Source organism: Scytonema hofmannii PCC 7110 (assembly GCF_000346485.2).
GTDB classification, from domain to species: domain Bacteria; phylum Cyanobacteriota; class Cyanobacteriia; order Cyanobacteriales; family Nostocaceae; genus Scytonema; species Scytonema hofmannii.
Genome location: NZ_KQ976354.1, coordinates 3,246,135 through 3,303,805 on the forward strand (window position 1 = coordinate 3,246,135; position 57,671 = coordinate 3,303,805).

The following is a 57,671-nucleotide window of genomic DNA, read 5'->3' on the forward strand; positions in this document are numbered from 1 at the left end:
CTCTGTCTCAGAATAAGGATTGAGTCTGTAAGATCGCATCTTGCACCTGGAAACATGGATCTTCTGTAGATTTATCTAGTTCGTGTCGATAGTTTTCTATCGCTTCGAGCATTTGCTCAAATTGTGGGTCATCTTTAAAAACTCCGATCGAGCTTGTCCATAATAACTATCCAAACTTTAGCTACGAACTCAGATAATAACAAAATAGCGTTAGATTACCTGGAAGAGTATGGGGGAATTTTTGGACAAGCTACTCGCACAGCCTTTTCAAAACGTAATCGGATAAATTTAAAACGTCACGGTTCCATCAAAATTAATGTCCAAGATAAACGTTCCGCAGAAACAAAAGACACGATCGGTAAAGCTGTATCTGAAGTAGTTAAAATCGCACTAATACCATTTCTCGAAAACTAGACTACAGATGAAAAAAGGTTTGTAGTTGCGCTTCAGCGCCAAAAGCTTTGGATGTGTAGTGTTAATTTAGAGAATTGGTATAAGAGGATGTTTGAAAAGTCTCAATTAATACAGCCTTGGCGATTGGAAATCGCGGCTATACAAGCAAAACCCACCTACGTGGGTTTTAATATCCTGATTTCCCGTTAGTCCGCGCAGGCGGACTTAGTTTGTATAGTAGCGAATTCTATTCGCCCAAAACTTTTCAAACATCGTCTAAAATACAACGTACCCATAGTTATTGAAGATTTAGATTTTGCCCAGAAAAAAGCATCCATGAAAGAAAAGAGCAAAAAATACGCTCGGATGCTTTCTAATCTGGCTTACAGTCAGTTTATGCAGATGATTGAGTCAAAATGTCTTAAATCTGGCATAGAACTGAAAAAAGTTGCTGCTGCCTATACTTCGGTAATTGGTACTACGAAGTATATGGCAGTTTACAGTCTAAATTCTGGTGGTGCTGCTGCTTTAGTGATAGCACGACGTGGTCAGGGTAGGACTGAAAGATTACCCAAACACCTTGATTCTTACTTCAATTCGCCGGAGGACAAATTGAAGTCGGGAGCTTGGAAGAAGGTAGCTAAGCGAATTAACATTTGCGGCGGTTTTAATCGTCATAAATGGTATTCTCTTGGTATTAAACAGGCAAAGGCTAACAGCATGATTGTACAGCAAGCTACGGCAAACAAAAGCCTCTTGTAGGCGTGACACTGTACAGGTTTTAGTAACCCCTTATATCCGCCAAAAACCCCGCGCTGTCGGTTCCCCTGACCTTAAGGGCGTAAATCCTTAAGTTTGCCCAGGTTTCAATCAGCGCTTGCTTCAACTTGTAATTCAGGCAACCCAGGAACGATAGCAACTATTCTACCATCAGCTTCTTGCTTGACAATAACGTTTACTAAAACCTCGTTATTGTCTTGGCTACTTTGTGATATTGCAGGTGAAAAGGAATTCATGTTGTAAATTTATTTTAATTGTATACAACATATTGTATATGTATATATTAAGAATTCAAATAGTTGAACTCTGGGTAATTATCAAGGCATTTACTCACTAAAAATCTCTTATGATAGTAAAAAAATTCGTTTCATTTTTACTGACTTTGTTTGGAGTCTTATCTTACCCAGCCATAACCAGCGCTGATATTGGACAAGACAGGGAAATAACAAATTTCGTTTCTCAAGACACAGCGAACAAACAACAAAGAAAGCCAAATTATCAAATTCTTGGCTCTTGTCCAAAGCAAAAACCTGAAACAAATACATTAATCTATTTTATAGCCAATGAAAAAACAGTCAGAGTCTTCTCTAACAACAGACAAACACTCATGAATGTTGCGTTGGGATCGAGACCTTTAATAGAAAATGCTGCTGTCAGAATAGATAATGAAAACCCAAGAATCTACAGTGCAACAAGTAAAGACAGGGCTACAAGATACTATGCAGTGTATTTTACTCAAAATGCTCAGACAGATGCACTTTTAATCACAAGATTGCCTGATGACAAACTCTTGGTAGAAAAAACAAGCTGCATTCCTTATGTACGTTGAGCATTCTATCACACGAGATAGAGCCTCTTAGACTGCATTCCCAGGCTCCACCTGGGAATGAGCCGCACAAGCAAATCTCCCTCCTCTGTCTTCCCTCCGCGTCCTCTGCGCCTAGTAAGGTTTATTAAAATTAGTAACTACTCCGGCAAACTATCAATCCTCATCAAATCCAAACCTCGTTCAAAGATTTCATCAATCGGTAACATTTGCCCGCCAGTTGTCATAAATTTGTGGTCTTTTGTTGCTCGAATTACCGAACCATCATCTAAGGAATATTCAAAAACCTCTTGTTGACCGCGATCGTGCCACTGAGCAATTGGTTGAGTGTATATATTACCATCATTATCCACAGAATACACCGTACATTCAATAGCTTTTTCCACTATTTTCCCAATCGGTAAAAAGCCATATTCCGCAGTCAAAACCTCCGTGTCATAGCTGAGACAATATTCAGCAAACTTCAACATTTGGTCAAATAAGTCATCAGCAATTTGTTTTTTAACTCCATTTTTTGCCGAACCATCAACAAATTTTTCTCGCTGCTTCATCATTTCATCAACTTTCTTTTTCCCCATTGCACGACGCAGCAAATCGGCTTGACCTAAAGAATATCCAGCTAAATCCTGAGCCATTTTCATGATTTGCTCTTGATAACATAGCGTTCCATAAGTCTCTTCTAAAATTGGCTCTAACAGAGGATGCTGATACTCAACTTGCTCTCGCCCGTGCTTGCGGTTAATGAACTTAGGAATCAGCCCTGCATCCAATGGACCCGGTCGATACAGTGCTAAAATTGAGGAAATATCTTCTATATTGGAAGGCTTCAAATCCCTTACAATCTGACGCATTCCCGAAGATTCTAATTGAAATATTCCTTCTAAATCACCAGCTTCTAACAGTTCGTAAGTCTTTTTCACATCTTGTGGAAGTTTCGCACTCTCTCCACCCTTGGCTAATATTCTCTGAGCTTTTCTTTCTTGAGTGGTAATTTCATAAGGATCTATCCTATATCCTTTGTTTTCTTCAATCAAATCAATGGCTTTCTGAATCATCGTCAGGTTTTTTAACCCGAGAAAATCCATTTTTAACAAGCCCAAAGATTCTAAATCTTCCATATAATACTGAGTGATGACAGCACCGTCATTATTTCTTTGTAGAGGGACAATTTCATCTAATGGTTCGGAAGAAATCACCACACCGGCTGCGTGAACGCCAAAGGTTTTGTTAGTCCCTTCAATCCGAATTGCCATATCAAGCCAATGGCGCACTCTGTCATCAGTATCGTATCTTTGTTTGAACTCTGGTTCCGGTGTTTCGTCGGAAATCATCACTTGGAGTTTTGTTGGTTTTCCCCGAGAGACAGGAATCATTTTTGCCATTTTGTCTGCTTCCCCGTAGGGAACATTTAACACTCTGGCAACATCTTTTAAAACGGCTTTGGAAGTTAAGCGGTTGAAGGTAATGATTTGTGCAACTCTTTCTTTCCCATATTTTTGAGTAACATACTCAATCACTTCATCCCGTTTTTCAATACAAAAATCTGTATCGATATCAGGCATAGATTTACGTTCGGGGTTGAGGAATCTTTCAAATAATAAGCCGTGATGTACGGGGTCAATATTTGTGATTCCCATAGTATAAGCTACTAAAGACCCCGCCGCAGATCCCCTTCCCGGACCAACGGGAATATCATTATCTCTGGCAAATTTGATGTAGTCCCACACAACTAGGAAGTATGTGGAGAACCCCATCTTCTGAATCATTGTGAGTTCATATTCCAGTCTTTCTTTATAGACTCGATCGACTTCATTTCTAGATTTACGATTTAACTTTTGTAAAAGCCCCAGCCAAGCTACTTCTTCAACATAGGTGTCAGCCGTGTGACCCGAAGGGATGGGATAATTGGGAAGGCGCGGTTCCCCTAAAATATTGTAAGGTTCAACTTTCTCTGCAACTTCAAGGGTATTTGCGATCGCTTTTTCAATTACCTCTTCTGCCAAATGATCCCGAAAAAGCTTTTTCATCTCTTCAGCAGATTTTAAATATTCTGTCCCCGTATAGCGCATTCGATTGTCTTCCACAATCAATTTGCCAGTTTGTATGCATAACAAAGCATCATGAGCTTCGACATCGTAACAAGAAATAAAATGAGAATCATTGGTTGCCACTATTTTGATTCCCAATTCCCGTGCAATCTTGACGATTTCTACATTAACAATGCGGTCTTCTGGAAATCCGTGGTCTTGAATTTCTAAATAATAATCATCTCCAAAAACATCTTTATACCATTGAGCCACTCTACGAGCCGCCTCTAGTTTACCGCTCAGAATAGCTTGGGGAATTTCACCACCCAAACAAGCACTCGTCACAATCAAACCTTCATGGTATTGTTTTAACAATTCTTTGTTAATGCAAGGACGTGAAAAAATCCCTTTACCTTGAACTCCTTGGAGATTAGAAATTGATGTTAACTTAACTAAATGTTTGTATCCTTTTGTGTTTTTAGCTAAGACAATTTGATGGTATTTAGGACGGCGTTCCTGTTTTGTGATGTCGCCGTTGATAATATACATCTCATTGCCAATAATTGGCTTAACATTTTTGTTACGACAGGTTTTGATAAGTTCGATCGCCCCATACATAACTCCATGATCTGTGAGTGCGATCGCTTTGATTCCAAGTTCAATAGCGCGGTCAATCAGAGTAGGTAATTGACTGGCACCATCTAACAAGCTGTAATCACTATGAATATGTAAAGGTACAAAAGACATAAGCAATTTAAAATAAGAAAGCTAGTAGGTAAGTGTGCTCAGATCCCCGACTTCTTAAAGAAGTCGGGGATCTAGATCTAGATTGACCTAAGTAGGTTAGAGGAAATAAAATACACAATCACTAATAGCTAGTAAAGTATCTGTTACAAGTACAAGCGTATTTAAGGATAACGCAGTTTGTCCCCGAATAAGATTAAGTTCTGCTATGTGATTCCAAAAAGCCTAGTAAGCAATGTGAATTTAATAAAGTGCAATACTCTTCTCTTGTGGGGTGGGCGTCAAAGCCCGCCCTTTTTTCGAGAACGGGCAAGATGCCCATCCCACAATATAGATGCCCATCCCACAATATAGATGCCCATCCCACAATATAGATGCCCATCCCACAATATAGATGCCCATTCTACAAGACATATAAATTTATTTAGATTGTAGTTTAATGAACCAACAAGACAGCCCCGATCAGCCCAAAATCCGCCCCTGGTGGCAAAGCATCCCACTGACATTACAAATTATCATCGCGCTAGTACTGGCGGTAGCTTTGGGGATTGCTCTGGGTGCAGGAAATCCCAGTCCAGCAAACAAAGCCTTCATTGAGACTTTGGCCATTCCTGCGGAGCTAGTCCTAAAAGCACTCCGCGCCTTAGCAACACCATTAATTTTAATGGCAGTGCTGCATACCTTTATGACAACCGTTATACCAGGTAGGGCGGGACGCCGTTTGGCGGTGCTGCTGCTAACCAATACGACAGTCGCCATTGTCGTTGGGCTGTTTGTAGCAAATGTACTGCGTCCCGGTACGTGGGGTCGTTTGGCTGCGCCAGAAACTACAGAAATAGTGAAGCAAAATTTCGATCCTTGGGGACTGTTTAAAGATGCTGTTCCGTCAGCTATCCTCAAACCTTTGGTTGATAATAATGTTATCCAACTGATCGTTCTCGCCTTGACGTTTGGTATAGTCCTGCGTGCTATTAAATCAGAACAAATTGCTGCAAATAAGAGAGGGTTTCAGGCGATTGAGGATGCGATCGCAATTTTATTTGAAGCGATTATTCGAGTTCTTCACTGGGTCATTGCCACAGTACCACTAGCAGTCTTTGGAATTGTATCAAAAACCGTTGCTGAAAAGGGGTTTGAACCGTTTAAATCTTTAGGAGCATTTGTGATAGCAGTGGTGTTAGCGTTGGTATTGCAAGCTTGCTATTACCTCTTGCGAGTCCAATTTGGTTCTTGGGTGAATCCGATCGACTTCCTGCGTGGGGGTACAGATGCTTTTTTAACTGCTTTTTCAACAGACTCCTCCGTAGCGACAATGCCCGTTACATTCGAGGTTTTGCAGCAAAAAATAGGTGTGAGGGAATCTTCCGCTTCCTTAGGAGCATTAGTTGGCTCAAATTTCAACAATGATGGCACTGCTCTTTATGAAGCTATGTCTGCATTATTTATCTCGCAGGTACTCGGGCAAAATTTAAGCTTGGTACAGCAACTTATAGTGATCCTAACATCGATTTTTGCATCGGTAGGTGCAGCTGGTATTCCAGAGGCGGGATTAGTGACGATGACATTGGTTTTCAGTTCTGTTGGCTTGCCTACAGAGTATATTGCTTTGTTAGTCACTGTTGATTGGTTCCTAGATCGATGCCGCACTGTTATCAATGTTATGGGGGATATGACTGTAAGTGCTTTAATTGATGGGAAAAAACCGCAATCAGTGACCAGTGACCAGTGACCAGTGACCAGTGAGCGATCGCATAAGCGGAGATTAGAACCCCGGTTCCACAGAAGTTACCGAGGTTCTGACACCTCAATTATTAGTATTGACCCCCACTCCCTACTCCCGCCAATTTAGAATCTCTCGAATTTGCTCGACTAAAGTGTAAATCTTGATGGGCTTTATCAAAATACCTTGGATTCCAGATCGCAGCAATCGCTCTTGTTCGCTGCTCTCCATATGCGCCGTCATAAAAATCGTTGGAATGCCCTGAGTCGCGGCATTTTCCTGTAATTGCTTAAATGTAGCCAACCCGTCCATCTCAGGCATCATGACATCTAACAAAATTGCATCCGGCAACTGAGTTTTTGCTGTTTCTAATCCCTCTCGACCTGAAGCCGCTTTCAGGACTTCCCACCCAGCCATCTCTTCCAAACCAATTTCAACAATATCACGGATAGGACTTTCATCATCAATAACCAGTACTCGCTTAGTTTTCATATATTGTTACCGATTTTTCTGTTCTTGTTGAGAATAAAACCGTTATGTACAGCGCCGCACAGGCATTGTAGGAAAGATTCTTTCTTCTAAACCTATCCCTATTTTAGAAGTAAACAAATGAGTGTAAACTTCAATTAAGTTTTATTGCTGAAAACAGATCTTCACAAATTATTCACAACTTTAACTTATATTTTAAGGCACACCCAGTACGGCGATTAATTTAATAGCCATAGTGAATTGTGTGGACATTAATTGACAAATAATTTATCAATTCTTCACTACACATGCTTAGCTATTAAATCTGTTTCTTTTACTTGTATTATAACAAAAAACTAATTTTTTTAAATAAAAGTTAGTTGCTGTTTTCAAAAGATAAAAGACATACTAAATGACTATGCTATCTTATTCAAAACGAACTTTGATTAAGTTCATGATGTTCAATTTTCTAGACTGGTTCAGTGTTGCTATACAAGGAAGCGTATATGAAACGGATTTTAGTTGTGGATGATTCAGCAACCATGAGGCGAATGGTAATAGCCTCTCTACACGAGCTAAAAGAGGTGAATTTTAATGAAGCTAATAATGGTCTAGCTGCCATAGAATGTTTGGCTATTAATCATATAAATTTAATGATTTTAGATTTAAATATGCCTGATATGCATGGATTAGATGTCTTGAAGTTTGTCAGAAGTCATCAAAAGTACCAAAAAATTCCCATTATTGTATTAACTACCAAAGGAGATGAATTAAGTCGGGAAGCAGCCATGAATGCTGGTGCGACACGCTATCTCACTAAACCATTTGAACCTCGGATGTTTGCCAAGCAGGCATGGGAATTGTTGAATTAAAGATAGGAGTTACCCCCATGTCCAGTACTGAAGCCAATCAAGGTTTTTTTGCTAACTTTCTTGATGATTATTTCGCTGAATGTGACGAACATTTAACAGTTGTACGTTGCCATTTACTGGATCTGGAACAATTTGTACACCAACCCAACATTAAAAAATCGTTACTAGAAGAACTCTTCCGTAGTTTCCATTCTCTCAAAGGGTTGTCGGGGATGGTTGGCGTGAAAGAGGCTGAACAACTGGCGCATCAAATGGAGAGTTATTTGCGATCGCTGCGGGAACAACAAGTCATTCTTACGCCAGAAGGAATCGATGTTCTCTGTGATGGTACCAAATTGCTCGAGCAGGCGATCGCAACATATCGCACTCAAAGCCCCGCCCCAGATATTCAACACATGGTAGCAAGGTTGGAAGCGATTCTTGCCAACAATGCAGTTTCTGACAACAAGGTAGAATCTGTCAGCGTACAGGATCGGAAACCCTCATCTTGTACCTTTTTACCGCAGTTAGTTCTCAAGCAAGAAGAACGAGAAGATCTTGCTGCTGCTTTAGAGAATGGAGCACAAGCTTGGCAATTTCAGTTTGTTCCAGAAGCTTCGTTAACCGAACGTGGAGTCAATGTCAATAACATCCGCGAACGGTTGCAAGCGATTGGTCAAATTATTCACGCTGCGCCAAGAGTCTTAAGCAATGGCGGTATTGCATTTGATTTTCTCATTGCCACCCAGGCTTTAGAAAACTCCTTTGCCTGTTGGTCTGAAGATGGGTTGTTATATATGCCCTACTCTGAAGAAGAAGTGATTCCTTCTGTGGAGGAAAAAGACAACAGAGAAGTCGAGGAAAACTTAGACCTCAAGTGTTCCATACCTTCTGCATCTCCAGTTTTCAATGCCCAATTCTCAATTCAGAATCAGATTGCAACACCGTCAAATGTTGTCCGAGTAGACTTAACACGGTTGGATGAATTAATGCAAATGGTGGGCGAACTTGTCATCACCCGCGCCCGCTTAGAAAATAATCTGAAACCTTTAAAAGGAGTTATTTCTACTTCTGAACTACGTGTTTTGAAAGAAATAAACCTCTCGTTAGAACGTCAGTTACGCGATTTGCGAGAAGGTTTAATGCGAGTGCGTTTGGTACCGATTGGAGAAATTTTTACCAGAATGCAATTTGTGATCAGAGACTTGGCGAGAGAAAGTCAAAAGCAAATCGCTTTGGAATTCAGCGGTCAAGGAACTGAAATTGATAAATTTGTAGTTGAGAGAATGATGGACCCTCTGTTACATTTGGTGCGTAATGCTGTTAGTCACGGACTCGAATCAGAAACTGAACGTTTGCAATGTGGCAAACCAGCACAAGGGAAGATTTTCTTGCGTGCTTCCACCTGCGGAGAAATGGTGACGATTGAAGTTGAAGATGATGGGCGTGGGGTTGATGTAGAACTCGTCACCAAGCGTGCTATTCAGCAGGAATTAATTACCAGTGATACTCAACTTGATGCAGTCACTATTCTCGATATTCTTTGTTCCTCAGGCTTTTCCACTCGTGAAGAAGCGGATTTAGTCAGTGGGCGTGGTGTGGGAATGGCTGCGGTCAAAAAAACTGTGTTAGAACTTGGCGGTTTTATCACACTTAATACCCAAGTTGGTTTGGGAACTCGCTTTACAATTCAACTACCCCTGACTTTAGCAATTGCGGATGCATTAATTATTTCTGTTAGAGGACAAACCTTTGCCATACCCCAATCTTCCGTCCGCGAAGTGTTGGAATTGCAGCCCAAGGCGATCGCTGTGTTAGAGAACAACGAAATTTTTTCCTACAGAGGCAGTGTACTCCCCTTGATTCGCCTTGCCGATATGTTTGGATTAACAAGAAATGAAGAGCATAAGAATAGAGAAGAATTAGTGGATCGGCGATCGCCATCTCTGTATGTGGTTGCGATTGGCACTGGCTCAAATACAGTGGGGATTTTAGTAGATGGCATCTTGGGTCAACAAGAAATTGTTGTGCGTCCTTTAACAGATCCGCTAGTTCAAGTTATGGGAATTGCAGGTGCAACCGAACTAGGCGATCGACGTGTTGTCTTGATTCTTGACACGGCGGCTCTGTTACAAGCTCGAAGATTAGCGACTTGGAAAGGTGGAAAACCCAAACCTTTAAAAGACAGTTATGGGCGTTCGCCCACAAACCTTGTCATGAAAAAAGGATATCCCCCACTTCCCATTGCCCCTTATCCCCAGAGGGGGTCCCGAGTTCCCCATTGCCCCTTATCCCCAGAGGGGGCCCCGAGTTCCCCACTCCCCATTAAGGACTTTTACAATGAATGAAATTCAAGACTATTCCGAACCATTTATTCTTTTTGAACTCGCAGGTACAACCTATGGTATTCCTGCATCTGTGGTACAACAGATGGAAATGGTTGAACACATCACGCCAGTACCCAACGCGCCCTACTTCGTTGAAGGTGTAGCGTTCTCTCGCGGTCAGGTGATTCCTGCTATTAATTTGCGACTCAGATTTGGATTTGAAAAAATTCTTTATGATGTACGCACTCGCTTGATTGTTATTCACAAAAATAATCGCAGTGTGGGATTAATTGCAGATACAGCCCGCGAATTTATTTCAATTTCTCATAGTTTAGTGCAGCCACTGCCTGAAGAAATCTCTGGATTAAGTGGGAGGTATTTATCAGGTATTGCCATTCTTAATGAGCGAATGGTACTTATCCTAAATGTTGATGAAGTTATCACTCTAACAAATGTTGCCTCTGCTGTCTTAGTCAATAGCTAACTGTTAATAGAAACAAATAACCAAAAATTGAAAGGAAAGTAAAATGACTAGAAAATCACATTATTCAAACGGACAAGTACATAACCTAAAGGTTAACGGTCAAAACGACACAAAGCGCGTTGCTCAAAATCAAGAAATATCTCGCGTTCGAGAACAGGCTGAGCAAGTGACTCAAACCACTGATGAAATAGCAAGGATTGTCGATCGAGTCATACAAGATGCAGAGTCACAAGTGCGATCGCTTGACGAAGTTGTCAGCAGTACAAAGGAAATAACCACATCCCTAAAAGAAACAGCAGGACAAGCAGAATCTATCGCAGCGTCTTGCGAACAACTTGCTTCCTCAACAAACGAAATGACAGCCTCCATTGAGGAAGTAACTGCTAATACAGTCGATCTTGCCTCTTCAGTCAATCAAACGGCTGCCTCAATTCAAGAAACCACCACATCAATTCGCAGTGTTGCTGATATGGCTCAAGACATGGCAACTTCTGCAACGCAAGTGACGAGTTCAACAACTGAAATTGCTGCCTCCATTAAAAGCGTTAACCGAGACACAGATTCTCTTGCTGCTTCCATCAATGAATCTGCTGCCTCGATAGAAGAAATGAATCGTTCTATTCAAAGCGTTGCAAGTAATACAGCCGATGTGACTGCTTCTGCTGAAAAAACAACCACTGCAATCAACCAAATGGCAGCTTCTATCGAACAAGTCTCAGCCAGCGCAGAGAATCTCTCCGCCATTGTGGATGGGGTATCCAATTCGGTGGAAGAAATGGCGGTTTCGGTGCAAGGAGTCGCACAAAATGCTGCCCAAATCAGCGATGCTGCCACTGCTGCAGTCACCAGTACAACTCAACTAGATCGTTCGATCCGTTCGGTGACAATGTTGACCAAACAAGCAGATGAAATTACCAACCGCGTGGTACGGGATGCTGAAACTGGTGGGGTAACGGTACAAAAATCAATTCAAGGCATTAGCCGCATGCGTGATTCCATGGTGCAATCTGCCGATGTCATCCAAGATATGGGCAAACGCGCCAACGAAATCAGCAGTATTGTATCTACGATTAATCTGATTGCCGAGCGTACCAACTTACTATCGTTAAATGCTTCAATAGAGGCGGCACGCGCTGGAGATGCAGGACGGGGTTTTGCAGTCGTCGCAGAAGAAATTCGCAATCTTGCAGAACGTGCTGCTCAAGCAACAACGGACATTAGCGCTATTATCAAAGGGCTGCAAGATGTGGTACAAGAAGCGGTTACGAAATCAAGTGAAGGGTCGCGTGTTGCTGAAGACAGCAGTCGTCTTGCCGAAGATGGAGTTAAGGGATTACAAACCATCCTCACAGGCGTGCAGGAAACAGCTCAGATCGTGCGTCAAATTGCTAGAGCTTCAGAAGAACAGCTCGCAGCCGGACAACATGTCGTGGCAGCCATTCATACCACAGCCTCCCAAGCAAGAGAAGTCGCACAAATCACAACAGGGCAAGCTAAATCAGCCCAAAGTGTTGTTCAGTCTACAACACAAATGCGTAAAATTGCCCAACAGGTTTCACAAGCAATGAACGAACAAGGTCATGCCGCACGGGAGATCATGAAGGAGGCGAAAAATACGACTTCTCTGGCAAACCAAGTTCGTAAAGCAACCGCAGAACAAGCAAATGGCGCACAGCAAATCGTTCAAGCAGTGGAGTTAATGCGACGGGGTGCAGACAGCACAGCTCGTGCTCTTAGCGAACAAAGTACAGCAAGCGAGCAAATCTCTAAAGAAGCAGAACGCCTTGCTCGTTTAATTGCCAGCGTCACTAAGGCAATGAACGAACAAGCCAGTGCTACTGTAGAAATCACAAAAGCAGTCGAGAATGTGCGACGACAATCCGATCAAACCGCCAAAGCCATGAAAGAACAGACACGCGCTATTAAAGATATGTCTGCTGGCGCACAAAATATTTCCAAACAAATTGGTCTGATTACTCGTGCCAATCGAGAACACTCTGGCGTGGCGGTATCAACTCTCAATTCAGTCTCAAATATTCGTCAAATAACCGAACGCAATCTCCAGATCAATAAGGAAGCAAAACGATTCACAACTGAATTGGTGGAAAGAGCACAGGCTCTATCGTTAATGATCAATCGTTTAAATGGTAACGGACATAAGTAGGGCTTGCTGAAATGGGTAATAAACAATGAACAACGATGTCACAGGGCAACAAGAAACCCAACAAAACTGGAACCAACAGCTTGCAAGTTCCGATGAAATAACTCGGTTGCGGGCTGTGGAAGCACTGGGAACATCTCGCATACCGGAAACTGAGTCTATGCTTATTGCAGCACTGGGAGATGAGAGCTGGCGAGTGAGACGAGCTGCAGTAAATAGTTTAGCGCAACGGGAGGGAGCAATTCTGGCTCCGTTACTGTTGCAAAATCTCCGTGAAAAACACTACAACCCAAGTGTCTTAAATGGGGTGTTACAGGTATTGGTTCAGACCAATATCAATATCGTTCCAGAACTCATTGATTGTCTGAGTTCTGCTGATGTAGATCTGCGGATTTATGCAGCACAGGCATTGGGAGAACAGCATGACAAAACTCCCATTCCATCTCTTATCGCTGCTCTGGAAGATCCAGATGTTAACGTCAGATATTATGCAATAGAAGCCTTGGGACACTTACGTGCGTCTGAGGCAGTAGAGATGCTTCTGGCTATTGTAGAGTTAGGCGATTTTTTTCTGGTATTTCCCGCTCTTGATGCTTTAACGCGTATTGGCGATCGCACAATAGCACCGCGACTCTTACCTTTGCTAGAAAACGATTGTTTGTGTTCTGCAGCAGTTGAGGCTTTGGGTCAACTCGGAAATGAGAGCGTCATCTCACCTCTGCTCCAAGTGTTGAATCGCCCAAATGCCCCAGTCACCAACATCGCCCAGGCGATCGCCAATCTGTACGAACACTACAAAACCGGCTCCCATCAAGAAACCTACATTGCTGATATCGCCTATGGCACCATTACAGCAACAGGTGCAGAAAACATGATTAATGCCTTGCAAGATGCCAATACGGATGAACTACGCGCTCTTGTGATGCTTTTGAGCCAGTTAGAAGGGGACAACATAGAACGTGCTCTGACACGGCTCTTAGGTCAAACAAGCGTGCGGTCTTCAGTGGTAGAAGCTTTAGTCCGTTATGGCAAGCGAGCTACACAATTGTTAATCGAGCAACTCCAATTAAACGATATAGAAATATGTCAAGCAGCAGTAGTGGCTCTAGGCAGAATCGGCGATGCTCGTGCGTTACCATCTCTCATGAACCTGCTCGCAACAGAACCACAATTGATTATTCCAACCACTGTTGCTTTAGCACAAATTGGTGATGCTCGTGCTTTTGACGGGCTACTTAATTTAATGGGTCATCCTCATGCAGCCGTGCGTCAAGCTGCGATCGCGGCTCTCAATTCTCTCGGTCACCCCGATCTGCCAACACGCATGGTGGATTTGTTGCAAGATGCCAATCCTTTGATACGGGAGTCAGCAGTCCAAATTGCAGGTTATTTTGCCTTTGCAGAAACAGAAGCTTTATTATTAGAGCGTTGTTATGACGACGACGAGAATGTTCGACGTGCTGCTATTGAACTGATTCCATATTTGGAAAAAGACTTTGTCATGCCAACTTTAGTGGCGGTACTGGAAAATGAAACTCCCAAAGTGCGGGTATCAGCTGCTCGGGCTTTGAAATATGTAGACAGCCATCTTGCTTTTCCTTATCTACTAAAAACACTACAAGATACCGATATTTGGGTTCGCTATTATGGAGCGCAAGCCATGGGTTGGCATGGCTATCCAGAAGCCGTGGAGATCCTGGAAAAATTGGTGCATACAGATCCAGCCCTGCGAGTGAGGATTGCAGCAGTCGAAGCATTGGGACAAATTGGTGGGACAAAGGCGGTAACAATTTTGGCACCGTTAGTAGAAGCTCCAGACATTAATGAGGACTTGCTACGAGCTACCCTAGCAGCATTAGGTAAGACCGGACATCCCAACTCTTTGCCACCGTTGTTGTTAGTTGCTCATGGAGTTAACACGCCTGTAGTAGACTTAGTGCGACGCATTGATGCTATTCACGCCTTAGGGAAACGGGGCGGAGATGGTGTTGTAGATATGTTGCATCATCTAGCTGCATCTGACCCTGAAATAGCAGTTGTACAAGTAGCTATTGACGCTTTGGCAGAGCTTTGTACTCCTGAAGCGATCGCTAGCTTATTGGAATTAACACTCAAGCCAACGTGTCAAAGGGCTTGCATTATTGCCTTGGCATCCCTCCCTCAAGAGCAAATTGAAGCGATTGGACTTGGTCTGAAGCATCTTTATCCAGAGGTGCGACAAGCCACGGTAGAAGTGTTAACCCGCATGAAGCACCCAAATGCTTCGGAACTCTTGATAAAAGGCTTGGAGGATGTAAATGCTTCCGTGCGTTTAGTCGCAGTCACCGCACTCAAACACTTGGGTAATCGTTGGGCGGAAAAGAAAATCGCAGCGCTAGCTCGTACAGATCCTGACCCAATGGTTCGCCGTGCTGCAGAAATCAGTGACCAGTGACCAGTGACCAGTGACCAGTGACCAATGACCAGTGAACAGTGACCAATGACAAATGATATATTAACCATGCAGTTCCTTTCAGAAACTATTAGTTTGTCTAATACTGTCTTTACTCTATTGCGTGACTTGATTCAGGAACGCACGGGGATTTACTATGAAACAAGTAACCGTGATTTATTAGCAGACAAACTTTTACCTTGTGCTATTGCCTGTGGCTTAACTTCATTTTTGGACTATTATTACTTGCTAAAATATGACGATACAGCCGAGGAAGAATGGAATCGAGTTATAAATGCTGTTTCAGTTCAAGAGACTTTTTTTTGGCGTGAAATAGACCAAATCAAAACGTTAGTGGAAGTTTTAGTACCTGAGTATTTTGCTACATCCAGAATCACTCCTTTAAAAATTTGGAGTGCTGCTTGCTCTACAGGAGAAGAACCACTGACAATTGCAATGGCTCTCAATGAATCAGGGTTGTTGCGACGGGTACCTATTGAGATTTATGCCTCTGATGCCAGTCAAAATGCGATCGCAAAAGCAAAACAGGGTCTTTATCAAGAACGTTCCTTTCGCAATACTTCTCCTACCATGCAAACAAAATATTTTTCCAAAGAACCGGAAGGCTGGCGAGTTGACCCGGAACTCCATTCCCAAATCAAGTGGACAAAAGCTAATTTAATGGTAGAAACTGAAATTAAGCATTTAGCCACTGCTTCGATTATATTTTGTCGGAATGTATTTATTTATTTTTCGCAAAACAATATTCGTAAAACAGTCAGCTTATTTTATGAGGCTATGCCCACGCCCGGTTATCTGTGTATTGCTGCTTCAGAGTCATTGTTGAAGTTAACAACTGATTTTGAACTGCAAGAGATAGGAGGTGCATTTGTGTATGTTAAACGATAGTTATACAATTTTGAATTTTGGATTTTGGATTTTGGATTGGAAAAGTTTTACCTAGATTAAATTTCACACTATTATCTGTCGTATTCTTTTTTCAAATTGCTATTAGTAAGTAGGGTCAAACCCACCCTAGGTGTAGTTTAAAAATCAAATAGGAGTCTTATATTATGCTTCAAATAATACGTACTTTAGTAGTCGATGATTCTGCCTTTGTTCGCAAAGTTGTGAAACAAATGCTATCCCGTAGCCCGTTTATCGAAGTGGTGGGTACTGCACGGGATGGGGAAGAAGCTTTGGAAATGGTCGAACAACTGAATCCTGACGTTGTTACCACAGACCTCATCATGCCCAATATGGATGGAGTAGAGTTCTTGCGGGAGCAAATGAAGCGGCGTCCAGTACCTGTCGTTGTTGTGAGTATTGCCAACGAGAGTGGCGAAATGGCTTTGGAAGCACTTGATGCTGGAGCCATTGATTTTATACAAAAGCCAACTGCACTAGCAACAGAAAAAGTCTTTGAGATTAGTGATGAGTTAATTCAAAAAGTGAAAACAGCTGCAAATGTCTCTGTGGCTCATCTGTTACCGATACCTGCAGGCAAAAAAATCTCGTCTCCAATATCGATATCCCGTTCCGGTTCAATAGATATCCTGGTACTCGGAGCATCCACAGGTGGTCCACAAGCGTTGACTTACTTGATTTCTCAATTACCTGAAAACTTTCCCATTCCTGTAGCAATTATTTTACATATGCCTGTTGGTTACACGGAAATGTATGCCAATAGATTAAATGAACTATCGCGGGTAAAAGTGGTAGAAGCCAAAGAAGGAGATCCCGTTTTACCTGGTGTTGTCCTGATTGCACCTGCTGGACGACATCTAACGTTTATACGTCAAACTGATGGAACAGTTGTGACTCACTTAGATTCACGTCCATTTGACACACTGCATCGTCCCAGCGTAGATGTGTTGTTTCAATCTGCGGCTGAAGTATTTCGCGATCGCGTCTTGGGTGTTGTGATGACTGGTATGGGGTCAGACGGCAAACAAGGTGCCGCGTGGATTCGATCTCAAGGTGGTTTAGTTTATACTGAAGCCGAAGAAACTTGTGTTGTCTACGGGATGCCTCGTTCTGTCGTCGAAGCAGGTTTGAGTTTAAAAAGCATTCGACTCAACCAAATGATACCAGCAATTTTGGAGGTTCTGTGATGAAAATTTTAGTTGTAGACGATTCCAATCTTTCCCGTCGTACAATGCGCGGCATTCTTGAATCTCAAGGCTATCAAATTATCGAAGCCCAGGATGGCATGACTGCGATAGAGCGTTACTTTCTTGAAAAACCCGATCTGGTTATGCTCGACATAGTGATGACTGGAATGCAGGGATTAGAAGTTCTAGAAAAACTACGCAAGTTAGACAACCAAGCACGCATTATTATTGCTACTGCCGATCTGCAAACTTTTACTCACCAGCTTGCGATGGAAGCAGGAGCAGTAGGTGTTGTCAATAAGCCATTTACTACCACTGCTGTACTAACCGTGGTGAACAACGTACTTCAGGGAGTGCAACAATGAAGGTATTAACGGAAGAACAGAAAGATGCACTCAGTGAATTAATCAACATTGGCTTTGCTCGTACTGCAGCATCTCTTTCCGAACTGACAGGTTCTCGCGTACTCCTAGAAGCGCCTCAAGTTTCCATCCATCCAATGCACGAACTGGGTTCAAGACTAGCTACTTTTGTTCAAGGAGATGTAGCGACAGTGCAACAGATTTTTACCGGATCTGTTTCAGGTAACGCGCTTTTACTCTTAAACTATGAAGGTGCGCTAATGCTGACCAATTTATTAAATCCAACCCCAAATTTACCAACCCATCGTCTAGATACTTCAGCAAGTGAGGTATTAACTGAAATTGGGAATATTCTCTTGAATGCCTGTCTAAGTATATTCGGCAATTTGCTCCAGATCCAAATTTCCTTCTCAGTTCCTTGTTTGCATCTTGAAGCACTAGATGGATTGCTCCATTCTTTGATTGTTAACAAGGAAGAGATGCGTTATGCAATGGTCATTTATACAGCCTTTCACCTTCGGGATAATGCTGTTAAGGGATACTTGGTTATAGTACTAAGTGTTGTGTCTCTAGACCGCTTAGTTGAGGCTATCAATAATTGGGCAGATTTGACAATTTAATTGGCATAATATATCTAATTTAATATTTTTTTATAAAAACAATGAATAATATTAACATTGATAAACCAAAAAATGATGCCATGTTACACTGGTTAAACGATCTTGCCGATCGGGGAATTCTAACAACAGATGCCGATTTAAATATTTGTAGCTGGAATCGTTGGTTAGAAATCCATAGTGGCTTGAGTTCAAAAGAAATCATTGGACGCAACTTACTAGAAATTTATCCAGAATTAAAACAGCGTCGATTAAATTATTTTTATTATCAAGCGTTAAGCGGTCAAGTTATTATTCTTTCACAACGTTTGCACCGCTATCTTATTCCAATGCCATCAAGTATCGGTAAAAATATCTCACCGATGATGTTACAAACTGTGCGAATTGCACCCCTTGTAGAAGAATCGCCACAAAGCGGTACAATTACCATCATTGAGGATGTAACTGAACGAGTGGCTAGGGAGACCGAATTACAACAGAAAATTGAAGTCTTAGAACAAACAGAAGCAGCACGCCTTTCGGCTCAAGCACGCTTGGAACATCTACTTTCATCTAGCCCAGCTATTATCTATACTCGCAATCCTCGTGAAGATGGAGCAATAACCTTTATTAGTGATAATGTTACGGCTCAACTGGGGTATCAACCTCAGGATTTTATAGAGGTTCACAACTTTTGGATTAAGCACATCCATCCTGATGATTTGGCAACTGTTCTGACTCAACTATCGTGTTTATTTGAACAAGAACATCTCGTATTGGAGTATCGTTTTTTGCATAAGGATGGGACTTACAAGTGGATGTGTGATGAGATAAAGTTGGTACAAAACCCAAATGGTAATGTTCAAGAAATCGTAGGCATGTGGTATGACATCAACCAGCGCAAGCAAGCAGAAGAAAAAGTCAGAGAACAAGCTGCTCTCCTCGATATCACGACAGATGCTATTTTTGTTCAAGATTTAAACAACCAAATTCTATTTTGGAACAAAAGTGCTGAAAAGTTGTATGGGTGGGCATCAGCAGAAGTGCTTGAACAGAAAGTTCATAACTTTTTGTACCAACATACTTTACCTCAAGTTGAAGAAGCCAAAAAAATTCTTCTTGAGAAAGGAGAATGGCAAGGAGAGTTACATCAAATTACGAAAGGCCATCAAGAAATTGTTGTTGAAAGTCGTTGGACACTTGTACGGAATGAGAAGAAGCAGCCAAAAGCAATACTGATTGTTAATACTGATATTACGCAGAAAAAACAACTTGAATCCCAATTTATCCGTCTCCAAAGAATGGAGAGTATCGGAACTTTAGCAGGCGGGATGGCACACGACCTAAACAATGTATTAATGCCAATTCTAATGGCATCTGAACTATTGCGTAAAGAACTGACTCCTGAGAAGAAGCAACGCGTTCTCACATTGGTAGAAACAAATGCTCACAGGGGAGCAAATTTGATCAAGCAATTGTTGTCCTTTGCACGAGGAGTTGAAAGCGGTCGCGCTTTTCTACAAATCAAGTATATACTTTGGGAAGTAGAGCAAATTATTTTAGAGACATTTCCAAAATCAATTCAATTCCACACTGATATTCCGCAGGAGCTTTGGCCTGTTTTTGGAGAAGTCACACAACTCTATCAAATTATACTCAACATCTGTATCAATGCCCGTGATGCCATGCCCAATGGTGGGAATCTCAGTATTTCTGCTGAAAATATTGCAATTGATCGAGAATACGCTAACATAAACCTTGAGAGTCACGTAGGCTCCTATGTTGCCCTAATTATTTCCGATACTGGGACTGGTATTCCCCCAGAAATCTTGGAGAGAATTTTTGAGCCATTTTTTACGACGAAAGAACTTGGCAAAGGTACAGGGCTTGGTCTTTCAACCGTTTTAGGTATTGTTAAAAGTCACAACGGTTTTTTGAAGGTAGATAGCCAGCTCGGAAAGGGGACAAAATTTAAGGTTTATTTACCAGCCTCTATCGAATAATGAAACCCCCTTGCGGGATTGAAACTCCGCCAGTGTTAAATCTATTGAGAGGCTTCTTTTGGATTAAGGGATTTCCAAGAAATAAATTATTCATCTTGTGGGACGGGCGTCCCCGCCCGTTCTATATTGGTGGCGGGCGAGGACGCCCGTACCACAAGAAATTTGGGAGATTTTTTTATTTGGAAGTCTCTAAGCTAAAGCAAGCGTACAATGTATTCTTCAAAGGATTGCGGAAAAGACCCAATTTCAAGTCAATTCATAAATATTCTGGTTGGAAAGTCGGCAGTGGCAACAAGCATACTGGCTCTATGAAGCAACTGCAACAGTTGAAAAGGGAAACGCCTAACCTTGTGGTAGTTCATCCGAAACGCCCACTGATGTACTCTGCTGCTTCCTTAGTTGTAGGAGCATCAAACATTTGCACTGTAGGACTGAACTCGACTAATTTTCCTCGACGTTTGTTGTGTTCATCGACTTCAGTGTTAAAGAAAGCTGTCCAGTCAGCGACTCGTGAAGCTTGTTGCATATTGTGAGTCACCATAATGATAGTGTACTGTTCCTTGAGTTCAAGGCAAAGTTCTTCAACTTGACGTGTAGAGATGGGATCTAAAGCAGAACAGGGTTCATCCATTAACAGCACATCAGGCTTCATTGCGATCGCACGTGCAATACAAAGACGTTGCTGTTGTCCTCCTGATAACGCTGTCCCCTTGGATTTCAGTTTGTCTTTTACCTCATCCCATAAAGCCGCTTGACGTAACGACTGCTCTACCAGTTCATCCAAATTTCCTTTATAGCCATTTGTACGTGGTGCAAAGGCAATATTTTCGTATATGGATTTAGGAAAAGGATTTGGTCTTTGGAAAACCATACCCACTTGTCGGCGTAATTTGACTGAATTAATACTTGTGTCGTAAATATTTTTGTTGCGGTAATGGAGTTTTCCCTTAACCTCTGCACCGGGGATCAAATCGTTCATCCGATTAAAGCAACGTAACAAGGTACTTTTACCACAACCAGAAGGACCAATAAAGGCTATAATTTGCCTCTCAGGAATATTCAGATAAACTTCCTGAAGTGCCATAAATCCGCTGTAGAAAACTCTAACACCTTCGACATCAAAAACTGAGTTATCTTGTCGAGACTGTGTTGCACCACTTGGTCTGTTTCTTGGATTGTTGTAGGTCATGATGTAATGGTTGGTTGTTAGTTGTTGGTTGTTAGTGGTTAGTGGTGGGGATTGGATAATTCAATGGCTATTCCCTACTCCCTACTCCCTACTCCCCAATATCTATCATCGGAGTAGCGAGTATTTTTGTCGGATATAGATTGCTGCACCATTGAGAATTAAAATTACGAGCATTAAAGCAATAATAGTTGCTGCTGCTGCGTTAGAAAAACCTGGTTCTGGACGAGTGATATAGGAGTAAATTTGGATGGGCAATGCCATAAATCGTTGAAACAAACCAGGGCTAAATGTCAAGAAACTCACGGCTCCAACCACAATCAGAGAAGCCGCATCACCAATAGCACGGGACACTGAAATAATCACACCCGTTAAAATTCCTGGAACAGCATAAGGTATAACATGATTGCTGATGGTTTTCCACTTTGTGACGCCTAAACCATAAGAAGCATTTCTCAGAGAATCGGGAACCGAGCGAATAGCTTCTCTAGAAGTCACAATGATAACTGGTAAAGATAGCAAAGATAAAGTCAGTGCGCCAGAAATCAATGCTGGGCCAAAGCTTAAAAGATAATTGAAAACGCCTAATCCCAGTAATCCGTAGACGATAGAAGGAACACCTGCCAGATTACTAATATTAATCTCAATGATATCTGTCCACCAAGTTTTTGGTGCATATTCTTCAAGATACAAAGCTGCTCCTACTCCTATTGGTACAGAAACTAAAATGACGATGAAACCCAGTAATAGGCTGCTGACAATTGCAGGAAGAATACCACCGCGTTCTGGAAACCTCGAAGGTGTTTCAGTAATAAAACCTGGGGTTAAAAATCTTCCCAATCCGTCGCTACAAATATCAAAAATCAGAAGAGCAAGAACAAATAAACCAATGAGCAACCCAAGCAAAAATAGGATTTCAAAGACTTTGCCTACTGTTTCTCTACGGTCTATATTGTCGGTAAACTCGTCTACTTTTTGTTGAAAATTATCTGGGTAAATTGAATTAGCCATGCCGTTAATCGTATTTCTCCTTAAAGCGTTTTGTAATCCAGTTACTGGCAATATTGAGAGCCAACGTTATCAAAAATAAAACGGCTCCCACAGCATATAAAGTTTTGTAATTCAGGCTGCCGCGAGGACTGTCTCCTCCAGAAATTTGAGCCATGTAAGCTGTCATGGTTTCTACTGACTCAAAGAGGTTAACAGTCAACTTTGGCTGTTGTCCTGCAGCGATGACAACAGTCATTGTTTCACCTACAGCACGAGAAATTCCCAGAATGATTGAGGCTGCGATCCCCGAAAGAGCAGCAGGTAGGAGAATCTTGAATATGGATTCGAGTTTTGTGAGTCCCAATGCAAATGCGCCTTCCCGCAAAGCACGAGGAACAGCTTGTATGGCATCTAAACTAATAGAACCAACGGTAGGGGTAATCATGACTCCCATCATTAAACCGGCGCTTAGGGCATTAAAGATTTCTAGTGGGAGAAAACTTCGCAGAAAGGGAGTCACAAATAACAGAGCAAAGTAACCATAAACTACTGTTGGCACCCCTGCTAGAAGTTCCACCGCAGGACGTAAAATGGCTGCTACTTTTGGTTGAGCATATTCACTTAAATAAATAGCAGAAGATAAACCTAAAGGAATTGCAACAGCCATTGCAATAACCGTAGTGAGTAAAGTGCCATTAATTAATGGCCACACCCCAAAATGTCTATTTGCAAATAGTGGTGTCCATTCTGTGTCTAAGAAGAACTTAGCTAAGGATACTTCTTGGAAAAATTCAAACGCTACTTGAAAGATAATGACGACAATTCCAACGGTTGTGAGAATTGAAACTAACCCGCAACAAAATAAAAGTGTTGCAATGATTTTTTCTTGAATGTCGTCAGTTGTTTGTTTTTCAATTGAGCGATCGTAACCATCGTTCAAATAATTTGCGCCCCGCATAACTATACAATTTTGGATTTTGGATTTTGGATTTTGGATTTAATTGGATTTAAACAGTCTCTTCAAAGTGGTATTAGTTATTAGAGAAAAAATTTCCCATCCCACTATTAACCATTAGTAATTAGCAGTTAGCCATTAGCTATAGGATTCCTATTTGATTTTTGAACTATACGTAGGTAGGGCTAAAGCCCACCACTACCTACAGTACTAATAGCCATTAGCCATTAGCCATTAACTTTGTTTAGAAGCTAGCCCCTCAGGTGTTTATATCATAAAATCCCTTATTTGCATACAATTACCGTATCTTTTTATTAATTGTATTGAAAAAAGCATAAATTTAACAGTACAAAATACTGTTTTGTCATTATTCTTTGACAAGACATATATTGACAAATTATTAGTGAAATAATATACAACGTAACTAAGTAGCCAAAAATAAGAATTATTTGGAGTAATCTGGGGTTAATCGGACTTAACCGACCCCAGACTACGTTGCTCATTTGAGCACTCCCTTACAGGGTATTGTTTGCCTCGACACGGCTTTTGGGCAAGGCAGATGGATTCCGGTGTTGCACTGTGTGACGCAGCCATGTTCCTTGTCCGACGCTTGAGACTGGCTAATCTCCCGCGCGTCATGACCCTTAAGCGGACGACTTGAAACAAGTTCAAGTTGAGTCATGGTGGAGCCAGTAACCGAATTGCTCCCTTATTACTCTGGATTACTCCAGTTCACGTACTCCTCACCAGATGGGAGTTACACTGTCACAGTTTATACTTAATTTTATCTACAAGAATATAATTATAGCATTTAATATTCAAACAAGCTGTATTGTTTTATAAGTTTACATTTTCAACTCATTCATCATTAATTAAAACAAATATTACAGGACTTACGCAAAAATTGCTAAAAACCTTGATTTATCGAACCGCCAAGAATTCGTACAGCGTGCGTAAGTCCCATATTATTGCGTTTCCTAGTCTGTTGAGGTACAAATTTATCAGCGTCCATCCGCGTTCATCTGCGGTTAATTCATTATTCTGTACCTCACGAAAGTAGGAATTGCTATAGTCTTATTTGATACTTTTTTATTCTTTTGAGGAGATGATATACTAGCGAAAATTGTACTATAAGGAAATAATCTAGCGGTGATTGGTGTTGCAGTTGTTGGCACGGGGTTTGGGCAAAAAGTTCACATACCTGGATTTCAAGCTCATCCTAATACAGAACTAGTTGCTGTCTATAATCGAGATTTAGATAAAGCAAAAGCGATCGCGCAATCCTACAATATTCCCCATGCTTCCAATACGGTAGAAGACATTGTTCGCTTACCTGAAGTACAAGCAGTCAGTATTTCCACACCGCCAAGTTTACATTACGAAATGGCAAAAATTGTGCTGCAAGCTGGGAAACATCTGTTATTGGAAAAACCCGTTACCATGAATGCGGCTGAAGCTCAAGAACTGTATAAGTTAGCCCAGCAAAAAGGTGTTATTGCTTCTGTAGATTTTGAATTTCGTTTTGTACCGGGATGGCAATTGTTTTCTGAACTCTTGTCTCAAGATTTAGTTGGTTCCAAGCGGTTCATTAAAATTGATTGGTTGGGTTCTTCTCGTTCGGATGCTACACGCCCCTGGAACTGGTATTCTCGTAAAGACCAAGGAGGCGGTGCATTGGGTTCTTTAGGTTCCCATACTTTTGATTATATTCACTGGTTATTTGGCCCTGTACGGAGATTAAACGCTCATTTCAGTACTGCCATTTCTCAAAGACCAGACCCCAAGACTGGAGAACTCAAGCCAGTGGAAACAGATGATACCTGTATGCTGACCCTAGAATTGGCGGATGGAACTCCTTGTCAAGTGTCTATTAGTGCTGTGGTGTACGCACAACGCACCCATTGGGTAGAAGTTTATGGGGATCGTGGTAGTTTAGTTTTGGGAAGTGAAAATCAAAAAGACTACATCCACGGATTCCACGTTTGGACTTCCAGTCTAGGTAAACCCTTGACTGAAATAGAAATACCTAACCGATTGCTATTTCCAAAAAACTTTGCTGATGGTCGAATTTCTGCATTTATGAGAGTTGTAGACCAATGGGTACAAGGTATTGACCGCAAGCAGCAAACAGTTCCATCTTTGAGAGAAGGAGTTTATTCTCAGTTATTGATGGACATATCGCAAGAATCAAATACTAAGTCAACTTGGGTAGATGTCCCTTCTTTAGAAGATTTTATCGACAAGTAATTTGTCACTGGTCACTGGTCACTGATTACTGGTCACTGAATAAGTAAAGGGGGACAAGGGAATATAGCCCCGTGCAAGCCATTCCCTTATCTCCCACCTCTCCAAGATTCCCTCTCTTACATGGGCAGATAAAGAGCAGTAAACTACATAACTTATCGCACATCCAGTCCGGATAGTGATTGAATGCGTTCTGGTTGCATGTGGTTTACAGAGCAACAATATACGACACTTTATCTGACCGTGTCGCTCTCCTACAGTTGAGTTTTGACCTATACTAAGTGTGGGGATGTTACCTGAACTTTTGGCTAGGTATGCTTAATACACAAGGGATTCGAGGCATTACTGATTTGAGTAAATGCTAATTCTCTCTCAAAACCTGACAAAAGTCCCTAAAATGAAGTAGGCAACTTAGCATACATTTTGCTAAGATTATCTACATCATGGCGAAACCAATGATCGAGCCATTGACAGTATTCCCGAATCGCTTGAGTCTCGCTGAGATTATCCAACAACTGTGCAGTAATTAAATGCCCCGCCCACATACCAGACATGATGGCTTTCAACACCCCATGACTGGATGCAGGGTCAAGAACCGCAGCTGCATCCCCAACTATAAAGTAACCATATCCACCAGGTTGGGAAACAATTCGCCAAGTCACATCGGCTGCCTGCATTTTCTCATGAATTGTAAGATTCTGAAACTCTTCAGGAAGCCAGTCTTTTTTAATTTTCTCACCCATTAACGACAGACGCGTCCACTGATAGAAGCCCGATCGCACTCTAGCAGTCCACGTCCAGCCATGAGAATCAGCGACGATCGCAGGAGAATCATCTCGTTTTGGACACTCTCCTGTGGCATAACCGTAATAAGCAATGAGGCGAGGAGAGTGTTGCTGAATTTGCAATCCTAATTGTCGAGCCAACCAATGACGATTGCCACCAGCATCAACAACTTTAGATGCTCTCAAAGTTCCTTGAGACGTTTCAACACCAACAACTCTACCCCCCTCCACAAGTACCTGAGATGCGCGACAGGGTTGCATCACAGTGACACCCACAGCTTTTGCCCGATTGAGCAAAATACTATCAAAATCGGCTCTCCACGCCTGAAATCCCAACCAAGCTCCCGATTCATCTTCGCCAAAAGGGATAAACTGGCGTTCTGCATCCCACTGCACCCAATTTCCACTGTGGCGCACAAAACCAGCCGCTAAGACTGACTCAGCAGCACCTAACTGGTTGAGGAGTGGCTCAATACCGGGATGCAGCGTTTCACCAGGATGCGATCGCGGAAATGGTTTTGCTTCAATCAGGGCAACCTGTAAGCCCTTTTGAGCGCACCAAATAGCAGCAGCAGAACCACCGGGTCCGCTACCCACTACAACAACATCAAAACTACACGCGTCTGCTAGACCAATTACCATTGCCACGTTTTAACAAGATGTTGATAGGTGTCACAAATAACGTTACAGTTTCTGTAATTTCAACGAGACGTTTGCGAAAATCGTCTGAATTTAAAATATTGCCCGGTCGATAAATCTCAAACCTATAGATAGTACCACTCAGTCTAGCTCCAGTTTGAGTTTGTGCCTGGATCAATTCCGCATCAGTTGGAATGACTTTACGGAATGAAAACACGCTCCATTGACCCTTAGCTTGAAGGGTATTCAGCCCCAAGACACCGTAAACATTTGCCATTGCCAAAACTCTGGCTTCATATTCGCGCACATCCACTTGACCTGTGAGGGATATGGAGAATTTCTTCTGCAAGGTGTTCTCAACATAATCCCCATAGGCAAAATCAGGATATTCTATAAAATTTCTACCATTCCTTGTCACCTTTTGCGGACCAGTCACCCCGTCCCAAGATTGGTTGCCAACCTGACCAATTTCTTCATCTGTCAGAGGACTAACGGTAGGCCAATTGGGATTTGGTTGGAAAGTGCGAGCCGCATCAGGAGCCACTGCAGGCCAAAATGTACTGAGTGCCGCACAAAGTTTTGCATCTTCTGGGAAAGGGCTACCCAAACCGTAAGATGACAAGTGATTGACGCCTTCAGCAGTTGTATCCGTACTGATATCCCAACCAGGAGCAAATACACCAGCAGCTGCATCAGGCAGATACGCGTGTCGCATTGTTGGGGAATCGCTTAACGGCATTTGTCGCACCAAGCCAGCCACAGGTGGCGAGACAATAGCAGTCACAGTTTTATCTTCTGGGCGAAAGTCTGCATCTTCTAACTGAAGATTGGGAGCCAACCGCACATCAGATAAAGTGTCTGGTGGAATCCTCCAAAGATTGTTCCTCAGTCTAGCAGGGACTGACTGCTCAGTCCATTCTAAAAGTTCTCTTTGGTCGCAATTGGGGAAGAAATCTGGCGCTGTGACTAGAGAATAAGCAGGGATGCGGCGAGGAATTGCCACTGCCAACTCAGGACAGATAGCTTCAACCCATCCATCACCTGTAAAATCTACATAGTGCTGAGCATCATACCCACCAGTTCGGACTACGGATTCTACATCTTGGCGATCGTTCAGGTTTTCGATTTGACCGTTTGACAAGACTCTATGACGAGCATGGACGTACTCAGGAGCGTGTCTTGCATCTCCATCAGCAGGAATTTCTAAGCTAGAGGAGAGAGTCGAACTATTCTCTGGAACTCTAAAAGTGAGTAGTTTACCTTGATATCTTGCGGCTTCAATAAGATTTGGGTGAACAACCGGAACCAAAAGCCCAGTGCCAAACTCCGCTTTCGTGGATAGCTCAGCAATACCTTCAGAAAAAATGAAGGGTGAATTGCTAATGTCAGGCTCACCCCATCCCGTACCTTTTAAGGATAGGTGAACTCGCCGCAGTTTCTGATTGACGTGACGGGAAAGCAGACTCACCTGCAAGTTCAAATCGCGAATGCACTCTGTACCGTCAAAGAGTTTGTGGAGTGGAACCCAGAATAACCTGCTGTCATCTCCTGTTTGAAAACGCATTGGACCGAAAGCATCTGGATTACCTTGGCGTTGAACTGCAATATAAGCAGAATAACGAGCAGGTAAAACACGGAGACTTGCTGGATCGGACTCAACAAATGGTAAAAATCCTCGCGCCTTGGCGTCGTATAGTGGTTCAGCCGTTCCTACTCTAGTCACACCAGTGCGCGAAAGGCAAAGATCTGCGTGCTTGCGGTGAACCGTTTCCGCGCCAGGGCGATATTCTGAAGCGAAGACAACGATCGCTATTGGTTGGTTTTGAGCGCGAACTCGTAAATCTTGCAAGGAAGGAGGCTGTACGCCGTAAACAAAGTTTTCAATGATTTCGAGTTCGGCGAGAGTTGGGTATGCGTTGAGATTTGTACTTTGAGCACCTAGAAAAATATTGGGTGAAGCGAAGGCATGAAAGAGCAAACTACGAGATGGATTTCCTGCTTCTATTCCGCGTTTGCCTTCAAAAGCAAAATCTTCAAATCCTGGAATCTGACGCTTGATAGCTGGTAAGTCCTTTGTTAACTCCTGCTTGAGGTTACTTGCAGTGATATCTAATCCGTGTTGTCGCAGTAAATCCTGCCATCCAAGAGGAGCTAAGCGATCGCAAACTCGTTTGACTTCATCAATTAAGGACATGAACAATCAATTTCCTTATAAACAGTTATAAATTGGGGAGTGGGGAGTGGGGAGTGGGGAGTAAGAAATCAATTCTCACTTCCTATTCCCCAGTACCCAATACCTATAAAAATTATTCAAATCGTTTTGACAGAATTACGTAAAATTCCACTAAATTTTTTTTAAAAATGCCTGTGTACTTTCCAACTTTTTGATAAAAAAATACATATAATCTATAAAAATACCGTACAATATATCCTGCTTTACGAGGTAGTATATGGCAATTCTACAACTCGAAGATAAAACACGACACACCGATCTAAATAATATTACACAAGAACTCGCACCTTTAAATATTCAACTTAATCGCTGGGCAGTGGGAGACAATCGACAGTTGCACCAACTTTTAGCACAAGATAGCCTGAGCGAAGATGAAAAAGAACAAGTCTTAACATTGTTAGATAGCTACTTCAAGCAACTGCAGCAAACAGCAGGCTACCAAACACGCGACTTAATCGTATTGCATCCAGGAATTCCAAACCTTGATGCTATGCTGTCAAAGTTTGACAAGATACATATTCATGCTGAAGACGAAGTACGATACATTATTGATGGAGAAGGCATTTTTGGCTTTGTGCGACCAGATGGCAGCCAGGTAGAACTAACAGTGCAACCAGAAGAGTATATTAACGTACCAGCAGGAACCGAACACTGGTTTTATCTGACTCCAGCAAGGCGGATAAAAGCAGTGCGTTATTTTACTGGTACACAAGGTTGGACACCTGAGTATACACGTACAGAGATTCGTACAAGTAAAGTGACCAGTGACCAGTGACCAGTGACCAGTGACCAGTGACCAGTGACCAGTGACCAATGACCAATGACAAATATCTTACTGAACTTATTGCAACTGCCCGTCATTTTTACCATCAAGGATGGATGGTAGGAACCGCAGGTAACCTCTCAGTGCGGTTACCTGATGGTAGTTTCTGGATTACAGCCAGTGGACGTTCTAAAGGAGAATTATGCAAGAGTGATTTTGTTCGCATCAGTCCACAAGGTAAAGTGGAGCAAAGTTCTCCTGGTTTGAAGCCTTCAGCTGAGACAGCAATTCATCAAGTAATCTATAGACTGTTTCCCGAAGCAACCAGTTGCTATCACGTCCACTCAGTTGAAGCCAATTTGGTTTCTCGCTTTGTACAAGGAGATTGTCTACCCCTTCCACCATTAGAAATGCTGAAAGGTTTGGGAGTCTGGGAAGAAAATCCCAAATGCACCCTTCCCATATTTGCCAATCACTTACAAGTTGCCCGAATTGCAACTGAAATTGAAGAACGGTTTACAAAGACTCCTCCTGAAATACCAGCCTTGCTGATTCGCGATCATGGAATTACTGTCTGGGCAACTTCTCCTGAAACTGCTCGCAACTATATTGAGTTAGTTGAATATATTTTTCGCTATCTAGTAGCAGCAAGGTGTGCGGGGATTTAATAATTTGGTTAGTAGGGGCGCAATGCCTTGCGCCCGTACAGTGGTTAGTGGGAAATAACTAACTACTGACAACAAATGTTGAAGAGTATTGCCCGAAGAAAGTACCTCATGCAAAACAGCTATGTCCGCCTCAGAGTGTTCTAGTAGATTCTTGGCTGCATCCGAACAACGGGAAAGTGCGATCTGAAAAAACGTAACTAAGAGTGTAACCGCCACCCAGAGGCAACCTTGGCTTTGTTTTGGGTTGTGCCCATCTACGTTTCCTTGTACAAAACTACTCCCTTCCCGCTAGAAGATTACCGAAAATGTATTATATAAAATACAAATAAACGACAAAAAGAATCTTTCGTTTCTGACTATTAATTAAAACGAGATGAAGATATAGTAATTAATAAAGTTTTTTTAAAGAAGTCAATGTTCTACACCCAACTCTAACAAACCAGCCTGTTGTTCTTCGCTACTGACGCTCACAATTTGACGTGATGAGCATTGACCAGTTTTACCTCAAAGCCATGAGTCTCCAAAATTTAAAATAAGCTTAAGTGTAAATACAGAATTTATCCTACATTCACTTCTTTATATTTTCTTAAGCTATTTTATTTCATAAAATCCGGAATATTACTGTAATCAAGTGTATTTATTTATAATAAAGTCTTTTTATATCAATTCCTAGTATTGGCATTCAACAGCCTGCATTTCAATTAGAAGTTGCCAGTAATTTCTGATAGCTAAGTAAAGGAGATATTCTCATGACTGACCAAATTAATCAAATGCCCAAGTTTTATGCCTTATTAATCGGGATTGATTACTATATACCTAATAGATTATCTGACGGCAGTTCCTACAGGAATCTTAGAGGATGTGTGCGGGACATCAACCACGTAGAAGCATATTTGCTTAATACATTGAAAGTACCAGGAACACAACTTTTCAAGCTTACAGCCTCTAATGGGGATAATTCAATTACGCCAAAAGAACCACCAGAGCAATGGCCTACCTATAAGAATATAGTGGCAAAGTTTGAAGAACTGACCCAGGTAGCTGACAAAGATGATTTGGTGTATATTCACTATTCTGGTCACGGTGGACGCACAAAAACAAACTATTCCAAAGTGAAGGGAAACGATGGAGTTGATGAGGCTTTGGTTCCTACAGATATTGGCGAACCAGAAGGACAGTATCTTCGCGACCTTGAGTTGGCAAAAATTCTCCAAAGGATGGTAGATAAAGGATTAGTTGTCACGGTTGTACTAGATAGCTGCCATTCGGGAGGTGCAACTAAAGGAGTTGATGCCGACGTTCGGGGACTGGATGTTATTGACCAAACACCCCGACCTAATGAAAGTTTGGTTGCACCGCCTGAGGAATTAATGGCAACCTGGGAAAATTTAGCTGGAGGAACACGCAATATTACTGCCGCTAGTGGCTGGTTACCCGAACCCAAGGGCTACACCCTACTAGCAGCTTGTCGCGAAAATGAGTTGGCTTACGAGTATGCTTTTGATGGTAATGAGCGCAGTGGTGCGTTGAGTTACTGGTTGCTAGACTCTCTTATGCTGCTGGGAACAGGAGTCACTTACAAAACTCTTCACAATCGTCTCCTTGCTAAAATCCACACTCAGTTTGAACGACAAACACCTATGCTGCAAGGCGAAGGCGATCGCACGATCTTCAAAAGCATTTCAGCCTCCTCTCATCCCACTGTACCAGTCATACAAGTTGATGTGACTAAAAATCGGGTGCAGTTGCAAGCGGGTCAAGCACAAGGTCTGCGTAAGGGTGCAGAGTTTGCCATATACCCATTAAATACTCTTGATTTTAGCCAGACCGATAAATTAGCACTGGTTAAAATTACACAACTCGGTGCAGCAATTTCTTGGGCAGAAATTACTGAATTATTAGGAGAAACCAAGATTGAGGACATTCAAAGTGGGTCTCCTGCTGTACTGCTAAATCCTGGTGTCAAACTCATCCGCAAAGTGAGTATTCTACCACCAGAGAAGAATAACCAAACTTTTGGTATAGACACTCATGCTGGACTCACAGCAATAGAGTCTGCAATAACAGAAGGCAAGGGTTGGGTGGAAGTTTCTAACGATAAAGACTCTGACTACCAAGTTACTATTAACGCGGTGGGTGAGTATGAGATTCTCCGCTCTGGAACAGCAATTGCTAATTTGCGACCAGCGCTGAAAGTTGACGATCGTGATGCCGCAGTTAACTTAGTGAAACGGTTGGTACATCTATCTAAATACTACGCCACTTTGGATTTAAAGAATCACGATACCACATCCCCTCTTCAAGGGAAGATTAAAGTAGAGTTATGTCAAATACCAGAAGATTATGAACCTGGGGACAAGCTAGAATTAATACCTTTCAACGCTCCTGGTAATGTACCAATTCTTGATGTAAATCAATTCGCTTGCCTGCGTATCCGTAATGAAGGTTTTCAAACTCTCAATATCACTGTACTGGCAATTCAAGCTGATTGGAGTATTGTCAAAGGATACCCAAGCGGTGCTGCCTATCAACCTTTAGCGCCAGGGCAAGAGATAACGTGGCGAATTCAGACAAGTCTTCCACAAGACGTCAAGGAAGGAACCGACGTTCTCAAAGTTTTTGCAACGATTGATGCGACTAGCTTCGATTGGTTAGAAATACCAGCTTTAGACAAGACTATCAACGGAAAAAACCCAGATAGGGCTGCTAACCCACTCGAAAAACTTATGGCAGCTTTTGCTACCGAAGAGGCTCCACCCAAAAAAAACGTCAGTTCTGCCGCCTATGCTAGTGAAGGATGGACAACAGAACAAGTAGAACTCTATATTAAACAAAAGGTGTAACTATTTAACAACATTTTAACGTTTCTTCTTAAAGCTTGAACATAATCGCTGTTTATTTTTGAGTGCATCTCACCAAGTTAATTCTCTAAATGACTCAAGCAGTATAAATTATTTACTCATCATTCATTTAGATATTAACTTCAAGTTAATTTTTTAACTACAATAATTTGTTGAAGGTAAGTGATGTCTTGGAGTCTTGATAGAACAAATTTTGAACGCAATATAGCCGTAGTTATTGGTATTAATGATTATAAAAACGGTATCCATCCACTGTTAACGCCAGTTAACGATGCAAGTGAAATAGCTCATATTTTAGAAACCAACTGTCAGTATCAAGAAGTTATTCGCTTGTTTGACAGTGAAGCAACTTTAGAAAAATTAAATACACTGTTAAGTGAAACACTACCTAATAAAATTAAGCCAACGGAAGCTGATGCCGTTCGTTTACTATTTTACTTTGCCGGACATGGTATTGCACGCAACAGTCAAGATGGACCAGCAGGCTATTTAATTCCTCAAAATGCTCAGTTGGGAAAGCTAGAAACTTTCCTTCCTATGCAAAAGCTCCACGATGCACTAACCGATCTTCATTGTCATCATTTATTGGTGATTTTAGACTGTTGCTTTGCTGGTAATTTTCGTTGGTCGAGTACCAGAAATGTCATTCCAGTTCCAGAAAAGATTCACAGGGAGCATTATGACCGCTTTATTAGGTATCCAGCTTGGCAAGTTATTACTTCAGCAGCACACAACCAAGAAGCCATAGATTTTTTAACTGATGAGCGAGGAATAAATAGCAGTTCTCTGCACTCACCTTTTGCTAACGCACTGATTAAAGGATTAGAAGGGGAAGCAGATTTAACTGGGGATGCTATAGTTACTGCTCCCGAACTTTATCTTTATCTGCGGGATTGTTTAATAGACAAAGATGGAGTGAGTGAATTCCAAACTCCAGGTCTTTGGCCTTTAAAACAGCACGATAGAGGCGAGTATATCTTTACAACAGAAGGATTTCAGCTGGATCATCTCAAATTTGCACCGCCACTTGATGAAAACAATAATCCCTATCGAGGTTTAAAGCCATTTGATGAAAGGCATTCTCACTTCTTTTTTGGCAGAAAAGAACTAATTGAAGAACTGTGCGATCGCATCTCCAAGTCTGACCAACAGCTAACTGTAGTTTTAGGTGCTTCCGGTTCTGGTAAGTCGAGTCTTGTTAAAGCAGGATTAATTCCCTTGTTACGAAATAAAGGAGAACAATGGTACATTCTTGACCCTATGCGTCCTGGGGAATCTCCTTTTACTGCATTGGCAAGAGCAATTCTACCAATTGTTGGTGTTACTCTTATTGGTCAACTAGCTCAAGTTAGGTTCCTAGATAAAATTTTCAAATTACAAATCGATCTATCTCAAAATGCACAAAATTCCCAGCCACTAGAACATATAAAGGATGAAAAAGCACAACTAGAAGCCGAAAAGATAGCCAAAATAGCTGATATTTGGCAGAGTGCGACTAAAGAAGCAAAGCTCTTGTTAATTATTGATTATTTCACAGAACTAAAGACTCTATGCCGTCAGCAAGAAGAACTCGAACAGTTAATAAGTTTAAATCAGTCAATTTTAGCCGATCTAAATCCGTTAATTGAGAACTTACAGCAAGACCAAAAACACTTGATTTATCTAATAGATATATGGAGTAAAGCAAATTATAAAACAAATTTGTTATTGGTAATCGACCAATTTGAAGAGTTAATTACCCTAACACGGAGCACCCAAGAAGGTGATAATGAAGAGGATAAGAAAGAGTGGCAGCGGTTTTTAGAAGTACTGGCTGTAACAATAACTAATTATCCTCAAAAACTGCGTATTGTTGTAACTTTGCGTTCTGACTTTGAACCACGTTTCCTGAACTCGCCTTTGAAGTCACATTGGGAAAAAGAAAATGCTCGTTTTCCAGTTCGTCCAATGAATTCTGATGAATTGCGTCAGGCAATTGAAGGTCCCGCGCTCAAACAAGCGCTATATTTTGAGCCACCGGAACTTGTTAGCAAATTAATTGATGAAATTGGACAAATGCCGGGAGCGTTGCCTTTATTATCGTTTACCTTGAGCGAACTTTACATTATTCTTCACAACAAGTGGGTGAAGGGAGAAGCTACTGATAGAGCTTTAAAAGAAGAGTATTACAGGGTACTTGGAGGAGTTGCAGGTTCGGTGACACGCCGTGCCACTCAGGAATATGAATCTGAGGAATTAGATGAGGCTCAAAGAGCAACCATGCGGCGAGCGATGCTGCGGATGCTGACGATTGAAGGGGGAGGAGTTGCACGGCGACGGGTTCTTATGTCTGAACTCGATTACCCAGATGAAGCAGAAAACAAAAGAAGGGATGAAGCGATCGCTCGTCTCGTCAAAGCTCGCCTAATTATTAAAGGGCAGGAAAAAGGAGAAGCTTATATAGAACCAGCCCATGACCACTTAGTGCGGGGATGGGACAAGTTGCAGGAGTGGATAAAAAAGGAAGAGGAAAATTTAGCCCTGCAACAGCGTTTAACATCTGCTGCTAAAGACTGGAAAACAGGTAGTGGCGCTCTTTGGACTAAGGAAGTGGATCGCCTTGCTCGGTTAGAGAAGGTACTTAAATCTCCGGATAACAACTGGCTTAACAAGCTAGAAACAGAATTTGTAATTGAAAGTAACAAACAGCGATTTGATGAACTGAAAGAAGCTGAAAGACAACGAGATGAGGCTATAGAGGGACAAATTAGTGCCTTGGCTTCATTGTCTGAAGCTCGTATGTTAACTAACGATCGACTTGGGGCGCTGTTTGCAGCTGTGAAAGCAGGTGTACAGCTAAAAAAAGCAGACTGGTTGAAGGACAAACTTGGTATTCAGACTAAGCAAGCTCTTGAACAAGCAGTTTATGGGGTTCAAGAGCGTAATCGTTTTGAAGGAAACACAGATCCTGTCTATGATGTGATTTTTAGTCCTGACGGCAAGACTATCGCTACTGCAAATTGGGATAACACCGTAAAACTTTGGAGTATTGACGGCACTTTGCTAAAAACTTTCAAAGGACATACGGATCAAGTAAATGCTGTAGCTTTTAGCCGCAATGGAAATCTCATTGTCTCTGGTAGTAAAGACAAAACTGTAAAGGTTTGGAGTGTCAATGATGGGACTTTATTAAAAACTTTCCAAGGACATAGCAATTTAATATGGGGTGTCAATTTCAACTTTGACGATAAAATAGTAGCGTCAGCTAGTGGAGATGGAACAGTTAAACTTTGGAGTGTCAATGACGGGAATTTAATCAAAACTATTCAATCTCATAGTGGGGATGTCAAAGCTGTCAGTTTTAGCCCAGATAAGAAGACTATTGCCTCTGGTGGTTGGGATCAACCTCCTTGGCAGGGCAAGATAAAACTTTGGAGCTTTGATGGTACTTTACTCAATACTTTCAATGTGAACACTGGTGTTCTTAGAAGTATTAATTTTAGTAGTGACGGTAAAACTATTATCTGTGCAGGTGATAGCGGTGTTGTGCAACTTTTACAAACAGCAGATGGTTATCTGCTTACCGATATCAAAGCGCATGATAATTGGGCGATGGGTGCAAGTATAAGCTCTGATGGGAAGACTATTGCTTCTGTTAGTATCGATGAAACTGTAAAATTTTGGAGTTTAGATGGCAGCTTACTCAAAATTTTATCTGGACACGCTGATGCTGTTTATGGCCTAGGTTTCAGCCCAGATGGTAAAACTCTTGCTACTGCAAGTGCAGACAAAACTGTACGACTTTGGAGCGTAGACGGTCCTTTTTTAAAGAGCCTTGACGGAAAGCAAGGAAGCGCTCATTTAAGTGTCAGTTTCAGTCCTGATGGTAAGACACTAGCTTCAGCTAGTTGGGATACAACAGAAGGAGGCTGGACAGTGAAGCTCTGGAGTACAAGTGGAAAATTATTGAAAACCTTAACCGGGTATAGTGATAGCATCCGAACTGTCAGCTTTAGTTCTGATGGCAATCTCATTGCTTCTGCCAGTTGGGACGGAACAGTTAAAGTTTGGACTATTGATGGTGAATTACTGATTAATTTTACTGAACATGGTAACCACGTTAATGGTGTGAGTTTTAGTCCTGATGGTAGAACTTTAATATCTGCTGGTTATGGAGATTACAATGGAGAACATTGGATACTATGGTGGAATATTAATGGTAAGTTGCTGAAAAGAATTAAGTCAGAACATACAGATCAAATCTATAGAATCAGCTTTAGCCCAGATGGTAAAACTTTCGCTACTGCTAGTTGGGACAGAACTGTAAAACTTTGGAACATTAAAGGCGAGTTGTTAAAAACTTTTACTGGACATAGCAACTGGCTTTACGGTCTAAGTTTTAGTCCCGACAGTAAGATGATTGCCTCTGGCAGCTTAGATAGAACTGTGAAACTTTGGAATACTGAGGATGGCAAGTTGTTACAAACTTTCGAGGGACATAATGATGGGATATATGACGTAAGTTTTAGCCCAAATGGTAAAATAATCGCTTCTGCAAGTTTAGATAAAACTGTCAAGCTCTGGAGTATAGACGGAACTTTACTAAAAACTATCTCTGGACATAATGGGGGTGTGTATGGTGTCAGTTTCAGCCTCCCTGATGGTCAAATAATTGCCTCCGCTAGCTGGGATGGAAGTATCAAACTCTGGAGTGCTAAAACTTTAGACTTTGACAGTTTGTTAGAACACGGTTGTAATTTGCTAAATGATTATCTAAAGACTAACCCCAATGTCAGTCAAGAAGACCGCCTACTTTGTCATTACAACTTTTTGATTCAGTGATATACCGTATTTATAGCAAGGTCTTCCTTCAGTTAGTGGCAGTCCACTTCAATATTTTTAGATTAAAATAATTTTGTACAAACTTAGTAAATTTGTATAGAATCAAAAAATGGACTATCGTGTAGAAATACAAAAAGGCGGCAGGGTAACAATACCTTCCGTTATCCGTAAAAAGCTGAAGATGGTGGAAGGCGATATTGTAACTATCCGTGAAGAGAATGGTAATATTAAGCTTATTCCACAGCACCAGGCTTTGGCAAAAGCGCGATCGCTAGCGCAGCAATACTTAACACGTGATGATACTGTGGATGATTTTCTGAAATGGCGTAAGGAAGAAGCTATTGCCGAAGACGATAAAATGAATCGTGCCTTTGAAACAAAATGACAGGGATTGTTTTTGATAGTCCAGTTCTGATTGCTATCCTCAAACAGGAAATTTTCCAATGAAATGGTTGCGACAACTGGTTTTTTGTACCAGCAAACAAGACAGTTTGGGCTTTCCTTGGGAAACCGTTCCTGTCTTGCTTTAGCAATAGCGAGAAATCTTCCCGTTCTCACTGCTGATACTGCTTGGACAAATTTATCTTTATCTGTAGAGATTCAGACAATTCGTTGATTTTGTGAGGTTGCTTTCGTAATGTCAGATACACAAAAATATTGTTTTCTGACTGTTTACTATCGCAACCGCTATCTATTTACTAAAAGTATCTTTGATGTTATCAACAGCACGCTCAACAACATTCTTTGTGTTGTCTACTGCTTTTTGAGTCCGAGCCGCATCTTCCTCTGCTCTTCTCTCAATTCGAGCTGCATCTCTGTTGGCTTTGCGCTCAATAAAATTGCCATCGTTATCTGTTGCTTGCTCAACGCGATCGGCATTTTTATTTGCAGTTTTCTTGAGGCTATCTTTCGTGTCTTGGATGAAATTCTTGGCTCGTCCAGCATCTTCACTGACTTTTCCTTGAACTTTTGAGCCTAAGTCTGCCTCAGCTATCAAGTTTGTAACAGGAGCAGCCACTGCTGTAGTATTGGAGAAAAACGCACCCTGCCAAACGAAAGCGATCGCTGACACGCAAAACAGAGCTGTAGCTAGAAAGCGTCCTATACTAGAAAGCTGTTTCATCAAATAATTTAATTTCATAAAATACGGTCTGCACGTTTACTTGGTATTTCTATTTCTACTTCATCTGACTTGGAAGCCAAATCGTTCCCCAGATAGAGGTTCTCCCGTCATAAGTAATTAGATCGATTCACTCTTTAAGTAGATTGATTAACTGGACTTGATATTACTCTGTGTGATCCTGAGAGATGGAAGTTATCGGAATTTTTAGTACTTCTCTCTCCTTTTCTCGCTCCCGATGGGTATGCCTCGTCAATAGCTTCGCAGGCTTGCTGCTACTATATATGCACGGGTAATCCAAATACGTCGAGAACGCATGGGTAGAACCACTAACCCTTACACAGATACCATGCCAAATGCCTTTTTGGCTGCTTGGGTAGCAAGTAAACCCTGTTTTTCAACTTTCAACCTGGGCTTTTGGTAATATCTAGCAAAAAAACGTAGACCTATATTTCGGGCGGCGTTAAGATCGGCATTGCCTCTATGTTCAACGGTGTAGGAACAAATATAATTTGGCGCTCCCGTACTGTAATCAACTTTCTCCAATGATTTATGCATGATTATTTGAAAAAGTTTTGCGACATCAGTACTAAATTGAGCTTCTATTCTGGAAACTAACGAATCTTCTTCTTCGTTGCCATTACATAACGCACAATGCCTGCTGGTATTTTTTGGCGATACAAGAGCTGTGATAATTCCATAAGACTGGAAAGCTTTGTATTTGGTTCGTTTCCGAATTTTCGCCGAGAGCCAATAAGCTCGTTTTTGATTGGAGCGACGACTAAATTTCGCTCGCTCCGGTCGAAGATTAGTTAAACATTCAAATACAATTACTGTCGCTCCATACTAGTTACGTCTCTCACCAAGTCTGCAATGGAATAAACGAGGTTGGCTGGATCGACAGGCTTTGGAATATGCCGTTGAAAACCTGCTAAAATCGCCTGTCGATAGTTAATTTCTCCGGCATAAGCAGTCAGAGCGATCGCCGGAATTTGACCGCCCTGCTCTGGCGGTAAGGCTCTTACTTGTCGCATTAGCATATAGCCGTCCACCTCTGGCATCCCGATATCACTGAGCAACACATCTGGCTTGGAGTGGGTTAAAGCAACGAGTGCTTCGCCTGCTGAGGCAACGTTTATGACATTCGCCCCATACTGTTCGATTAAAAAAGCAACAAACTCCCGTGAATCGGCATCATCATCCACTACTAAAACCTGGATGCCAGTCAAATCCAAAGCAGGCTCAGACGGTTTACCATCCTGGTTGATTTTGGGTGAGGTTTGCATGAGTGACAGTCTGACAGTAAAGATTGCCCCCTGCCCTTCCCCTGGACTCTCTGCCTTAACAGTTCCGCCATGCAGTTCAACTAAGTGATGAACGATCGCCAATCCTAACCCCAGTCCCCCAAATTTTCGAGTTGTAGCGCCATCTTCTTGGCGGAAGTAGTCAAACACATGAGGGAGAAAGTCCGGATGGATTCCCTTACCCGTATCGCTAACGGTAATCTGGGCAACAGAGCCAAGGCGCTCTAGTCGGATGTCCACTCGTCCTCCTGACGGTGTGAACTTAACCGCGTTGGAGAGGAGATTCCAAACCACTTGCTGTAATCGGCTTGAGTCACCCGATACCAGTCCTACCTCCGGTTCCAGTATTGTGTGAATTTGAATGGACTTGGCTTGGGCTGCCAACCGCACCGTTTCCATTGCCGCTTGAATTGTCGATGCTAGATCGACCGGACAAACGTTCAAACTGAGTTTACCTCGCAGAATCCGGGAGATATCCAGCAAGTCTTCAATCAGTTCAGACTGCAACTTAGCATTCCGAGCAATAGTACTCAGGGCGTAAGTAGTTTTGGCTCGATCCAGCGTTTGAGTTTGGAGGAGCGTTGACCAGCCTAAGATGGGGTTGAGAGGCGATCGCAGTTCGTGGGAGACAATAGCGAGAAACTCATCTTTGACGCGATTGGCTCGCTCTGCCTCCGCCCGTGCTGCTTGCTCGCGGGCAAGAAGTTGTTCCCGTTCTGTTTCGGCTCGCTTGCGATCGCTGATATCGTTAACCAGTGCCACAAACCCCTCAACAGATCCCTGACTATTAAATCGAGGAACATAGGTTGCACGCACATAACGGGTTCCACCATCTTTGTAAGGTATCTGGCTCTCAAAAGTCACTTGCTGTCCTGCCAGAACTTGCTCAACATAAGGACGAATTTCTTCATAGGCAGTTTCACCCAATACCTCTCGGATGTGCTTGCCATAAATTTCCGTTTCTGGATGTCCAAACCATTCTTCGTATCCTCGATTGTTGAAGCGGTAACGTTGGTCTGAGTCCACGAAAGATATCAAGGCGGGCACGGCATTGGTTACTAAATGAAGTTCTGCTTCTCGTTGCCGTAATGCATCCTCTGCTTGTTTGCGAGCGCTGATGTCAACGATCAATTCCACGCCTTCTCCATCGCTAAGGCGCGATGCGGCGAATAATGCCCACCAGCGTGAGCCATCCTTGCGGATATATTCCTTTTCGTAAGGAGTCGTGTACCCGGTTGATTGAAACTCCTCAATGGCTCGTAAAGAATGCGGCATCCACTCTGGCGGTGTCATTTCGTTCCACCGCACTCGTCCTTGCTCAAAATCCTCACGGCTGTAACCGCTCATTTGGACAAAAGCGTCATTGGCATCGGTAATGCTGCCATCGGTTTTAAAGAAAATCACCCCAACCGTTTCAATTTCAATTACCCGCCGCAGTCGTTCCTCAGATTCGCGCAGGGCAAGGCTAGAGCGATCGCGCTCAAATACGATGCTGGCGATTTGGGTGCCGAAGGTTGCCAATTGGTACTCCCAATCGGTCGGCATCCGCGCTTCGTTCAAGCAAAGCATCAGAGAACCGAGGGGCTGGTTGTCCACTCCCAGCACGGGTACGGAATGGCACGCCAGCACACCGTGGGCCACACATAAGTCTCGCCATTCTTTTGACCAGCGATTGTCGTTGGCGATATCTGCACAGGTAATAGGCTGTCTAGAATAGACCGCCTCACCACAGGTACCAATGCACAGATCGTTAATGGGGGCATCCTTAAGTCCTTCACCGAACAATGGCGGAAAGTCTGGGGCAATGGAGTGGGGAAATTTTCGGCACTGGGCATCAGTCAGCAGGATACAGGCACGGGTGGGGGGATTCAGATTGGACACCGAAACACACACAGCACTGAGGCATTCATCCAGAGGATGCCCCGATGCGATCGACTCCAGCAGTTTCTTCTGCTCAACCAGCATCAGTTCCGCCTGTTTGCGTTTGGTAATATCTTCAGCGATCCCGCCCAGATACAGCAACTCACCCCGATCGTCATATATGGGAAAACCGCGATCATAAATCCAGACGATCGATCCATCCGGGCGAATTACCCGATACTCCTGGCTAAATCCGCCCTGAATACATTGCTCCCATCCAGTTTGAATCCGTTGGCGATCGTCGGGATGAACGTATTCAATGAAGCGGGTTAGGTCTGTGTAAATCTCGGTTGCCAAGCGACCCCATACCCGATCGTAGGAAGGGCTAACGTAGATCAACCGATACTCACGAGCACTAGTAATCCAAATGACATCGTTGCTGTTTTCGGCAAAACTTCTGAATCGCGCTTCACTTTCTCGCAGGGCAACTTCGGCTCGTTTGCGATCGCTAATCTCCGTAATAAAAATCGTCAACCCATCTGATGAGGGATAGGCGTGATTCTCAAACCAACGGTTCCAGGCGGGGTAGTAGTACTCGAAATGAACCGCCGTTTGTTCTGCGATCGCCCGATGCACTTGCGTATAAAACTTACTGCCCACCACATCTGGAAACAATTCCCAAATGCTTTTTCCCAGCAATGCTTCCTTAGGCAATCCAACCGTTTCCACAACCCGGTTATTGACGTAGATATAACGCCACTCTCGATCCAGGACTAAAAACAGATCGTTAATTCCTGAGAGAACAGATTCCAGTTGCTCTTTCGCCGTTTCCACTTCTCGTCGCTGCGCCTGCTCGCGACGGGTTGACTCCTGCCGCAACTGAGCCAATTTCAGGTTTGCCTCTACCCGTGCTAGAAGTTCGCGGGCAGAGAAGGGTTTGATCAGATAGTCATCGGCTCCTGCTTCGATTCCTTCAATGCGAGACTCTTCTCCAGCACGAGCGGAAAGCAGGATGATGGGCAATTCCTTTGTCTGCGGGTCAGCCCTCAACTCCCGCAGCAACTCGAATCCATCTAATTCCGGCATCATCACATCCGTAAGCACCAGATCGGGGAGTTGCTGACGAACGGCAGCTAATGCAGCCACCCCATCCCTCACCGCTTCCACTTCATACTGTTGGCTCAACAGACGCTTTACATAGTCACGCATATCGGCATTGTCATCTGCCAGCAGAATTCGTGTAGTCCGCTCAGAGGAGGAATCTTGCTCCCCTGCTCCCCTGCTCCCCTGCCCCTCCTCTTCAGGGAGCCAACGTAATACTTCTTCAACATAAGGTGTAGCTCCTGTTACTGTTGATGTCAGAGTGCGGGTTGAATTAATGCATTCGCTCGGCAAATGAGCATATCCAGTAGGAATTGATACGGTGAAACTCGTTCCCCGGTCAACGACGCTGCTCACCTGAATTGTGCCACCATGCAAGCGTACTAGTTCTTGAACTAACGACAGGCCAATCCCCGATCCTTCGTAAGTCCGTCCTCTTGCCCCCTGCACCCGATGAAACCGTTCAAAGATGTGGGGTAGCTCGTCAGCTGGAATACCTGTACCCGTGTCCCGTACCTCTAGCTCAACGCAGTCTTGGCAATCGTACAGGGTAACCGCGATCTCTCCCTCAAACGTGAATTTAAAGGCGTTGGAGAGCAGGTTCAGCACAATCTTCTCCCACATCTGGCGATCGACATACACGAATCGAGATAAGGGAGAACAGTGTACTACTAAACGCATCCCAGCCCGCTCGATAGCTGAACGAAACACGCCTGCTAAATCTGCTGTCAGCATCGCCAAGTCAGTCGGCTCATACACGGCTTGAACGCGATCTGCTTCAATCCGGGAGAAATCCAGTAAGGTATTGACCAGTTTTAACAAGCGCAGGGAATTACGATGAACGGTTTCCAGTTGTTCGCGTTCGCTCGGATTTAGTCCTGCGGAATTGCTTAGCGTATCTTTCAACAGTCCCAATATGAGTGTGAGGGGAGTGCGAAACTCGTGGCTGATGTTGCTGAAGAAGGTCGTTTTAGCTCGGTCTAGTTCTGCCAGTGCCTCTGCTCGTTTGCGTTCTGCTTCATACGCACGGGCATTGGCGATCGCGGTGCCAATGAACCCAGTGACAAGGTCAAAGAACGTCCGGTATGCTGTATCTAGCACGAGATAATGGCTAACGCCAACGACAAAAAGCCCGGTGAGATGCTCGTTGGTCCCGACAGAAATGGGAAGCACTAACACCTGCTTTGTCAAATCGGGACGGGGTTCGCCAGGAAACTGAGCAACGAGCGTTTCGAGGTTGGAGCACTCAGCGGGGCGCTGCGTCCGAAGCACCAACGCAAGCGGCAACACTGAGGAGTCATCGTCTGCGCTCACCACCCAAGGCAACAGATACCCGTCTTCGGGAAGCCCAACCGAGGCGCTCATTGTGGCGCGAGTACCCGTCTCGTCTACAAGGTAAATGGCGGCAAACGGGATGTCGTGTGGATTCTCAGCTATAACCTTCGCCGCTTCTTGGCATGCCTCCTCAGCCATTTGCGTTTCAGCGACGCGGCTCCCGATATTGCGGTGCGTTTCGAGCCGTCTCGCGCTGACGACTTGCTCGGTAGTCTCGGTACAAGGACAGAAGATGCCTTGAACGGTTTTCCCATCGCTCGCGAGTATCGGACCAAAGGTGAACCTGACGTAGACTTCCTCAAGGGGGAGTCGGCGTGCGAAAAACATCCTCACGTCCTCGGATAACGTCGCACTCCCGGTAGCGTACACACTCTCAAGCATTGATCCGATTGTTTCCCAGATTTCCTGCCAGCACTCACGTGCGGGCTGACCGAGATAGCGAGGGTGCTTCGTCGCACCAAGGAAAGAGATATATGCGTCGTTGTAGAGGACGGTGAAGTCACGTCCCCAATACATCACGATCGGGATGCGAGAGGTGAGGCAAAGGCTCACTGCAACACGCAAGTTGTCTGGCCACTGTTCCGGCAGTCCTAAATCAGTCTTCGACCAGTCAAAAGCACGCATACGGGCTGCGAGTTCGCTATCGCCAGGAAAAAGACGCTCAAGCTTAGGGTCTATCGAGGTCATTATGTTTCTCTCCCCCATTCTAGATAGTATCTGATAGCAGATCCATTGCTAGGGGTGAGGACTGCGATGTACAAAACCGTCGCCAAACTTGGCTATCAATTACCAAATAGGTAGGCTAACTCCAACGCTGGTTTTTGAGATTTGTTATGAGGGGTACTCTGTACCTACAAGGTATCCCCATTCCCGCAGGAACAGTTTGTTTGCCGTAGCTTGCCCTGTAACAGACAGTTAGTCTGTGCCTATTTGTGACCAGAACTAGTCTGGCGACCGAACCTGCACGTCTCGACTCCTTACGATCCTCTGGTCTTTCAGAGTTGGGATGGTACAAGCGTCGATGCTTATCACTTTAATTATTGCACGTTAAACAGGTTTAGGCAACATTATAGATGATTCTGGGTAAGAAAACGGCTATCTAGTAGCAGCCGAGCGCTCATTTTCCCAACTGTTAACGGTTAGGAAAATCACTCCCAACTTGGCGGCAAATTTCTTCTGGGTTAGCCCCTTATGTTGCTGAAGCTCTCGAATCAGCTTGCCAATCTCCGGCTGCTTCGCTGTAAGCACTTTGTTGCATTACTTGGTTGCACTACTTTTATATCTTAATCTGATAGTCGAAGATTAGTCACGCTTTATAAAATTTAACATATCAAAAGGATGATTTTTGACCCGATCTCACCACTGCTTTCAATCACTTTTATTTATTAATTCAACAAAAAAGAATATTTGCTTAGTTCAAAAGATTTACTTAAAGTAATTATTACAGAGATGAGTTGACGGTTCAAAGAACACGACAACAAATCAGCGAGTCACAAACTTAAATTCACAGGGCTTACGCAAAAATTGCTAGAAACCTTGATTTATTGAACCGCCAAGACGCCAAGAGCGCCAAGAATTCGTAGAGCGTGCGTAAGTCATAATTCATACAGTAACGAGTCTAAGTAGTACTTAACAGGAGAGATAAAATGAAAGCCCAAACCAACAAAACTGTCAAATCTGTTGTAGAACTTCCCCAAAGCCAAGAAGACACATCAACCGAACTGCAAAAGTCACAAAAAACTGATTCTGACTTGACTATGGGGCAGCGCCTAGCTGATGCGATGGCAGCCAAAGTTGGTTCGTGGGCTTTTCTAACAGCCCAGACAAGTATTTTAGCAGCATGGGTTACTTTTAACTCAATACCGGGTCTACCTCACTGGGATCAACAACCATTTATTTTGCTAAACTTGGTCTTCTCTTTTGCTTCAGCATACACTGCTCCCATCGTATTGATGAGTCAAAACCGACAGTCAGAAGAAGATCGTCGCAACTCTCATATAGATCACGAAGTCAACCGCACCGCATCACAAAATATTGAACTCCTGCATCAAAAATTAGACGCTCACGAACAACAGCGTTTGGAGTTAATGCAACTTCTCAAAGAACAGCAGCAACATTTAAGCGAGCTAAAAGCAAAAGCAGTTTTTGCTCAACAACAGCAAACAGAGAGCAAAGTGTCTGCTGAAGCAACCAAAAACCAGAATAATCTTGTTTATCTCCAGCCTGTTGTAGACCGTGGCAGTGTATCTGTCAAAGTAGTTCGCAAAGTTTAGTCTTCAGGGCAATACTCAGAAAATAGGTGCGAAATACTTTGCAACCCTCGCATCACAGGTAATCCCAATTTTAAAAAAATAGTGAGTTGAGAGTAAGTCTAAGTAAGACTTTCTCAATCCAAAATCTAAAATCCAAAATCCAAAATTTAAGGACTAGCAACAATGAGTACGTTTATAAATGCTGTTCCCTCTGGAATCGCCGCCTTTACCGCGACTAATCTTGATGATATCGTCATCCTAACACTACTTTTTTCGCAGGTTAATACAGCATTTCGGCACCGCCACATTATCGTAGGGCAGTATCTAGGCTTCACAGTCTTGGTTATTATCAGTCTGTTAGGGTTTTTTGGGAGTTTTGTTCTGCCTAGTGTTTGGTTGGATGTTTCTGGCTTTATCCCCATTGCTGTAGGTTTAAATCGTTTGGTCAATATAGAAGAGGAAGATATAGATGATGAACTAGAGATACCTTCGTCTCAATTCTCACCTATAGGTAGTTTTCTGTCTCCTCAAACCTATGGTGTGGCAGCTATCACCTTTGCTAATGGTGGTGACAACATCGGTATTTATATGCCATTATTTGCCAGCAGTAGTTCAGTGAATTTGCTAATTACTATAGGTGTATTCTTTATCCTTGTTGCAGTCTGGTGTTATATAGCCTATCAGTTAACTCATCAAAAAGCGATCGCCAAAATACTCATGCGCTATGGTAATTCGCTTGTACCATTCCTCTTGATTGGATTGGGCGTGTATATTGCATTGGATAGCTTGGTTCTAGCAGTATTGTCAGTTGTTGTGATGTTCTTTGGTTGGATGTTTTTTAATATGTCACGTCAGCGCGTCACCTCTGCATAATCAAAATTAGTCAATCCCTACCTTAATAGGTGACTATAAAATTTTTTAATCTTTGGAGCAAAGTCATAATTGGTTTTAATAAATTCTTTCTATTATTTTGAAAATAAATAGTGTTTGTTGCTATTAAAGTAGCTTAGATATAGTAGACTATACCTCCGAGGATGGTTAACAGTGACCAGTGACCAGTAACCAGTGACCAGTGACCAGCTAATCCCCATACTTAAAAGTAGAGGATTTGAACAATGAATCAATCTCTTTTTTTCATGAATAAATTTTTGGGATTGTACCGTATACTTAACTGGTCAAATAAAAACAGTAAGTGCAAAAACTCGATGTTCTCGTAATAAAAAGGAGAAAAATTGTGAAAAGCTTTAAGGCAATTTTGGTGTTTCTGCTGCTATTAGTTAACTTAGTTGTGGCTCAGCCTTCTTTTGCAGATCCCATCGCGGAAAAGAGTCCTGAGTATATCGGGATCAATCAACAGCTCGATCAACTCCTGCAAATCAGAAATGACCCATCTCAAGGTGGTTACACCGTAGAAGATTTACAAAAAAGAATTGCTGACCTGCAATTTCAGAAATATATCCAAGAGAGTACAGAAGATTGGGGCGTTTGCCGCAACGAGACAGGGAAGACAATAGGTGTCTATGCCCATAAGCCAAGCAAATCTAGCACCCCTACCAATACCCTCTTCTACTTGGGAGCCGGTAAAAAAACCGATGATGAGTGGGACTGCGATGGCATATACCTACCTAACGATGCGAAAGTCGCTGGTATTAACCTTCCTGCTCCTGTAGCTGGACAAGCTGAACAGACAGCAGGACAACAGCCTTTCGTTCTCAAGATTGTAGATGGAACACAGTTAGTTGCTAGAACTAACGCTGTCACTGGTGACGTTGAATTGAATGCTCCTATTGCTGGAGTCATTGCAGCTGGTGAGCCGAACTGGTCAATTCCCAATCTCTCGCAAGCAGAAGTGAGCGCTCAAGTTCCCAATGCTCCCATTGACTAGAAAGCACACTGCTGTGTCGTCAAGTTTTCCCACCTAATAATGTTCAACCTCCTCAATTGAGGGGGTTATTTTATTTTTTAAGTCACAACCCCAAACCTGCACCTATTAGAGCTTCAGTCCATTAATCCCACGCAAATTAGTTTCTTTGTAGGGACGCTTTCATTCAGCGCATCTCTAATAAAGAAACTGGGTTTTTGAAATTACTGTACCAATGCTCTAGTAGGCAATTAGACTTTTTAGATATCCTTTATCCTTTTAGTCCAAAAATATAGCGTCAAATACTGAACGCTTTACTCTGAAATTAATCGCCATTAATCTCTGATATAAATCATCCAAATTATCTATAACTATTCTGTCTTCAGAAGTCAAATTTTTGATAATTCCTAGAGTCCCTCTGACATTTAAACCTAAGCGTATTGCTTCTTTTCTAGCAGCAAAATCATCAAGTATAACGTAATTAGCTTGTATTTCCGTCGCTAAAGCTATTGCTTCAGATTCTCCTTTACCCAGACGTGCATTTAGGCTATTTGCCAAAGATATTAGGTTAACTATTTGGATTTCTATCCGATTCTCATCAATTAATCTGTTAATGTATTTGCTTTTCTCATCTTGTTTAGCTTTGATTTCTGTATATACAATCTCTGGTAAATAAAATTCATTTGCTGCCTCAAGAAATTTTTACAAATAATCCAATTTTGCTAGAAAAATTAAAGGCGATGAATTAAAAACGATTTTCACTTATTTGACCAATTCCTTTCAATTTCTACATCTTCTGGCAATAAGTAAGAAAATTCTATTCCGGCTATTTCTAATAATTTTAACAAGACTTCTGTGTCTAATTCCATGATTTCTGCTGCTTTTCTTAAACTAATAATCCTGGCGGATAAAGCACCAAGAATAAAGAGAAAATTTTTCTTCTCCTCAAGATTTGGAAATATGGTAAGTTCTGAGGCGATTCCCTGGAATATTTCTGCTTTTGTAGTCATGACAATGGTTGATAAGATTAGTAGCACTTACTATATTACCTAACGGAAGCGGGGCTTGCTATACAGCAGTGGATGTGGTGTCTGTACTCTTAAGGTATTGCACAATACTTTGCTACTCACCTTAGTGAAGAAAAAGTTTGTGTAGACTGTAGCCAAAATATTTGGGAAGCCCTTAGCTTGTATGTCATGCAAGCATTTGGTCTTTCGCAATGCACCTGTTGATCCCTCTAGACTTTTTTGTCTTAAAGATATATAATGTATCACAAAATAAAATTTTAAACCAAAAAATCTCACTAAAAACAGACTCCCAGTCTTAAATTTAGATGAAATAGTTAAAAAAATGTGAAAAATTCAGATAGAGTCATATACACAGTCAACCATTACCGTCTCTAACAGATGAATGTTGATGAGGCATTGGTTGTTCTAGATATATTTCTAGAAAACCGCTTAAACAATCTACAGGAGCTAGTTTTCCGCCAATCCTGGGAGGGGCAAACTTACCAGGAAATAGCGGACAGCTCTAGTTATGATGCTAACTATATTAAGGATGTTGGTTCCAAGTTATGGAAGTTACTGTCTCAATCTCTGGATGAAGAGGTAACTAAAAGTAATTTTCGTTCGGTCATTAGAAGGCGAGGGGAAAGTTCTGCTATTCATAAGAAATCGCAAAATGCCCAAGCGGTTCTGTCGCATTACCAACAGTTAGCAGATAAGGAATATCTCGAACTGCCCACTGGCGATCGCGAAAACTTGGAATCTTCTATCGGTTACACGAGGCAAGAGGACCAGAAATCTTCAATCCCTGTTCCCGATCGCTTGGATATTCCCAGCGGTCCAGTACCACTCAATTCCTTCTTTTATATTGAGCGTCCTCCCATTGAAGAACGTACCTATGCTGAGATTGCTAAACCGGGAAGCCTAATCCGGATTAAAGCACCCAAGCAGACGGGTAAAACCTCCCTGATGCAGAGAATTCTGACTCATGCCAGACAGACAATAGGCGTACACACTGTGTTGATTAGTTTTCAACTAGCAGACAGTCACGTGTTCACCAGTTTGGATAAATTCTTGCGATGGTTTTGTGCTAATGCCAGCCGCCAGTTAAACATAGAACCAAGGCTAGATGATTACTGGGATGAGGACATTGGCAGCAAAGTCAGCTGCACGTTGTATTTCCAAGAGTACCTCTTGCGGAAAATCGACTCTCCAGTCGTATGCGCTTTGGATGAAGTCAACCGAATTTTTGAGTATCCAGAAATCTCTGGTGACTTTTTGCCACTCCTGCGCTCCTGGTATGAGGATGCAGCAGAATTGGAGATCTGGCAAAAATTGCGATTGCTTGTGGTTCATGCCACAGAAGCTTATATCCCTTTAGATATCAATCAATCCCCTTTTAATGTCGGGCTGGCAATTAAATTACCAGAATTTACATTGGCACAGGTACAAGATTTAGCAATTCGTCATGGGTTGGATTGGGCAAAAGGAGAGATAGGGGCGCAAACACTGGCTCCTCTTGTCGCTATGATTGGCGGTCATCCTTATCTAGTACGTCTTGCTCTCTACCACTTAGCACGTCAAGAAGTAACCCTAGAGCACCTCCTGCATGAAGCTCCGACAATTGGTGGTATTTATAGCAATTACCTGCGGTATCATCTTGCAAATCTCCAAGAACATCCCGAACTAGCAACAGCATTTAAACGTGTTTTGACAGCAACTGAAGACGTGCAATTAGAAGCAATTTCTGCTTACAAATTAGAAAGCATGGGTTTGGTAAAGCTTGAAGGAAATCATGTAGTGCCTAGCTGTGAGTTGTATCGGCTGTATTTTTGCGAGCAATTGGGCTAGTTGATATGAACGCTTACGAATATCAGATTGGTGGCAGTCTCAAAATGGATGCTCCTAGTTATGTGGAGCGACAAGCTGATTTTGAACTATACGACGCCTTAATTAAGGGTGAATTTTGTTATGTGTTTAGTTCCCGACAAATGGGCAAATCTAGCTTGCGTTTGAGAACGAGGTGTCGGTTGCAAGAAGCTGGTTATTGCTGCGCTTCTATTGATATGACTAGGATCGGCAATGGAAACATTACCCCTGCTCAATGGTATAAAGGCATAGTTGTTGATTTATTGAGGGGGTTTGACCTTTTTGGATCGGTTAATATAAAAACTTGGTGGAATGAGCGAGAGGATTTACCGCTTTTACAGCGATTAAGTCAGTTTGTAGAAGACATTTTGCTAATCAAATTAAAAAGTGAAAAAATCTTTATTTTTATTGATGAAATTGATAATATTCTTAGCCTAAATTTCCCCGTAGCGGATTTTTTTGCTTTGATTCGTGCTTGCTACAATCAACGAGCAGAAAATCCAGAATATAACCGTCTGACTTGGGCTTTGTTTGGCGTTGCTACTCCCTCGGATTTGATTTCAGACCGGACTTGTACTCCCTTTAATATTGGTACATCTATTAATTTACATGGGTTTCGTTTATCAGAAGTCGAGCCACTGGCAGCAGGGTTAGAGGGTAAGGTAGCTAACCCTATGGCAGTGCTGAAAGAAATTTTGAACTGGACTGATGGGCAACCATTTCTCACACAAAAGTTGTGCCATATCGTAGAACATGAAAGAATTAGCGGTAGCATGGCTTTACATCAGGAAACGGGGTATTCGGAAACAGAAGAACGATATAAGTTAGATTATCACTTACCGATTGTTAATTATCATCTGATTAGCATATATTACCAGTTTCCCTCAATTATTTTGGAGAAGCTAGTAAAAACAAACATTATTGATGATTGGGAAGCTCATGATGAACCGGAGCATTTAAAAACAATTCGCGATCGCCTCCTCACTAACGAGCAACGTGCTGGGAGCTTGTTGGCACTTTATCAAAGAATTTTACAAGGAGTTGACGTACCAATAGATGACTCATCAGAACAAATAGAACTTTTACTCTCTGGGCTAGTCGTTAAGCAACAAGGAAAACTGAAGGTTAAAAACCGCATTTATCAAGAAGTTTTTAATCAAGCCTGGGTAGAAAAACAATTAGCAAAACTGCGTCCTTACGGCCAAACATTAAATTCATGGGTTGCATCATTACGACAAGATTCTTCGAGGCTGCTGCGAGGACAAGCTCTGTTAGAAGCACAAGCTTGGTCTGTCGGCAAAAGTTTAAGCGAGTTGGACTATCAATTTTTAGCAGCCAGTCAAGAACTCGATCGGCGAGAAGTTGAAACAAGGTTGGCCGCAGAATACACTAAAGAAATCAAAGCAAGACTAGTCCAAGATCAAAAAGTTGCCCAACTTCAAAGAGTATCTCTAGGCACACTCGCTTTAGGACTTGTCATTGCTTTGGGTTTGGGAGTTACAACCTTCTTTCAGTACCGCAACGCACTGCAAAACGAATTAAAAGCCATTGCCACATCTTCCAAAGCTTTGCACGCTTCAGAGAAAAAATTAGATGCTTTGATGGAAGCAATTAGAGCAGGACAAAAACTGCAAAGTCTTGGAAGTGTAGATGTACAAACTCAAACACAAGTTGAATCTGTACTGCGACAAGCTATTTATGAAGTGAAAGAGTATAACCGCTTGTCAGGGCATAGTGCAGGGGTGAATTCAGTTGCCATTAGTACAGATGGGCAAATATTTGCTTCAGCAAGTGCAGACAAAACAGTCAAACTTTGGAAACCTGATGGCAATTTAATTCGGACATTGGAAGGACACACTGCAGGCGTCAACACAGTTGCTATTGGTACTAATCATCAAGATAAGAAGAAAAATCTTTTTATTGCCTCAGGTGGTGAAGACAGGACAGTTAAACTTTGGCATCTTGATGGCACCTTACTGACCACTTTGAAAGGACATAGCGATGCAGTAGAGTCAATTGCTATTAGTCTTGATGGGAGTACGATCGCTTCAGCAAGTGACGACAAGACAGTTAAACTTTGGTCGGCTGATGGAACTTCGCTACGCACAATTAAAGGGCATAGTGATGACGTTGAGGCGGTTGCTATCAGCCCCGATGGAAAAATGCTTGCTACAGCTAGTGACGATAAAACAGTCAAACTTTGGAAAATGGACGGTACATTACTACATACACTAAAAGGACATCGCGATGAAGTCGAGGGAGTCCATTTCAGCCCTAATGGGAAGATGATTGCCTCAGTGAGTGCAGATAGAACTATCAAGCTGTGGAATTTAGATGGGACTTTGAAAGCAACTTTAATCGGACACAGCAATCAAGTTGAAGGAATTGCCATAAGTTCTGATGGCAATGTTATTGCTTCGGCAAGTCGAGACAAAACAATCAAAGTGTGGAGACCAGATGGCACGTTATTAACCACTCTTCGCGGTCATGATGCAGGAGTCAGAGAAGTTGCCATCAACCCCGTCAACAAGATGATTGCTTCAGCAAGTCGGGATAACACTGTGAGGTTTTGGAGGCAAAACAGTTCCTTATTAAACACTCTGTCCGGTCATAGTGATGCTGTTTATGGAGTGGCTTTTATTCCTAACGGAAAGATGATTGTTTCAGCAAGTCGGGATAAAACTGTCAAATTTTGGAATCCAGATGGGACATTGCATCTGAGTCTTATTGGTCATCAAGCAGGAGTCAATGGCATTGCGATCGGACCGGATGGGAAAACTATCGCCTCAGCTAGTTCGGATAATACTGTCAAAATTTGGAATCAAAAGGGTCAGTTGCTGACAACTCTTGTTGGGCATAAAGATGTAGTCAAGGGGATTGCGATCGCTCCTGATGGCAAAACTATCGCGTCAGTCAGTGACGATAAGACGGTTAAACTTTGGAAGATTAATGGTAAGGGTGGAGTTGAAACCAACGCCTATGCAACACTGGTTGGGCATAGTTCTGGCGTGAATGGAGTCGCGATCGGCTCTGACGGTCAAATTATTGCTTCAGTCAGTGATGATAGTACCGTGAGATTATGGAAACCAGATGGAACGTTAGTCAAAATTATCTCAGGACATAGCAATCAGGTGAACGCAGTTGCCATAAGTCCCGATCGCAAGTTGGTTATTTCTGCAAGCGACGACAAGACGATCAAACTCTGGACAATGGATGGTACGCTGTTGAAAACGTTGACTGGTCATGGTGCAGGGGTTTATGCAGTAGCGATCGCTCCTCATGGTAAAATGATAGCCTCAGCGAGTTCAGATAACACTATCAAACTTTGGAGAATTGACGGTCAGTTGTTGACAACTCTTTCCGGGCATAGCGATACCGTCAAAGGAGTTGCATTTAGCCTTAATGGTAAAGTTTTAGCCTCAGTCAGTGATGATAAAACTGCAATTTTATGGGATTTAGACCGGGTTTTGGCTTTAGATGAGCTTTTTGTTCACGCTTGTAATTGGGTGCAAGATTATTTAACAACAAATCCTGATGTAAATGAAAGCGATCGCAATCTTTGCACTCGCCGCAAATAGTGGCAGAGTAGATCGTGTATTATTATTTCAAAAAATGTTTATATCACTTTCAAGGCGCAGGAAACGCCGTTACATTCTAAAAATACTCATATTCAGCTTGATAATTGGCGGTTGCAGCTATTTATCTCAACCAAAAGCGCCCCCAGTTGTTAATTCTTCCGAAAATAAAACTTTAACAATTTGGTGGGATAAGGGTTCTAATATAGAGGAAGATGATGCTCTTATAAAGCTAATTAAAGACTGGGAAAAAACAAGCGGTAACCAAGCCAAACTCGCTTTCTATAGTAACGACAAGCTTCCAGAAAGAACTAGAAGGGCAATTCAAGCTGGCAATGTCCCTGATATTGTGATGAGTAGCAGTGCAGAGAGAGAGTTGATACCGCACCTTGCTTGGGAAGGAAAATTGGCAGATGTTTCAGATGTTATTGAACCAGTCAAGAACAACTATTCTGAAGCTGCACTAGAAGCTGTTTATTTTTATAACAAATCTGCTCGCAAACGCAGCTACTATGCAGTACCAATCAATCAGCTGACAATCCACATCCATTACTGGCGGGATATGCTCAAGCAAGTCGGTAGTCGTGAGAGCGATATTCCTACAGATTGGGATGGTTTTTGGAAATTTTGGCAACAGGTGCAGGATGACTTAAAAGCACTAAATCCACCACAGGATAAAAAAGAACTTATTTACGGGTTAGGTTTACCATTTTCCGTTGCTGCTGCAGATACTTACTATACCTTCGAGCAGATTTTAGAAGCATATAATGTTGAAATTGTCAATTCTCAAGGTGTACTCCGTCTTGACGAGCCTAGCGTGCGTCAAGGCATTATTAAGAGTTTGACGTGGTACGCAAACCTTTACCAACAGGGTTACGTACCTCCAAATGCAACTCAATGGTTAAATCCCGATAACAATCGCAACTTGATTAACCGTAAAGTGGTGATGACAGCAAACACCACACTTTCAATTCCTGCTGCTGTACGTCAAAATCCCGATCTTTATCGGAATAAAGTTGGGACTCTAGAGTTTCCTAAAAAACCCAATGGTGAACCAATGCGTTATTTAGTTGCCGTTAATGCTGCAATTTTGTTTACCAATTCCAACAATCAGAAAGAAGCAAAAGATTTTCTGACGTATCTCATTCAACCCGAAACCATAAAAACATATATCAAATCGGCTGGGGGAAGATACTTACCAGTCATGACGCCATTATGGCAAGATTCATTCTGGACAAATCCAGCAGATCCCCATCTTTCCATCGCTTCTAAAGTGTTAATGAAAGGTCAAACACGTCCATTTTATTTTGTCCAAAACCCTGCTTACAGTTTAGTTTTGCAAGAAAACATCTGGGGTAAAGCGATCGCCAGAATAGTGAAAGATAGCGCTTCTCCACAACAAGCTGCTAGTGAAGCGATCGCACAAATTAAAGAAATCTTTGCCAAATGGGAGCGTTCGGGCAATGATAACTAAAAAATTACCAACAAATTGTCGTATTATATTACTGGGATTAACACTCAGTTTAAGCGTTTTTTCTTGTACCAACAATTCCGAGCCTGACACATCCTTGCCAACTGAATCTTCTGCAAAGAACGGAGTATTAACACTGTGGTGGGATAAAGGTTTTACGCTAGAAGAAGATGAAGCAATACAGCAAGTTGTCAAGCAGTGGCAACAAGAGACTGGTAACAAAGCTGAGCTTTCTCTATTTAGTGCAGATGAACTATCAAAGAAGACCCAAAGGGCAATTCGATCTGGCAATCCACCTGATATTGTTATGAGTAACAATGCAGATCGGATTCTTAACCCAAGTCTTGCCCGAGAAGGTAAATTAGCAGATGTTTCTGAGGTTGTTCAATCTGTCAAACCTTTTTATTCTGACACCGTATTAAAAAGTGCTTATTTTTATAACAAGCTCACAAAGAAGCAAAGCTATTATGCCGTACCCCTTCACCAA

42 protein-coding genes and 1 pseudogene (2 of these 43 cut by a window edge) are annotated in these 57,671 nt (G+C 42.4%); 29 read left to right on the forward strand and 14 right to left on the reverse strand.

The window, feature by feature from the left end:
* The 3 genes from WA1_RS13810 to WA1_RS13820 form a co-directional block, all read left to right on the forward strand.
* Window positions 1-23, forward strand: the end of a protein-coding gene (locus tag WA1_RS13810) for an SRPBCC family protein (RefSeq protein ID WP_272819132.1). 649 nt of this gene lie to the left of the window's left edge; only the last 23 of its 672 coding nucleotides appear in the window; the start codon falls outside the window, past its left edge; the stop codon is at window positions 21-23.
* Window positions 24-153: 130 nt separating this feature from the next.
* On the forward strand, window positions 154-414 hold the full coding sequence (locus WA1_RS13815; protein ID WP_017747771.1) for a hypothetical protein: 261 nt from the start codon (window positions 154-156) through the stop codon (window positions 412-414).
* Window positions 415-693: 279 nt separating this feature from the next.
* Entirely contained in the window at window positions 694-1,155 is a 462-nt protein-coding gene (locus tag WA1_RS13820) for an IS200/IS605 family accessory protein TnpB-related protein (protein WP_272819428.1), read from the forward strand.
* 104 nt (window positions 1,156-1,259) lie between these two features.
* Here the strand turns inward: WA1_RS13820 and WA1_RS56910 are convergent, their stop codons facing one another.
* On the reverse strand, window positions 1,260-1,409 hold the full coding sequence (locus WA1_RS56910) for a hypothetical protein (protein ID WP_017747769.1): 150 nt from the start codon (window positions 1,407-1,409) through the stop codon (window positions 1,260-1,262).
* A 110-nt stretch (window positions 1,410-1,519) separates the two neighbouring features.
* Here WA1_RS56910 and WA1_RS13825 point away from each other — a divergent pair, with 110 nt between their 5' ends.
* Entirely contained in the window at window positions 1,520-2,002 is a 483-nt protein-coding gene (locus tag WA1_RS13825) for a hypothetical protein (RefSeq protein ID WP_017747768.1), read from the forward strand.
* A 137-nt stretch (window positions 2,003-2,139) separates the two neighbouring features.
* Here WA1_RS13825 and WA1_RS13830 read toward each other — a convergent pair whose 3' ends face one another.
* Window positions 2,140-4,773 (reverse strand): trans-splicing intein-formed DNA polymerase III subunit alpha N-terminal partner DnaE-N, encoded by a 2,634-nt coding sequence (locus WA1_RS13830; RefSeq protein ID WP_017747767.1) that lies wholly within the window; start codon window positions 4,771-4,773, stop codon window positions 2,140-2,142.
* Between the two features lie 436 nt (window positions 4,774-5,209).
* On the opposite strand from WA1_RS13830, the gene WA1_RS13835 reads away from it, so the two are divergent.
* A complete protein-coding gene (locus WA1_RS13835; RefSeq protein WP_017747766.1) occupies window positions 5,210-6,499 on the forward strand; it encodes a dicarboxylate/amino acid:cation symporter in 1,290 nt (429 codons plus the stop codon).
* Between the two features lie 102 nt (window positions 6,500-6,601).
* Here WA1_RS13835 and WA1_RS13840 read toward each other — a convergent pair whose 3' ends face one another.
* The gene (locus tag WA1_RS13840) at window positions 6,602-6,982 is read right to left on the reverse strand and encodes a response regulator (protein WP_017747765.1); all 381 of its coding nucleotides are present in this window, start codon (window positions 6,980-6,982) and stop codon (window positions 6,602-6,604) included.
* 482 nt (window positions 6,983-7,464) lie between these two features.
* Here WA1_RS13840 and WA1_RS13845 point away from each other — a divergent pair, with 482 nt between their 5' ends.
* The 10 genes from WA1_RS13845 to WA1_RS13890 all read left to right on the forward strand — a co-directional run bounded on the left by WA1_RS13845 (window position 7,465) and on the right by WA1_RS13890 (window position 20,287).
* Window positions 7,465-7,830, forward strand: coding sequence for a response regulator (locus WA1_RS13845; protein ID WP_017747764.1), 366 nt, complete (start codon window positions 7,465-7,467; stop codon window positions 7,828-7,830).
* A gap of 17 nt (window positions 7,831-7,847) precedes the next feature.
* Complete coding sequence (locus tag WA1_RS13850) at window positions 7,848-10,157, forward strand: chemotaxis protein CheA (protein ID WP_081403121.1); 2,310 nt, start codon at window positions 7,848-7,850, stop codon at window positions 10,155-10,157.
* Window positions 10,150-10,620: a chemotaxis protein CheW gene (locus WA1_RS13855; RefSeq protein ID WP_017747762.1), complete on the forward strand. Its 471-nt coding sequence runs from the start codon at window positions 10,150-10,152 to the stop codon at window positions 10,618-10,620. The genes WA1_RS13850 and WA1_RS13855 overlap by 8 nt, the downstream gene beginning before the upstream one ends.
* Window positions 10,621-10,663: 43 nt before the next feature.
* The gene (locus tag WA1_RS13860) at window positions 10,664-12,784 is read left to right on the forward strand and encodes a methyl-accepting chemotaxis protein (RefSeq protein ID WP_017747761.1); all 2,121 of its coding nucleotides are present in this window, start codon (window positions 10,664-10,666) and stop codon (window positions 12,782-12,784) included.
* Window positions 12,785-12,809: 25 nt separating this feature from the next.
* Complete coding sequence (locus WA1_RS13865) at window positions 12,810-15,215, forward strand: HEAT repeat domain-containing protein (protein WP_017747760.1); 2,406 nt, start codon at window positions 12,810-12,812, stop codon at window positions 15,213-15,215.
* A gap of 45 nt (window positions 15,216-15,260) precedes the next feature.
* Window positions 15,261-16,121 (forward strand): CheR family methyltransferase, encoded by an 861-nt coding sequence (locus WA1_RS13870; protein WP_017747759.1) that lies wholly within the window; start codon window positions 15,261-15,263, stop codon window positions 16,119-16,121.
* Window positions 16,122-16,285: 164 nt separating this feature from the next.
* A complete protein-coding gene (gene cheB / locus WA1_RS13875; protein WP_017747758.1) occupies window positions 16,286-17,326 on the forward strand; it encodes a chemotaxis-specific protein-glutamate methyltransferase CheB in 1,041 nt (346 codons plus the stop codon).
* Complete coding sequence (locus WA1_RS13880; RefSeq protein ID WP_017747757.1) at window positions 17,326-17,691, forward strand: response regulator; 366 nt, start codon at window positions 17,326-17,328, stop codon at window positions 17,689-17,691. The genes cheB and WA1_RS13880 overlap by 1 nt, the downstream gene beginning before the upstream one ends.
* On the forward strand, window positions 17,688-18,308 hold the full coding sequence (locus WA1_RS13885; RefSeq protein ID WP_017747756.1) for a hypothetical protein: 621 nt from the start codon (window positions 17,688-17,690) through the stop codon (window positions 18,306-18,308). The genes WA1_RS13880 and WA1_RS13885 overlap by 4 nt, the downstream gene beginning before the upstream one ends.
* A 41-nt stretch (window positions 18,309-18,349) precedes the next feature.
* Window positions 18,350-20,287, forward strand: coding sequence for a PAS domain S-box protein (locus WA1_RS13890; protein ID WP_017747755.1), 1,938 nt, complete (start codon window positions 18,350-18,352; stop codon window positions 20,285-20,287).
* A 358-nt stretch (window positions 20,288-20,645) separates the two neighbouring features.
* Here WA1_RS13890 and pstB read toward each other — a convergent pair whose 3' ends face one another.
* From pstB to pstC, 3 genes are all read right to left on the reverse strand, one after another.
* On the reverse strand, window positions 20,646-21,476 hold the full coding sequence (gene pstB, locus WA1_RS13895; protein WP_017747754.1) for a phosphate ABC transporter ATP-binding protein PstB: 831 nt from the start codon (window positions 21,474-21,476) through the stop codon (window positions 20,646-20,648).
* 105 nt (window positions 21,477-21,581) lie between these two features.
* On the reverse strand, window positions 21,582-22,484 hold the full coding sequence (pstA, locus tag WA1_RS13900) for a phosphate ABC transporter permease PstA (RefSeq protein ID WP_017747753.1): 903 nt from the start codon (window positions 22,482-22,484) through the stop codon (window positions 21,582-21,584).
* A gap of 4 nt (window positions 22,485-22,488) precedes the next feature.
* Window positions 22,489-23,421, reverse strand: coding sequence for a phosphate ABC transporter permease subunit PstC (gene pstC / locus WA1_RS13905; protein WP_017747752.1), 933 nt, complete (start codon window positions 23,419-23,421; stop codon window positions 22,489-22,491).
* Between the two features lie 1,146 nt (window positions 23,422-24,567).
* Between pstC and WA1_RS13910 the strand changes: the two genes are divergently transcribed.
* Complete coding sequence (locus WA1_RS13910; protein WP_017747751.1) at window positions 24,568-25,665, forward strand: Gfo/Idh/MocA family protein; 1,098 nt, start codon at window positions 24,568-24,570, stop codon at window positions 25,663-25,665.
* A gap of 389 nt (window positions 25,666-26,054) precedes the next feature.
* On the opposite strand, the gene WA1_RS13915 is transcribed toward WA1_RS13910, so the two are convergent.
* Together WA1_RS13915 and WA1_RS13920 are read right to left on the reverse strand one after the other, a co-directional pair.
* Complete coding sequence (locus WA1_RS13915; protein WP_017747750.1) at window positions 26,055-27,089, reverse strand: NAD(P)/FAD-dependent oxidoreductase; 1,035 nt, start codon at window positions 27,087-27,089, stop codon at window positions 26,055-26,057.
* Window positions 27,061-29,280, reverse strand: a complete 2,220-nt coding sequence (locus WA1_RS13920) for a hypothetical protein (protein ID WP_017747749.1) — start codon at window positions 29,278-29,280, stop codon at window positions 27,061-27,063. The genes WA1_RS13915 and WA1_RS13920 overlap by 29 nt, the downstream gene beginning before the upstream one ends.
* Before the next feature lie 256 nt (window positions 29,281-29,536).
* Here WA1_RS13920 and WA1_RS13925 point away from each other — a divergent pair, with 256 nt between their 5' ends.
* From WA1_RS13925 to WA1_RS54935, 6 genes are all read left to right on the forward strand, one after another.
* Window positions 29,537-30,094, forward strand: coding sequence for a 1,2-dihydroxy-3-keto-5-methylthiopentene dioxygenase (locus WA1_RS13925; RefSeq protein ID WP_017747748.1), 558 nt, complete (start codon window positions 29,537-29,539; stop codon window positions 30,092-30,094).
* A 38-nt stretch (window positions 30,095-30,132) separates the two neighbouring features.
* The gene (mtnB, locus tag WA1_RS13930; RefSeq protein WP_017747747.1) at window positions 30,133-30,750 is read left to right on the forward strand and encodes a methylthioribulose 1-phosphate dehydratase; all 618 of its coding nucleotides are present in this window, start codon (window positions 30,133-30,135) and stop codon (window positions 30,748-30,750) included.
* A 749-nt stretch (window positions 30,751-31,499) separates the two neighbouring features.
* Window positions 31,500-33,593 (forward strand): caspase family protein, encoded by a 2,094-nt coding sequence (locus WA1_RS13935; protein ID WP_017747746.1) that lies wholly within the window; start codon window positions 31,500-31,502, stop codon window positions 33,591-33,593.
* A gap of 183 nt (window positions 33,594-33,776) precedes the next feature.
* Entirely contained in the window at window positions 33,777-38,432 is a 4,656-nt protein-coding gene (locus WA1_RS13940; RefSeq protein ID WP_017747745.1) for an nSTAND1 domain-containing NTPase, read from the forward strand.
* 109 nt (window positions 38,433-38,541) lie between these two features.
* Window positions 38,542-38,817 (forward strand): AbrB/MazE/SpoVT family DNA-binding domain-containing protein, encoded by a 276-nt coding sequence (locus WA1_RS13945; protein WP_017747744.1) that lies wholly within the window; start codon window positions 38,542-38,544, stop codon window positions 38,815-38,817.
* A gap of 63 nt (window positions 38,818-38,880) precedes the next feature.
* Window positions 38,881-39,048, forward strand: a complete 168-nt coding sequence (locus tag WA1_RS54935; protein WP_017747743.1) for a PIN domain-containing protein — start codon at window positions 38,881-38,883, stop codon at window positions 39,046-39,048.
* A 75-nt stretch (window positions 39,049-39,123) separates the two neighbouring features.
* On the opposite strand, the gene WA1_RS13950 is transcribed toward WA1_RS54935, so the two are convergent.
* The 4 genes from WA1_RS13950 to WA1_RS13965 all read right to left on the reverse strand — a co-directional run bounded on the left by WA1_RS13950 (window position 39,124) and on the right by WA1_RS13965 (window position 46,400).
* Window positions 39,124-39,573 carry a hypothetical protein gene (locus WA1_RS13950; protein ID WP_017747742.1) on the reverse strand — a complete coding sequence of 150 codons (450 nt, stop codon included), beginning with the start codon at window positions 39,571-39,573 and terminating at the stop codon, window positions 39,124-39,126.
* Between the two features lie 315 nt (window positions 39,574-39,888).
* The gene (locus WA1_RS61680; protein ID WP_419183615.1) at window positions 39,889-40,383 is read right to left on the reverse strand and encodes a zinc ribbon domain-containing protein; all 495 of its coding nucleotides are present in this window, start codon (window positions 40,381-40,383) and stop codon (window positions 39,889-39,891) included.
* A complete protein-coding gene (locus tag WA1_RS59720; protein ID WP_017747740.1) occupies window positions 40,383-45,839 on the reverse strand; it encodes a PAS domain S-box protein in 5,457 nt (1,818 codons plus the stop codon). Before WA1_RS59720 ends, WA1_RS61680 begins: the two co-directional genes overlap by 1 nt.
* A gap of 408 nt (window positions 45,840-46,247) precedes the next feature.
* Window positions 46,248-46,400, reverse strand: coding sequence for a helix-turn-helix domain-containing protein (locus WA1_RS13965; RefSeq protein WP_017747739.1), 153 nt, complete (start codon window positions 46,398-46,400; stop codon window positions 46,248-46,250).
* Window positions 46,401-46,798: 398 nt separating this feature from the next.
* Here WA1_RS13965 and WA1_RS13970 point away from each other — a divergent pair, with 398 nt between their 5' ends.
* The 3 genes from WA1_RS13970 to WA1_RS13980 all read left to right on the forward strand — a co-directional run bounded on the left by WA1_RS13970 (window position 46,799) and on the right by WA1_RS13980 (window position 49,289).
* Window positions 46,799-47,425 (forward strand): DUF1003 domain-containing protein, encoded by a 627-nt coding sequence (locus WA1_RS13970; RefSeq protein ID WP_017747738.1) that lies wholly within the window; start codon window positions 46,799-46,801, stop codon window positions 47,423-47,425.
* A gap of 162 nt (window positions 47,426-47,587) precedes the next feature.
* Entirely contained in the window at window positions 47,588-48,277 is a 690-nt protein-coding gene (locus WA1_RS13975; RefSeq protein WP_017747737.1) for a cadmium resistance transporter, read from the forward strand.
* Window positions 48,278-48,638: 361 nt separating this feature from the next.
* A complete protein-coding gene (locus WA1_RS13980; protein ID WP_017747736.1) occupies window positions 48,639-49,289 on the forward strand; it encodes a hypothetical protein in 651 nt (216 codons plus the stop codon).
* 255 nt (window positions 49,290-49,544) lie between these two features.
* Here WA1_RS13980 and WA1_RS59725 read toward each other — a convergent pair.
* Both WA1_RS59725 and WA1_RS13990 read right to left on the reverse strand, forming a co-directional pair.
* Window positions 49,545-49,943, reverse strand: a pseudogene (locus WA1_RS59725) (PIN domain-containing protein); the annotation flags it as partial.
* Between the two features lie 80 nt (window positions 49,944-50,023).
* Window positions 50,024-50,275, reverse strand: coding sequence for a hypothetical protein (locus WA1_RS13990; protein ID WP_017747734.1), 252 nt, complete (start codon window positions 50,273-50,275; stop codon window positions 50,024-50,026).
* Window positions 50,276-50,671: 396 nt separating this feature from the next.
* Here WA1_RS13990 and WA1_RS13995 point away from each other — a divergent pair, with 396 nt between their 5' ends.
* The 4 genes in view from WA1_RS13995 to WA1_RS14010 are tightly spaced (at most 34 nt apart) and all read left to right on the forward strand, a layout consistent with a single transcriptional unit that may run on beyond the window.
* The gene (locus tag WA1_RS13995; RefSeq protein ID WP_017747733.1) at window positions 50,672-52,120 is read left to right on the forward strand and encodes an AAA-like domain-containing protein; all 1,449 of its coding nucleotides are present in this window, start codon (window positions 50,672-50,674) and stop codon (window positions 52,118-52,120) included.
* 5 nt (window positions 52,121-52,125) lie between these two features.
* Window positions 52,126-55,716 (forward strand): AAA-like domain-containing protein, encoded by a 3,591-nt coding sequence (locus tag WA1_RS14000; RefSeq protein WP_017747732.1) that lies wholly within the window; start codon window positions 52,126-52,128, stop codon window positions 55,714-55,716.
* A 34-nt stretch (window positions 55,717-55,750) separates the two neighbouring features.
* Window positions 55,751-57,187 carry an ABC transporter substrate-binding protein gene (locus WA1_RS14005; RefSeq protein WP_026135141.1) on the forward strand — a complete coding sequence of 479 codons (1,437 nt, stop codon included), beginning with the start codon at window positions 55,751-55,753 and terminating at the stop codon, window positions 57,185-57,187.
* A protein-coding gene (locus WA1_RS14010) for an ABC transporter substrate-binding protein (RefSeq protein WP_017747730.1) crosses the window boundary here: on the forward strand, window positions 57,177-57,671 show its 5' end (the start). The gene runs 918 nt beyond the window's last position; the window shows 495 of its 1,413 coding nt (coding positions 1-495); its start codon is at window positions 57,177-57,179; its stop codon lies off the right edge, out of view. The genes WA1_RS14005 and WA1_RS14010 overlap by 11 nt, the downstream gene beginning before the upstream one ends.

Coding starts and splice junctions, on each gene's coding strand:
- WA1_RS56910 (WP_017747769.1), bottom strand. CDS start 1,409: ATGAATTCCTTTTCACCTGCAATATCACAAAGTAGCCAAGACAATAAC.
- WA1_RS13825 (WP_017747768.1), top strand. CDS start 1,520: ATGATAGTAAAAAAATTCGTTTCATTTTTACTGACTTTGTTTGGAGTC.
- WA1_RS13830 (WP_017747767.1), bottom strand. CDS start 4,773: ATGTCTTTTGTACCTTTACATATTCATAGTGATTACAGCTTGTTAGAT.
- WA1_RS13835 (WP_017747766.1), top strand. CDS start 5,210: ATGAACCAACAAGACAGCCCCGATCAGCCCAAAATCCGCCCCTGGTGG.
- WA1_RS13840 (WP_017747765.1), bottom strand. CDS start 6,982: ATGAAAACTAAGCGAGTACTGGTTATTGATGATGAAAGTCCTATCCGT.
- WA1_RS13845 (WP_017747764.1), top strand. CDS start 7,465: ATGAAACGGATTTTAGTTGTGGATGATTCAGCAACCATGAGGCGAATG.
- WA1_RS13850 (WP_081403121.1), top strand. CDS start 7,848: ATGTCCAGTACTGAAGCCAATCAAGGTTTTTTTGCTAACTTTCTTGAT.
- WA1_RS13855 (WP_017747762.1), top strand. CDS start 10,150: ATGAATGAAATTCAAGACTATTCCGAACCATTTATTCTTTTTGAACTC.
- WA1_RS13860 (WP_017747761.1), top strand. CDS start 10,664: ATGACTAGAAAATCACATTATTCAAACGGACAAGTACATAACCTAAAG.
- WA1_RS13865 (WP_017747760.1), top strand. CDS start 12,810: ATGAACAACGATGTCACAGGGCAACAAGAAACCCAACAAAACTGGAAC.
- WA1_RS13870 (WP_017747759.1), top strand. CDS start 15,261: ATGACAAATGATATATTAACCATGCAGTTCCTTTCAGAAACTATTAGT.
- cheB (WP_017747758.1), top strand. CDS start 16,286: ATGCTTCAAATAATACGTACTTTAGTAGTCGATGATTCTGCCTTTGTT.
- WA1_RS13880 (WP_017747757.1), top strand. CDS start 17,326: ATGAAAATTTTAGTTGTAGACGATTCCAATCTTTCCCGTCGTACAATG.
- WA1_RS13885 (WP_017747756.1), top strand. CDS start 17,688: ATGAAGGTATTAACGGAAGAACAGAAAGATGCACTCAGTGAATTAATC.
- WA1_RS13890 (WP_017747755.1), top strand. CDS start 18,350: ATGAATAATATTAACATTGATAAACCAAAAAATGATGCCATGTTACAC.
- pstB (WP_017747754.1), bottom strand. CDS start 21,476: ATGACCTACAACAATCCAAGAAACAGACCAAGTGGTGCAACACAGTCT.
- pstA (WP_017747753.1), bottom strand. CDS start 22,484: ATGGCTAATTCAATTTACCCAGATAATTTTCAACAAAAAGTAGACGAG.
- pstC (WP_017747752.1), bottom strand. CDS start 23,421: ATGCGGGGCGCAAATTATTTGAACGATGGTTACGATCGCTCAATTGAA.
- WA1_RS13915 (WP_017747750.1), bottom strand. CDS start 27,089: ATGGTAATTGGTCTAGCAGACGCGTGTAGTTTTGATGTTGTTGTAGTG.
- WA1_RS13920 (WP_017747749.1), bottom strand. CDS start 29,280: ATGTCCTTAATTGATGAAGTCAAACGAGTTTGCGATCGCTTAGCTCCT.
- WA1_RS13925 (WP_017747748.1), top strand. CDS start 29,537: ATGGCAATTCTACAACTCGAAGATAAAACACGACACACCGATCTAAAT.
- mtnB (WP_017747747.1), top strand. CDS start 30,133: ATGACCAATGACAAATATCTTACTGAACTTATTGCAACTGCCCGTCAT.
- WA1_RS13935 (WP_017747746.1), top strand. CDS start 31,500: ATGACTGACCAAATTAATCAAATGCCCAAGTTTTATGCCTTATTAATC.
- WA1_RS13940 (WP_017747745.1), top strand. CDS start 33,777: ATGTCTTGGAGTCTTGATAGAACAAATTTTGAACGCAATATAGCCGTA.
- WA1_RS13945 (WP_017747744.1), top strand. CDS start 38,542: ATGGACTATCGTGTAGAAATACAAAAAGGCGGCAGGGTAACAATACCT.
- WA1_RS54935 (WP_017747743.1), top strand. CDS start 38,881: ATGGTTGCGACAACTGGTTTTTTGTACCAGCAAACAAGACAGTTTGGG.
- WA1_RS13950 (WP_017747742.1), bottom strand. CDS start 39,573: ATGAAATTAAATTATTTGATGAAACAGCTTTCTAGTATAGGACGCTTT.
- WA1_RS59720 (WP_017747740.1), bottom strand. CDS start 45,839: ATGACCTCGATAGACCCTAAGCTTGAGCGTCTTTTTCCTGGCGATAGC.
- WA1_RS13970 (WP_017747738.1), top strand. CDS start 46,799: ATGAAAGCCCAAACCAACAAAACTGTCAAATCTGTTGTAGAACTTCCC.
- WA1_RS13975 (WP_017747737.1), top strand. CDS start 47,588: ATGAGTACGTTTATAAATGCTGTTCCCTCTGGAATCGCCGCCTTTACC.
- WA1_RS13990 (WP_017747734.1), bottom strand. CDS start 50,275: ATGACTACAAAAGCAGAAATATTCCAGGGAATCGCCTCAGAACTTACC.
- WA1_RS13995 (WP_017747733.1), top strand. CDS start 50,672: ATGAATGTTGATGAGGCATTGGTTGTTCTAGATATATTTCTAGAAAAC.
- WA1_RS14000 (WP_017747732.1), top strand. CDS start 52,126: ATGAACGCTTACGAATATCAGATTGGTGGCAGTCTCAAAATGGATGCT.
- WA1_RS14005 (WP_026135141.1), top strand. CDS start 55,751: ATGTTTATATCACTTTCAAGGCGCAGGAAACGCCGTTACATTCTAAAA.